Annotated in this window: 47 protein-coding genes (1 of these 47 running past the window's edge); 19 read left to right on the plus strand and 28 right to left on the minus strand. The window is 56.2% G+C overall.

Annotated features, from left to right (window positions below):
• Both C5Y96_RS19225 and ispF read right to left on the minus strand, forming a co-directional pair.
• Positions 1-517, minus strand: a 517-nt coding sequence (locus C5Y96_RS19225; RefSeq protein ID WP_146115727.1) for a class I tRNA ligase family protein, incomplete at its 3' end; no start/stop codon positions are given.
• Positions 518-574: 57 nt separating this feature from the next.
• Positions 575-1,051 carry a 2-C-methyl-D-erythritol 2,4-cyclodiphosphate synthase gene (gene ispF, locus C5Y96_RS19230; RefSeq protein WP_105356720.1) on the minus strand — a complete coding sequence of 159 codons (477 nt, stop codon included), beginning with the start codon at positions 1,049-1,051 and terminating at the stop codon, positions 575-577.
• Positions 1,052-1,221: 170 nt separating this feature from the next.
• Here ispF and C5Y96_RS19235 point away from each other — a divergent pair, with 170 nt between their 5' ends.
• The 3 genes from C5Y96_RS19235 to C5Y96_RS19245 are packed head-to-tail and all read left to right on the plus strand — an operon-like array spanning position 1,222 to position 3,977.
• Positions 1,222-2,250 carry an ATP-binding cassette domain-containing protein gene (locus C5Y96_RS19235; RefSeq protein ID WP_105356722.1) on the plus strand — a complete coding sequence of 343 codons (1,029 nt, stop codon included), beginning with the start codon at positions 1,222-1,224 and terminating at the stop codon, positions 2,248-2,250.
• A 15-nt stretch (positions 2,251-2,265) separates the two neighbouring features.
• Positions 2,266-3,114 (plus strand): ABC transporter permease, encoded by an 849-nt coding sequence (locus C5Y96_RS19240; RefSeq protein ID WP_105356724.1) that lies wholly within the window; start codon positions 2,266-2,268, stop codon positions 3,112-3,114.
• Between the two features lie 5 nt (positions 3,115-3,119).
• Positions 3,120-3,977 (plus strand): ABC transporter permease, encoded by an 858-nt coding sequence (locus tag C5Y96_RS19245; RefSeq protein ID WP_105356726.1) that lies wholly within the window; start codon positions 3,120-3,122, stop codon positions 3,975-3,977.
• On the opposite strand, the gene C5Y96_RS19250 is transcribed toward C5Y96_RS19245, so the two are convergent.
• Both C5Y96_RS19250 and cyaB read right to left on the minus strand, forming a co-directional pair.
• Positions 3,974-5,359: an MFS transporter gene (locus C5Y96_RS19250; RefSeq protein ID WP_158261323.1), complete on the minus strand. Its 1,386-nt coding sequence runs from the start codon at positions 5,357-5,359 to the stop codon at positions 3,974-3,976. The two genes, C5Y96_RS19245 and C5Y96_RS19250, sit on opposite strands and share 4 nt — an antisense overlap.
• A 262-nt stretch (positions 5,360-5,621) precedes the next feature.
• The gene (gene cyaB / locus C5Y96_RS19255) at positions 5,622-6,173 is read right to left on the minus strand and encodes a class IV adenylate cyclase (protein ID WP_105356730.1); all 552 of its coding nucleotides are present in this window, start codon (positions 6,171-6,173) and stop codon (positions 5,622-5,624) included.
• A 270-nt stretch (positions 6,174-6,443) separates the two neighbouring features.
• Here cyaB and C5Y96_RS19260 point away from each other — a divergent pair, with 270 nt between their 5' ends.
• Positions 6,444-7,130, plus strand: a complete 687-nt coding sequence (locus C5Y96_RS19260) for a TlpA family protein disulfide reductase (RefSeq protein WP_105356732.1) — start codon at positions 6,444-6,446, stop codon at positions 7,128-7,130.
• Here C5Y96_RS19260 and C5Y96_RS19265 read toward each other — a convergent pair.
• The 6 genes from C5Y96_RS19265 to larB form a co-directional block, all read right to left on the minus strand.
• Complete coding sequence (locus tag C5Y96_RS19265) at positions 7,127-7,474, minus strand: P-II family nitrogen regulator (protein WP_105356734.1); 348 nt, start codon at positions 7,472-7,474, stop codon at positions 7,127-7,129. The genes C5Y96_RS19260 and C5Y96_RS19265 overlap by 4 nt on opposite strands.
• Before the next feature lie 457 nt (positions 7,475-7,931).
• Positions 7,932-9,434, minus strand: a complete 1,503-nt coding sequence (locus tag C5Y96_RS19270) for an ammonium transporter (protein WP_233199024.1) — start codon at positions 9,432-9,434, stop codon at positions 7,932-7,934.
• Positions 9,435-9,956: 522 nt separating this feature from the next.
• Entirely contained in the window at positions 9,957-10,742 is a 786-nt protein-coding gene (locus C5Y96_RS19275) for an MBL fold metallo-hydrolase (RefSeq protein ID WP_105356736.1), read from the minus strand.
• A 157-nt stretch (positions 10,743-10,899) separates the two neighbouring features.
• Entirely contained in the window at positions 10,900-11,133 is a 234-nt protein-coding gene (locus C5Y96_RS19280) for a hypothetical protein (RefSeq protein WP_105356738.1), read from the minus strand.
• 292 nt (positions 11,134-11,425) lie between these two features.
• On the minus strand, positions 11,426-12,313 hold the full coding sequence (locus tag C5Y96_RS19285; protein WP_105356741.1) for an NAD(P)H-hydrate dehydratase: 888 nt from the start codon (positions 12,311-12,313) through the stop codon (positions 11,426-11,428).
• Positions 12,314-12,329: 16 nt separating this feature from the next.
• Positions 12,330-13,100, minus strand: a complete 771-nt coding sequence (gene larB, locus C5Y96_RS19290) for a nickel pincer cofactor biosynthesis protein LarB (RefSeq protein ID WP_105356743.1) — start codon at positions 13,098-13,100, stop codon at positions 12,330-12,332.
• Positions 13,101-13,287: 187 nt separating this feature from the next.
• Here larB and C5Y96_RS19295 point away from each other — a divergent pair, with 187 nt between their 5' ends.
• On the plus strand, positions 13,288-14,598 hold the full coding sequence (locus C5Y96_RS19295; protein WP_105356744.1) for a Gfo/Idh/MocA family protein: 1,311 nt from the start codon (positions 13,288-13,290) through the stop codon (positions 14,596-14,598).
• 86 nt (positions 14,599-14,684) lie between these two features.
• Here the strand turns inward: C5Y96_RS19295 and C5Y96_RS19300 are convergent, their stop codons facing one another.
• Positions 14,685-15,872, minus strand: coding sequence for a hypothetical protein (locus tag C5Y96_RS19300; RefSeq protein ID WP_146115728.1), 1,188 nt, complete (start codon positions 15,870-15,872; stop codon positions 14,685-14,687).
• A gap of 322 nt (positions 15,873-16,194) precedes the next feature.
• On the opposite strand from C5Y96_RS19300, the gene C5Y96_RS19305 reads away from it, so the two are divergent.
• From C5Y96_RS19305 to C5Y96_RS19315, 3 genes are all read left to right on the plus strand, one after another.
• Positions 16,195-17,154: a bifunctional riboflavin kinase/FAD synthetase gene (locus C5Y96_RS19305; RefSeq protein ID WP_105356748.1), complete on the plus strand. Its 960-nt coding sequence runs from the start codon at positions 16,195-16,197 to the stop codon at positions 17,152-17,154.
• 19 nt (positions 17,155-17,173) lie between these two features.
• Positions 17,174-18,175 carry a DHH family phosphoesterase gene (locus C5Y96_RS19310; RefSeq protein ID WP_105356750.1) on the plus strand — a complete coding sequence of 334 codons (1,002 nt, stop codon included), beginning with the start codon at positions 17,174-17,176 and terminating at the stop codon, positions 18,173-18,175.
• Positions 18,176-18,298: 123 nt separating this feature from the next.
• On the plus strand, positions 18,299-19,024 hold the full coding sequence (locus C5Y96_RS19315) for a hypothetical protein (protein WP_146115729.1): 726 nt from the start codon (positions 18,299-18,301) through the stop codon (positions 19,022-19,024).
• Here the strand turns inward: C5Y96_RS19315 and C5Y96_RS28190 are convergent.
• From C5Y96_RS28190 to C5Y96_RS19360, 9 genes are all read right to left on the minus strand, one after another.
• Entirely contained in the window at positions 19,021-19,236 is a 216-nt protein-coding gene (locus tag C5Y96_RS28190) for a PF20097 family protein (protein WP_409994429.1), read from the minus strand. The genes C5Y96_RS19315 and C5Y96_RS28190 overlap by 4 nt on opposite strands.
• A gap of 60 nt (positions 19,237-19,296) precedes the next feature.
• The gene (locus tag C5Y96_RS19325; protein ID WP_105356820.1) at positions 19,297-19,701 is read right to left on the minus strand and encodes a zinc ribbon domain-containing protein; all 405 of its coding nucleotides are present in this window, start codon (positions 19,699-19,701) and stop codon (positions 19,297-19,299) included.
• 314 nt (positions 19,702-20,015) lie between these two features.
• Entirely contained in the window at positions 20,016-23,030 is a 3,015-nt protein-coding gene (gene nirB, locus C5Y96_RS19330; RefSeq protein ID WP_105356823.1) for a nitrite reductase large subunit NirB, read from the minus strand.
• A gap of 325 nt (positions 23,031-23,355) precedes the next feature.
• The gene (locus tag C5Y96_RS19335) at positions 23,356-25,038 is read right to left on the minus strand and encodes a multiheme c-type cytochrome (protein WP_158261324.1); all 1,683 of its coding nucleotides are present in this window, start codon (positions 25,036-25,038) and stop codon (positions 23,356-23,358) included.
• 114 nt (positions 25,039-25,152) lie between these two features.
• Positions 25,153-26,331, minus strand: a complete 1,179-nt coding sequence (locus tag C5Y96_RS19340; protein WP_105356758.1) for a DUF1573 domain-containing protein — start codon at positions 26,329-26,331, stop codon at positions 25,153-25,155.
• 42 nt (positions 26,332-26,373) lie between these two features.
• Positions 26,374-28,632: an O-antigen ligase family protein gene (locus C5Y96_RS19345; protein ID WP_105356760.1), complete on the minus strand. Its 2,259-nt coding sequence runs from the start codon at positions 28,630-28,632 to the stop codon at positions 26,374-26,376.
• A complete protein-coding gene (locus tag C5Y96_RS19350; RefSeq protein WP_105356762.1) occupies positions 28,633-29,799 on the minus strand; it encodes an MraY family glycosyltransferase in 1,167 nt (388 codons plus the stop codon). It abuts the gene before it with no gap.
• 92 nt (positions 29,800-29,891) lie between these two features.
• Complete coding sequence (locus C5Y96_RS19355; RefSeq protein WP_105356764.1) at positions 29,892-30,428, minus strand: DUF4416 family protein; 537 nt, start codon at positions 30,426-30,428, stop codon at positions 29,892-29,894.
• 132 nt (positions 30,429-30,560) lie between these two features.
• Positions 30,561-31,907: an outer membrane beta-barrel protein gene (locus C5Y96_RS19360; protein WP_158261325.1), complete on the minus strand. Its 1,347-nt coding sequence runs from the start codon at positions 31,905-31,907 to the stop codon at positions 30,561-30,563.
• 566 nt (positions 31,908-32,473) lie between these two features.
• On the opposite strand from C5Y96_RS19360, the gene C5Y96_RS19365 reads away from it, so the two are divergent.
• A complete protein-coding gene (locus C5Y96_RS19365) occupies positions 32,474-33,517 on the plus strand; it encodes a DUF1559 domain-containing protein (protein ID WP_105356825.1) in 1,044 nt (347 codons plus the stop codon).
• 83 nt (positions 33,518-33,600) lie between these two features.
• On the opposite strand, the gene proS is transcribed toward C5Y96_RS19365, so the two are convergent.
• Positions 33,601-35,121, minus strand: a complete 1,521-nt coding sequence (gene proS / locus C5Y96_RS19370; RefSeq protein WP_105356768.1) for a proline--tRNA ligase — start codon at positions 35,119-35,121, stop codon at positions 33,601-33,603.
• A gap of 242 nt (positions 35,122-35,363) precedes the next feature.
• Here proS and C5Y96_RS19375 point away from each other — a divergent pair, with 242 nt between their 5' ends.
• From C5Y96_RS19375 to C5Y96_RS19395, 5 genes are all read left to right on the plus strand, one after another.
• The gene (locus tag C5Y96_RS19375; RefSeq protein ID WP_105356770.1) at positions 35,364-36,332 is read left to right on the plus strand and encodes a 3'-5' exoribonuclease YhaM family protein; all 969 of its coding nucleotides are present in this window, start codon (positions 35,364-35,366) and stop codon (positions 36,330-36,332) included.
• A gap of 449 nt (positions 36,333-36,781) precedes the next feature.
• Complete coding sequence (locus C5Y96_RS19380; RefSeq protein ID WP_105356828.1) at positions 36,782-37,678, plus strand: UDP-2,3-diacylglucosamine diphosphatase; 897 nt, start codon at positions 36,782-36,784, stop codon at positions 37,676-37,678.
• A 178-nt stretch (positions 37,679-37,856) separates the two neighbouring features.
• On the plus strand, positions 37,857-38,945 hold the full coding sequence (locus C5Y96_RS19385) for a glycosyltransferase family protein (RefSeq protein WP_105356772.1): 1,089 nt from the start codon (positions 37,857-37,859) through the stop codon (positions 38,943-38,945).
• Positions 38,946-39,021: 76 nt separating this feature from the next.
• Entirely contained in the window at positions 39,022-41,379 is a 2,358-nt protein-coding gene (gene rnr, locus C5Y96_RS19390; protein ID WP_105356774.1) for a ribonuclease R, read from the plus strand.
• 96 nt (positions 41,380-41,475) lie between these two features.
• A complete protein-coding gene (locus tag C5Y96_RS19395) occupies positions 41,476-42,591 on the plus strand; it encodes a pyridoxal phosphate-dependent aminotransferase (protein ID WP_105356776.1) in 1,116 nt (371 codons plus the stop codon).
• A gap of 74 nt (positions 42,592-42,665) precedes the next feature.
• Here C5Y96_RS19395 and C5Y96_RS19400 read toward each other — a convergent pair whose 3' ends face one another.
• Together C5Y96_RS19400 and C5Y96_RS19405 are read right to left on the minus strand one after the other, a co-directional pair.
• Positions 42,666-43,310: a hypothetical protein gene (locus tag C5Y96_RS19400; RefSeq protein ID WP_146115730.1), complete on the minus strand. Its 645-nt coding sequence runs from the start codon at positions 43,308-43,310 to the stop codon at positions 42,666-42,668.
• Between the two features lie 163 nt (positions 43,311-43,473).
• Positions 43,474-44,118, minus strand: a complete 645-nt coding sequence (locus C5Y96_RS19405) for a hypothetical protein (RefSeq protein ID WP_233199026.1) — start codon at positions 44,116-44,118, stop codon at positions 43,474-43,476.
• A 504-nt stretch (positions 44,119-44,622) separates the two neighbouring features.
• On the opposite strand from C5Y96_RS19405, the gene C5Y96_RS19410 reads away from it, so the two are divergent.
• On the plus strand, positions 44,623-46,221 hold the full coding sequence (locus C5Y96_RS19410; RefSeq protein WP_146115731.1) for a transglutaminase-like domain-containing protein: 1,599 nt from the start codon (positions 44,623-44,625) through the stop codon (positions 46,219-46,221).
• Between the two features lie 233 nt (positions 46,222-46,454).
• Here C5Y96_RS19410 and C5Y96_RS19415 read toward each other — a convergent pair whose 3' ends face one another.
• Both C5Y96_RS19415 and C5Y96_RS19420 read right to left on the minus strand, forming a co-directional pair.
• Positions 46,455-46,898: a bis(5'-nucleosyl)-tetraphosphatase gene (locus C5Y96_RS19415; RefSeq protein WP_199188745.1), complete on the minus strand. Its 444-nt coding sequence runs from the start codon at positions 46,896-46,898 to the stop codon at positions 46,455-46,457.
• 8 nt (positions 46,899-46,906) lie between these two features.
• The gene (locus C5Y96_RS19420; RefSeq protein WP_105356785.1) at positions 46,907-48,010 is read right to left on the minus strand and encodes a PD40 domain-containing protein; all 1,104 of its coding nucleotides are present in this window, start codon (positions 48,008-48,010) and stop codon (positions 46,907-46,909) included.
• A gap of 384 nt (positions 48,011-48,394) precedes the next feature.
• Here C5Y96_RS19420 and C5Y96_RS19425 point away from each other — a divergent pair, with 384 nt between their 5' ends.
• The 3 genes from C5Y96_RS19425 to glnD all read left to right on the plus strand — a co-directional run bounded on the left by C5Y96_RS19425 (position 48,395) and on the right by glnD (position 53,006).
• On the plus strand, positions 48,395-49,822 hold the full coding sequence (locus C5Y96_RS19425; protein ID WP_409994430.1) for an ammonium transporter: 1,428 nt from the start codon (positions 48,395-48,397) through the stop codon (positions 49,820-49,822).
• Between the two features lie 105 nt (positions 49,823-49,927).
• Positions 49,928-50,266: a P-II family nitrogen regulator gene (locus tag C5Y96_RS19430; RefSeq protein WP_105356788.1), complete on the plus strand. Its 339-nt coding sequence runs from the start codon at positions 49,928-49,930 to the stop codon at positions 50,264-50,266.
• 103 nt (positions 50,267-50,369) lie between these two features.
• The gene (gene glnD / locus C5Y96_RS19435) at positions 50,370-53,006 is read left to right on the plus strand and encodes a [protein-PII] uridylyltransferase (RefSeq protein WP_105356789.1); all 2,637 of its coding nucleotides are present in this window, start codon (positions 50,370-50,372) and stop codon (positions 53,004-53,006) included.
• Positions 53,007-53,011: 5 nt separating this feature from the next.
• Here the strand turns inward: glnD and C5Y96_RS19440 are convergent, their stop codons facing one another.
• The 3 genes from C5Y96_RS19440 to mutM form a co-directional block, all read right to left on the minus strand.
• The gene (locus C5Y96_RS19440; RefSeq protein ID WP_146115732.1) at positions 53,012-54,412 is read right to left on the minus strand and encodes a DUF1570 domain-containing protein; all 1,401 of its coding nucleotides are present in this window, start codon (positions 54,410-54,412) and stop codon (positions 53,012-53,014) included.
• 12 nt (positions 54,413-54,424) lie between these two features.
• The gene (locus tag C5Y96_RS19445; RefSeq protein ID WP_105356795.1) at positions 54,425-55,447 is read right to left on the minus strand and encodes a DUF3500 domain-containing protein; all 1,023 of its coding nucleotides are present in this window, start codon (positions 55,445-55,447) and stop codon (positions 54,425-54,427) included.
• Positions 55,448-55,545: 98 nt separating this feature from the next.
• Positions 55,546-56,385, minus strand: coding sequence for a bifunctional DNA-formamidopyrimidine glycosylase/DNA-(apurinic or apyrimidinic site) lyase (mutM, locus tag C5Y96_RS19450; protein ID WP_105356796.1), 840 nt, complete (start codon positions 56,383-56,385; stop codon positions 55,546-55,548).
• A 169-nt stretch (positions 56,386-56,554) separates the two neighbouring features.
• On the opposite strand from mutM, the gene trpB reads away from it, so the two are divergent.
• On the plus strand, positions 56,555-57,671 hold the 5' portion of the coding sequence (gene trpB, locus C5Y96_RS19455) for a tryptophan synthase subunit beta (RefSeq protein WP_233199027.1). 98 nt of this gene lie beyond the right edge of the window; the window shows 1,117 of its 1,215 coding nt (coding positions 1-1,117); its start codon is at positions 56,555-56,557; its stop codon lies beyond the right edge, outside the window.

Consider the following 57,671-nt stretch of genomic DNA (forward strand, 5'->3'; position numbering starts at 1 on the left):
CGGCCGCCCCCCCCCCCTCCCCTTGCATCGCATCGACGCTACGGTTGGTGAGCTTGCCGTACTGGGCGTCTTTGCTGACCTCGAAAAAGACGTCGCCGTCGACATCGTAGGCGAAGCCCTTCTCGATCAGGTCTTGGATGAATTGAATGATGTCATCCATCGAAGAGGTAGCCCGGGGCATATCGTCGATCGTGGTGACGTTCAATGCCGCGAGGTTGTCGAGGTAATCCTTGATGTTCTCTTCGGCGACTTCGAGCATTGTCATCTTGCGCTCGTTGGCCTTGTTGATTAGCTTGTCGTCGACGTCGGTGATGTTCACCACCAGGCGAACGTCATAGCCGCTGTGCTGGAGGTAACGTTTGACCGTGTCGAAGATGACCGGGCCGACCATATGGCCGATGTGGGCTTCGGCGTAGACGGTTGGTCCGCATAGGTAGATGCCGACTTTGCCTGGCTGAACGGTCTTGAATTCTTCCTTGGTACGGCTCAGCGTATTGTAGACCCGGAGCTTACTCATGATCTTCCTTTAGACCGCCGGTGGGTGCGGTTGGTTCGGCTAATGATTGGGTGGAGTTTAAACTTTACGTAGCAGACAAACGCATTGGACTTCGATTGCTTCCTCGCGGCCAACGCTGCCGACCTTCTCGCCGGTCTTGGCCTTGATGCCAATATCTTCGGGCGAGACATGCAAGAGTTCGGCAATGCGGATTTGCATCAGCGACTTCAGATCGGCCAGCTTGGGACGCTGGGCGTGAATAACGCAATCGAGATTGATCAGCGTCCACCCCTCGTCGAGGACTTTTTGGTAAGCAAGCTTTAGAAATTCGCTTGACGCCCGATCCTTGTTTTCTTCGTCCGTATTGGGAAATAGTTGCCCAATATCAGGAAGATTGGCCGCACCCAGTAACGCGTCGGTGATGGCATGCATCAAAGCGTCGGCGTCGCTGTGTCCAACCAGGTGTTTGTCGTGCGGAATTTCGAGGCCACCAAGAATGAGCGGACCCCCGTCGGCAAGTCGATGGGTGTCGTGTCCGAGCCCGATACGTATCATCCCTAATTATTTCCCCAAGGCGAATCAAACCTCGCTGGGTCACGTTCCGATCTCCCTGACCGGAAAACACGCCCGAAAGCGCGGCGATTATAGCCAATACCCCATATTGCCACAACGCGAGGGGGACCGGCCAACTGTCCGAATATACCCCCCTGGTCTATAATCTGCACATGGCACCGATCATCCAATTAGAAAAGCTGACCAAGACCTACGAGGTCTATCAGAAGCAAGAGGGCCTGCTTTCGTCGATACGCGGGCTTTTTCATAGGCAATACAAAACCGTCGAGGCGGTCAAAGGCATCGATTTGACCGTCGATCAGGGGGAATTTGTCGCCTTTCTTGGCCCCAATGGGGCGGGGAAAACGACGACCCTGAAGCTCCTTTCTGGCGTGATCAATCCCTCCTCCGGCTCGGCCACGGTCATGGGGCATATTCCCTGGCATCGCGATAATGCCTATCGTCGCCGTTTTGCCCTGGTGATGGGGCAGAAAAACCAGCTCTGGTGGGACTTGCCGGCCCAAGACAGCTTTCGCTTGCATCAAAAGATTTACCGCATCGATGCCGATCAATTCCAGCGAACCGAGGACGAACTGGTCGACCTGCTGGGGGTGAAAGAGCTCCTCTCGCAGCCGGTCCGGGCACTCTCGCTGGGCGAACGCATGAAGATGGAGTTGATCGCCGCCCTGCTCCACTCGCCGGACGTGCTGTTTCTCGACGAACCGACCATCGGCCTGGATGTGGTTGCCCAGCACAACATCCAGCAGTTCCTGAAGCATTATCAACAGGAACGCAAGATTACCGTCCTGTTAACCAGCCACTACATGAAAGATATCGCCGCACTCTGCCAGCGCGTGGTGGTCATTGCCCATGGGGTGATCATTTACGATGGTTCGCTGAGCGGCATTATCGATCGCTTCGGCGGCTACAAGATTCTGACGCTGACCTTCGGCGAGGATACCGCGTCTAGCAATCTTTCCCGATTTGGCGACGTGATCTCGGAAGACTTCCCCAAGGTCAAACTGCGGGTCGACCGGGCCAAGGTCGGCGAGGTGCTCGCCTCGATCCTCGATCAATACGAACTAGCTGATGTCGGGGTCGAAGATCCACCGTTGGAAGAAGTCATTGCGGATGTTTTCTCGCTGGCACATCCCGGCGACAAGTCTGCCAACGAAAAGAAGATGGCCGAAGCGTCGACCTAACCACAGGAGAGGAACATGGCGGAACTTGCCGCACGGGCCTCCACTTGGTGGGCCATCTTTCAGATCAATTTCTACGAGAAGCTTGTCTACCGGGGCGACTTCATGCTGGGAACGTTGATGCGTTTCCTGCCGATCGTGACGCAGATCTTTCTGTGGTCGGCGATCTTTTCTGCCCGAGGCGGTGGAAACAGCAGCGGCGAAGAGATCGTGGGTTACACCTACTACAACATTGTCGCCTATTACCTGCTGTCGACTGTTTCCCGAGCTTTTTCCAGCATGCCTGGGTTGGCTTCCGGTATTGCGCTGCAGATTCGTGATGGGGAAATCAAGAAGTACCTGGTCCAACCATTGGACCTGATTTCGTTCTTTCTGCTCAATCGCATAGCTCATAAGCTGACGTACTACATCGTCGCCGCTGTGCCGTTCGCGATTGTGTTCTTCGTGTGTCGCGGATACTTCAACGGCTGGCCGCCTGCCCAGGTGCTGTGTGCCTACGTCTTCTCGTTGATTCTGTCGTTCATGCTGGGCTTCTTCATGGAAGCCACCATTGGCATGATTGGCTTCTGGTTCTTGGAAGTACGGTCGCTGCTGTTTGTGTACATGCTGTTCACGTTCTTCCTGTCTGGGCACATGTTCCCGCTGGACATGCTGAACGAACTGGGGGGCCCCTGGTCGACGATCGTGAAGTCGTTGCCGCTGATGTATCTGGCTTATTTTCCCGCGGCCGTGTTTCTTGAGAAGATCACCGGTGCGGAACTGATGTGGGGGCTGATCGCACAGGTCGGCTGGGTTTTGTTCTTCATCGTTGCTTCACGCCTCGCGTTTCATTATGGCGTGAAGCAGTACAGCGCTTACGGAGGTTGATCTCAATGAATGACCGACCTTCCTACAGCAGCGTATTTTTCATGTTTCTGCGAAACAGCCTGGTGCGCGACCTGAGCTTTCGCTCGAACTTCTGGGTCGAATGTGTCTCGAGCCTGTCGTGGGTGATCATGAACCTGGGCTTCTACTTGCTCATTTTCAGCTACACCAGTTCGATTGGTAACGAAACTGGCTGGGGCAAGTGGGAGTTCTTCGTCTTCCTGGCGACGACGCTGTTGGTCAACAGCCTGGTGCAGATGTTCTTCATGCCCAATATCCAAGAGTTCTCGGAGTTGATTCGTACCGGGAAACTCGACTTCGCGCTGCTCAAGCCTATTGATACCCAGTTCTTGATCAGCTTCGAGAAAGTGAATTGGCCTTCGACGGCCAACTTTCTGTTCGGCATTTTTTTGATGTCGATCAGCTTGTATCAACTGACGCACCGGCCTACCAACCCGATTGAATTGACCGCCGGTATGGTCGCCGTGTACGCCGTCTTTTTGCTGTGTGGCGTGGCGATACTATATAGCCTGATGATCGTCCTGGCGGCATCCAGTATCTGGCTCGGCAGAAACACATCGCTTTACGATTTCTGGTTTTATATCACCAGCTTCTCGCGTTACCCGATGGAAATCTACAACGCGGGTACGCTGGGGCTGACGTTGAAGATGATCTTTACGTTCGCTATTCCGATTCTGATTGTCGTGAACGTGCCGGCCCGGATTCTGGCTCAGCCGATGGGGGTGGATCCGACCGATAAGTGGCTTCTCTCAGGCTATATGATCATCGCCACCGCTTTGAGCCTGGTCTTTTCACGCTGGGTCTTCAAGATGTCGCTGAAAAGTTACCGCAGCGCCAGCAGCTAGACCTCGTCGTCTGGGTCGACATCCATTTCACCGTATTGCACGTGATGGCCTGGCTCGTGCCGTGGTTCAACCAGGAACCAGGTCATCGTCCAGCCAATAAATAAGATCACGGCGATCCCGCTGAAAACCGCTTCAAAGCTTGTCAGGTCGATCATCAGACCCACAAACGGTGACAGGACCATCGGGATCGCGATACATAAGCTTTGCGTCGCCAGGTAACGCGGGTGCAATTCGGCAGGCACAAGTTCCAGTGTGTAATTGGTAAACGCGCGAAACGTGATGGGGGTTACCCCGACGAACAAGAAGAGCCAGTCGAACACATGCAGGCCCACCTCACCGGAGTGCACCAAAGCTATCGACCCTAGTGGCAAGATCATCACACCGAAGAGCATTGTCCGCAAAACGAGCCGGTTTCCTTTCCAGTCGGCCAAGGGACCACCCAGCAAACTGAATATCGCCGTGCCGGCATTTTGGATAATGACCCAAAAAATCATTCGCGACAGATCAACGTCCAGTCGCTCGCGTGCCAGGGCCTGATAGTGCGGAAACAGCATCAACGAAAAACCAAACGCCGCGGCAATCAAGCAGACCCAACGAAAACGAAGGTCGTTCTGTACCACCAGATAAGATTCCATCAGCAGATGTTTGGGCGAGAACGTCTTCTTCTCGAGTTGATCTCGATTTTCCTTCAGTCCAACAACACTCAGAGCACTAAGTACAAACGCAAACGCCGCGAACCCAAAGATCCAATCGACCTGAATCGTGTTGCCTGATAGCCACTTGGGCAGCAGCCACGCGGCCAGCGAGATGGCAATCACGGCTCCGATCACATTGGAAGCGAGCATGAGTCGCCCGCGAAGATGGGGCGGGACGAGCTTGCCTTGAGTGGTTCCGAAACCGAGTTGATTGAGTCCGGTGGCACAGAAGAAGACAAAATAGAATCCCAGAAAGCCGATCACCATCGCCGACTTGCCGATTGCCGTTTCGACGCCAGGAATGAACATCGCTGCCAGGCCGGCAAATGCCACCGCCATGGCCAATGAGGTACCCGCGAGCGACCACTTCTTAAGTGGCAGGCTTCGTAGCCGATCGGCGTACAACAGCGGCGGACAGCTTTGGCCAATCCGGCCGAGAATCGGGAGAAAGCCGCGAATCCAGCCCGATCCAGCGATCAGGTCAAGGACGGCGGGAATGATGATGCTTTCTGTCTTGAAGATCCAACCGCACCGCAGCACAATCTGATACAGCGTGAGCAGGACAAAGTTCCGGGAAACCCCGTCTTCGAATGGCACGCCAGCGACCGCGTCTACCGAGGAATGGTCGGCCTGCTGCTTGTCGTTATTTAGCTCCGAGGCAGTCGAGGAAAGTGGGTTGGCACTCATCCAGTTCATTATAGAACTGGCCACCAGAGCCGACGACGGGGCCAAAATGGGGTAACAGACCGATACGAACAAGAAAAAGAGGAAGCCCCAGATCGAGTGCGCGGTAACTTAACGACCCGGGGCTCCCTCAAACAATCGCTGTCTGAAGAGAGGATCTTCAGGCAGAAAATTGTCGCGGTGAGAGGTAAAACCCCGGTAGCTGGATAAGGTTTTGGCCGTAGTAGAAAATTTCTCGAAAAGTTCTAGGGGGAGAAAATCTTCCCTACTTGTCCCCCAGAATCAGTTCCAGGTAGCTCCGGCGTTCGCTGTTGGATAGCCCGAGCTGTTCGGCCAGTTTGGCGACGGCTTCCTTGGCGGCTTCCATGTCTTCTTCGCCGGCGGTGATTTCAAGTTCGACGAACTTGCCTAAGTTCAGTACTTCGTCCATGGCCACCAGCACGTCAAATCCTTCGTACTTGATGTGCGACTTGCGGCGATCCTTGGTCACCTCGGCCACAGGCAAGAAGCCCAGCGACTCAAACATGCTGACAATATTGGCCGCCCCGGTCGCCCCGGAAATGAGCGGAACTTCAATTTCACGTCGCGTTTTCGTCGAATCGTCGACTTTCGGGCCTTTGTACGTAATGAAGTTCTGGTCACCGACTCGACGAATTCGTAGTGCCTCGTCCGTCTCGGCAAAATTCCGGGAGGGGTGGCTGTAGTATTTGTCTGCCTGACGCTTGGGAACCTCGATGATTCCACCAAGTTCCTCCAATTGCGACTCGATGGGCGTCAGGTCGTCGACCGGAAACTTTAATTCAACCTCAAATTTCATCGCACAAGTGAATCCTTCAAGCAGCGTAATGCTTCCAAAATTGGGAAGCTGTCAGCCGCTGTTGTACCGTAGGCTGACGGGAACACAATGACCTATTATTTCCTTACGGGGCAGTTGTTGCCAGAGCGATCTCGGCATGTGGTACCTAAGACAAGGCGAAAGTCCCTTGTTTTATCGTTCCAACGGGCCCCACACCATTGGCTGTGCCCGATAGAATAAGGTAACCCTGGGTACATATGTCCCTTCATACGACCTTAATGCGAAACTGAAATGCCACGATTTGTTTCTCGTTTCATGGCCACCCCCAGAAAACGTAATTATCAACGTAGCGGCAACGTCTTGCTGTTTGTCTTGCTATGTGTCTTGGCAGGCCTGGCCGTCGTGCTGATTGTTTCCCTGTTGGGGCCCGGTAGCGGTGGTCCCGCCACTTCGCATCCCTGGGTAGGACAACCGGTCCCAGCTGCTCAGCTTCAGCCACTGCTGAATGCGGACGAACCCATCGATACCGATAGTTTTGTCGGAAAGGTCACACTGGTGAACTTCTGGGGGCCTTGGTGTGGCCCCTGTCTAATGGAATTCCCGGAACTGCTGCAGATTCGCGAGCGATACACGGACTCACCAGACTTTCAGTTAATCCCCATCGCTTCCGATGGTACGTGGATGGCTGGCCAACCGGATCTGTTTGAAGAGGAGACTGAGCAACTCAAGCACGACTCGCAGTTGGTGCTGGCTCAGTACAATTCGGATATGCCGGTCTATGTCGACATGAATGCTCGACTTCGCGAAGACCTGGTAAAAATGTCCCCAAACTTTGGCTATCCGACCAACATCCTGGTGGGCCGCGATGGGTTGATCAAAGCAGTTTGGGTGGGATACGGTGGCGATCTAACCCCGATTAACCGAGCCATTCGCGCGGAACTGGAACCACCGAAAGAAGAAAACGTGGGCAACCCCTAGATGGCTTCCGGCCCACGTTCGCCGGTGCGAATTCGAATGCAGTCGTCCATCGGTACAACAAAGATCTTGCCGTCGCCGATTTCTCCCTTATCGCTCGAGCGGGCCCCCTTCACGATCGCGTCGATAGTGGGTTCCACGAAATCTTCGTTGACGGCGATCTGCAGCTGCACTTTGCGGAGCAGATTCACGGTGAACTCGTGACCGCGATAAACCTCGGTCTGCCCCTTCTGACGGCCGAAACCTTGGCAATCCATCACCGTCAGACGAAAGACCTCTACCTCGGTCAACGCTTCTTTAACGGCTTCCAAGCGGCTTGGCTGAATGATGGCGATCACAAGTTTCATGGGGGCGTCCAAAACGGAACGAGCGATGGGAATCCAAACCGTCGAATGTAAACCGAGGGCCCCAAAGGGGCAAGTGCCAGCCAGTAGACCGGAAAAAGAAGCGCAAACGCTAAGGGAGTGGGTGAGAAGTTTTCAGTGCTCAGTTTTCAGCAAGAGAAGTAGCCGCTTCGCGACAGCTCTTGTCCCCTCGCCCCTGCGGGGAGGGAGAGTGTTAGGGTGAGGGGGAGAATCAAATGCCCGTCTAACAACTGACGGCCCTCGCTGAAAACGGAATACTGAAAACCTCAAACTAAAGCAAAGCGCATAAAAAAACCCCGACTTGGAAGAGCGAGGCGGAACACCCTTCCAAGTCATTGGGGTAGAACTTCTGGCCCAGGCAAAGGCCGAAGTGTCTTCATTAACTTCGCGGGCAATGCCAGGGGCAAAGCCCGCGAGGTTGGCTTTCAAACAATCAGTCTTAGGAGGCGACGTGGCCAGCTTGGCTGGTACCTTCGGTAACCAGGTGAGCTGGGTAGGCGTACATGCCGTGCTCGTGGATATCGAGCCCTTGCATTTCTTCTTCAGCCGTGACTCGCAAGCCCATGGTGAACTTGATCAGGTTGAAGATCACAAAGCTGACACCGAAGGCCCAGACAAAGCCTACTGCGACACCGATGATCTGGCTGATCAACTGAGCAGGACCACCGCCGTTGACCAAGCCACCTTCCGTCATGAAGAGGCCGACAGCGAGCGTACCCCAAGCACCACAAATACCGTGGACCGAGACAGCACCGACGGGATCGTCGATCTTCAGCTTGTCGAACATCACGCAGGAGAGAACCACCAGCACGCCACCGACGAAACCGGCAACAGCGGCCCAAGCTGGGCTCAGGGCATTGCAACCGGCGGTGATCGAAACCAAGCCAGCAAGAGCACCGTTCAAAGTGAACGAGGTGTCAGGCTTGCTGAACATGATCCACGAAGCAATCATGGCACCAACCACACCGGCTGCAGCAGCCAGGTTCGTGGTAACAGCGATGTAAGCGAACGAACCACCACCGACAGCGGTAGTCGAACCTGGATTAAAGCCGAACCAACCCAACCACAGGATGAACACACCCAGAGCACCCAGCGGGATGCTGTGACCAGGAATTGGCTTCACCTTGCCGTCAGCGGTGTACTTACCGATACGAGGACCGATCGTGATGGCACCAGCCAAAGCACACCAGCCACCGATCGAGTGAACCACGGTCGAACCAGCGAAGTCGTAGAAGCCAGTTTCCATGCTTTCCAACCAGCCGCCACCAGCGTACAGACCACCCCAAGCCCAGCTACCGAAGATCGGGTAAACGATCACGGTGATCAGAACAGAGTAGACGAGGTAAGCCGAGAACTTGGTTCGTTCAGCCATGGCACCGGAAACAATCGTCGCGGCGGTAGCACAGAACACAGTTTGGAAGATCAGGAACGCCCAATTGAAACCAACGTTCGAGTTGACTTCGATCGCAGCGTCGCTGCCGCCGTCGAACACGAACATGTCCGTTCCCAGGAAGCCGTTGGTGTGGCCGAACATCAGGCCGAAACCAACCAACCAGAATGTGAGCGATCCGATGGAGAAGTCCATCAGGTTTTTCATGATGATGTTACAAGCGTTCTTCGCACGCGTGAAACCAGCTTCGACCAAGGCGAAACCAGCCTGCATGAAGAACACGAGAAACGCTGCCAGGCAGGTCCAGAGGGTATCAACGTCGCCCAGAACTGCGTCAGCGGTGAGAGGTTCTTCAGCTTCTGCTTCTTCAGCAGGACCTTCTTCGGCGGCGGCTTCTTCTGCTTTAGGTTCGCCAGCTTCAGCCATCGGAGCTTCTTCCGAGGCCGGGGTTCCGGCGTCTTGCGCCGAAAGCGGGTAAGAGATCATGAGACCGAGAGCGATTGCGAGCATCGCAAACCACACTCGGTTGGGGAGGGAGAGGGAACTTACCATGTGATTCGTACCTTTTACATAAGTTGAAACAAACATCAGCCAGCTATATGCCAGGGCCAGGAATCGATCCAACGTGGGACATCTCTGAGTGCGCCTTCCCACGCAGGGTCGTGTGCACGAAAACCCCCTGTTCGCAAGCGTTGTGCCATTAGTTCCGACTGTGCCGATGAAAAGCCTCGGACAAGAATTGCTAGAGTTCTATGTCGTGATCAGAGAACGACTTATGAGAAGGCGGGAATTTGCGATTTTCACTGGACGTTTTTGTCAGAGAGCCCGCATGCAAAGAATGCGCGCATGAAGCTTGCTACGATTCTCAGCACTTTTGCTTGGCGCGGCTCCCTTCGCTTGGGACGCCCTTGGCGTACGCAATCGGTGTCATAATGGCTCGTGGAACGGCGCAACGAGATTCATTCCCTGCCACGCAGCGAGTATAGGCCTGTAAAAAATTGCGCAAAAAAAAGAGAGAGTCCTGTGAAGGCCTCTCTCTATCACTTGCACTGCGTGATGACGTCGCGGAATGCGTTATTCCTTAGGGAGAACGCCTTTGACGATTTCGTCTTCCCACTCGTCCATTAGGGGCCAGTCGACCGCACATGTCCCGAAATCGGCCATGTGGAGGTAGCTATTTAAACGGGCAATGGTCTTATCGAGCATGGCATTATCTTTTCGGAAGATGGGACCATGGCTAGGTAGAAGCCACTTCACGTCACTTTGACGAATTCGTTCAAGCGACTTGATGAAGTCGGGAATATCACTGCCGTGGTGGGCGTCGATCGCACCGACGCAGCCATCGCGATAGATGTTATCGCCCGAGAATAACAGGTCCCCCATGCGGAAGCTCAGTTGGCTGTTGGTGTGTCCAGGCGTGTGCCAAACTTCGAGTTCAAGCTTGCCGACCGTCAGGATATCGCCGTCGACAATCTGATGCTCGATCTTGACCGGAGGCATGTCCAGGTGGATGTCCTGCAGGGCGATTTCGGCGAACGTTTGCAGCTTATCCCCAGATTCCAAGGCCTTCACAGCCAGCGGGTGGGATGTCACGGTCGTACCGAGAATCTGCTTGGCTTTGGCAAGTCCCTGGATGTGATCGACATCTGCATGGGTGGCGATCAAGGTCTTACAGTTAGCCAGCGGAAAATCGATGTTTCGGATCACGTCGATGTAGTCTTCGACGGTTTCTTCGAAGCCAATGTCGATGAGAATCCATTCGTTTCCCTCGAAAACCAGGTAAACATTGCAGCCTAGCAGCTCGCCGGCCTGGTAGTTGAGTTCGATAACGTTGGGGAAGATTTCTTTGCGAGCCAGCATGACAGGCAGATTACCTTGGACGGAAAATGGGGTTTCTAGAATGTCCCCATCTTAACCGCCCCCCCAGTTCAGTCACAACCAGAGGTTAAGCCGCCCAGAAAGGTGAAGCACCCATGCAAGTACAACTTTGCGTGGGTGCTTTTGTAAGAGATTTCTATTAGCGACGCGAGCCGCGGCTCAGGTAAGCGCCGATCTCGCGAACATCAACTTGATCTGGGGCATCTGCCATGCGTTGCCAAATGGTGTTGGCATCGTCCCAGTCAAGATTGGTTTCACTGCTGTTCGCAGTTTGACAAATCGCTTCCAGGGCACGTTGTTCATCCCCTTCACGAAATGCCCAGACGTATGTCTGACCATCCTTCTCGTAAACGACTGCGTTCATCGTTACCATAGGTCGCCCTCCTTCGCGTCCTGCCTCTTTTTGCCTCTGTTCCAGCAAGTCGCGATGTTAAGTGATTGTTGAACGAATCCTCGGTGAACAACTCCGACGACAAAGTTTGTGTCAGAGTTCCGTTAAACCTTGTCAAAGAATACTCACTTCATCGACGTGAACCAATTGCAAAATCCTTGTGGATTTCCGTACACGCTAACATGAGGTTAGTGGGTGACTATTGCTCCGTGATGTGAATACCACGATCACAACAATAATCGTGCAAACAATCACTGTTGCATGGACGTTTGATTTAGTTCGAGAAGTGATCGCGTCGCGACTCATAATCGCGCCACGCTTCCTCCACGAAAGAGAGCAAGTCCGATGCCGTTAGGCCCGGCTGCGTTGTCTCTCGAATGGCCAGATCAGCGGCCAATCCATGAAGAAAAACCGCAAGAACTGCAGCGGAATAAACATCAAGAGATTGAGCAAGAAGTGAGGTGACCAAACCGGTTAGTACGTCGCCGGTACCACCAGTTGCCATGCCAGGATTGCCGGTGGGATTGTGCCATTGCTGTTGGCCATCGGTAACCAGCGTATGAGGTCCCTTGAGAACGACAGTGATTTGATGTTGCTGGGCAACCTCGACAGCCAACGTTCGGGCGTCTTCCATCGAGAGGTGCGGTTTGCCGACAAGGCGTCGGAATTCACCGAGATGGGGTGTCACGACACGTGGTCCTGCGCGGCCAGCTAAAGGTTGGTCACGCTGCGATAATAGGTTCAAGCCATCCGCATCAATAACCATCGGATTCGCGAACGTCTCATACAGGTAACCCACCAGATGAAACAAGCCTCGCGATTGTCCAAGGCCTGGTCCAACTGCCAGGCAGTCCGCCGATTGAAGCTTTTCGTTGAGGCGGGTTTTCGCATGAAAAGGTAGGTGGCCGCTTCGGTCCGTCGGCAATGCCCATGTCATGTACGACGGTTCAAAGTTGGCAACCGTGTTGATAATTGCATCAGGCACGGCCAACGTTACTAGGCCTGCTCCTCCTTTGAGACATGCCTGCCCTGATAGACTGATCGAGCCAGGCATGCCTACCGAACCACCAACCAGCAGTGCTCTCCCATACGTTCCTTTGTGCGAATCTTTTGCACGGGGTGCGATGATTGGCAAACCAGATGGCAAAGGTTGGATAGGCATGTGGCTTTCCGTCGCTTTAGCTTTCAGGCTGTGACTTGGCTTGCAGGACACGCAGCGAAATAAGACCGGCCAGGTAAGCACCTTTGAAGCCGGCATCAATGTTCACGACCGTCACATTCGAGGCACAACTGTTCAGCATACCCAACAGGGCGGCAACGCCTTGGAAGCTCGCTCCGTAACCGACACTTGTCGGCACGGCAATCACCGGACAGGCCAGGTGGCCGCCTGCGACGCTGGGGAGTGCTCCTTCCATGCCGGCCACGACAATCACGGCATCGGCGTCACTCAGTTTGTGCACTTGCTCTCCAAAACGATGCGGCCCGGCGACGCCAACATCTTGAATGAACACCGGCTCGATACCCATCCAGCGTAGCGTCTCGCGTGCTTCTTCCGCTACCGGCAAATCACTTGTACCCGCTGTTACCAGGCCGACGTTACCCCATGTGGGCTCGTCGTTGGGCATGCGGAACGTGCGTCCCTTTTCATGGTAGATCCCTGCCGGCAGGGCCTCCTTCAAAGCAGCACCTTTGGCCGCATCAATGCGGGTGGCCAGCGATTTGTCGCCGTGTTCTTGCTGTTTGCGGAAGATCTCGACAATGGTTTCGACCGACTTGCCTTCTCCAAAAACGACCTCGGGAAAGCCGCAGCGGCGAGCCCGATCGACGTCGAGTGTCGTATCGGAAAGCTGCTCGGATGTGGGCTGTAAGACTTGTGCACAGAAGTCAGCGAGGGTTACTTTGCCAGCGCGATAGTGCTTGGCGAGGCGTTCCAGTTCGTGGCGTTTCATGGAAATCGAGATCAGTGGTTATCGATAATGGAGCGGGGCAAAACGTCTGATTATACGAAATAGTCCCTGCTTGGGGCTGACCTGAAATTCTTTTTGGACATTCCCTGTCGGATCATGGTTTAATAAGAGTTCAACTGCTCTCCATTTCCCACCATGTTCCCCCCTGCCCTCTTTGAGGAATCCGCTCATGAAACAACCGCAGAAAACTTCTCGTCGTCACTTCCTGAAAGCAGCCGGGACCGCCGCGGCTGTAGCCGGGGTTGCCAGCTATGTGCCTCGTCACGTGCTGGGGGCCGACGGCACGCCAGGTGCCAACGACAAAGTGAATCTGGGCGTGATTGGTTTCGGCAACCGTTGCAAATACGTCATGGGTGGTACCCTGCCCCATGATGATGTCCGCTGTATCGCCATTGCGGATGTCTGGTCGAAGCATCGCGACGACGGCAAGGCAATCGTCGACAAGCACTACGGGAACACCGATTGCGAAACGATGCGTGACTTTCGTGAACTGCTAGAGCGAAAGGACATCGATGCCGTCCTCATCGCAACCGGCGATCGCTGGCACGCCGCCGCATCGATTTTGGCAGCCAAGGCCGGCAAAGACGTCTACAGCGAAAAGCCATGCGGTATCACAATCGAAGACTGCCAACAGTTGGCCGATACCATCACCGCTGAGAAGCGGGTCTTCCAGGCCGGTACACAGCGGCGAAGCGTGCCGAACTTTATCAAAGCGGTCGAACTGGCTCACTCAGGCAAGCTCGGTGAACTACAAACGCTGCACGCTTCGGTCTATCGTCCGGTACTCGATAACAGTTGGTTGCCTGCTCAGACCCAGCCCGCCCAAGACGAGATCGACTGGAACTTGTGGCTTGGCCCGGCCGCCTGGCGTCCATTCAACCTGGCGTACGTGCAAGGAAAATGGCGTGGTCAGTGGGACTTCGATTCCGGGGCACGGCTGCTGGACTGGGGGGCTCACACGGTCGACCTTTGCCAGTGGGCTAATAAAGCCGACGGGACCATGCCGGTCGAGTTTCAGCCACACAAGGAAGGCATCACCTGCTTATACGAAAACGGCGTGAAGCTGGAAATCGATTTCCTCGACGATCCGTTCGGCGACCGCTCGCCTGACTATATCACACGGCTGGGAACATGCCCGGTGCGGTTTATCGGCACCGAAGGCTGGGTCGAAACGGGGGACAGCGGCGAGATCGTCTGTTCTTCGCCTGCTTTGCAGAAAGAGATTACCGAAGATACGTCGCGTGTACGTGGCTTGGATGTCGCCAGCCACTCGCGAAACTTCCTCGATTGCATTCGCTCGCGCGAGTTGACGGCGGCGAATCAAAACGTGATGCGTAAATCACACATCGCCTGTCACGCGGCCGCCGCGGCTTGGATCTTTGATCGCAAGCTGGCGATCGATCCGCAGAAGGAAGTCTTCGTGAACGACGCTGATGCCAACGGCCTGATCTCGCGTCCTGATCGTATTTGGAATGTGTAGCCTCGTGCAGTAAAGCACAGGGAGCATGCCTCAAGCGTTGACGGCATGCTCCCTTTTTTTATGGGCGTGGTTTGGCAGCGGGTGGCTTATTCCTCTTCCCGATCAGCCGAGGTCCGCACCGCGATTTCCCAGCTCAGGCGGCCAAGCCACAAAGCATAGATCAGCGTTCCACCGACAAGCATCACGCCGCCTGGTAACGCGATGTAAGCCAGGCGTTCTATTCCAGCGAAGAAGAAGATCGCTGCCCCAGCGGTAAGGATCGCGGCAATCAGGACCGAAGTTGCCACGTAAAAGAGCAGCCACTTTCCTGGAAGCTTGTAGAGCGAAGCGAGGATAATGGAACTCCATGGGGTGAGCACCGAGCCCTGATCGAGCATGGACAGGTAGATGATCGGGAAGCCCAGGACGGTGATTGCCAACAAGGGAACCGCTGACCACTGGTCGATCGTTACCATGATGCCAAACGGGATCAGGCTAAACATCAGAGCGAACACCAGGAACAGGGCTTCCATCATGCGGTCGAAGATCCCCAGTTCCGGCCAGTCCCATTCGTCGAGCCCGCTTGAGATCGACATGACCAGGAACAGAAAATAGCTTCCCAGGAAGGCAATCGTGCCGGCACCGATAATCACCGACATGGCACTGCCTGCCAGGCTATACATGTAGGTGATGAACGTTTGACTGGGTAGCGGCAGCATTCCGTAATAGATGGCATTGGCCGCAAAGTAGACCGTTATGGAAGCGAATATGGAAAGGAAGACCCAACGCATCAACAAGCCCACGTCGGCAAACAACAGGAAGTCCCGCTTGATCTCGTTCGGCGAAAAGGTGAGCGGGTAATCAACCAGTTCTTCTCGCGGGTTGTAATCGATCGGGGTTAACTGCTCGCGAGGCTTCTTCTCTTCCTCTATATCGGCGTCCTGATAGTTGCGTGGTGTGCGCTCTTCAAACGCACCTTGCGTCCGCTTGTTCAGGTCTTTTCGTTCGGCCTGTTCTTTCAATTCCTTCTCGGCCTGCGACATGATTTCCTGCCCAATCTTCTTTCGGGCTTCATCATGATCGTGGGTCACATCTTTCAGACCGTATTCATCCTCTGGCACGATTGGATCGGGGATGTCTAACTTGATCTCGGCTTTTTCGATCGTGAACCGGTGATGGCAGTCGGGGCACTCGGTCTTTCGCCCGACATCCATCGTGCGAACCGAAATGCGAGTCGCGCAGACAGGACAAGTCACCACGTGCGTCTTGTGTTGTGGAGAGGAATGCTCAGTCACGAATGAGACTTTCTGGCAGATGGGCAACGTTGGCTAGGCAGTTATTATTTTAACGCAGGAAAGCCACAAATAACCTTTGGCTTCCTCTTTCTTGGCACTTCGGTAAACGTACGACGATCTTGCATAAATCGTTTCATCGGGCCTGGTCCTAGGCGCATTTGTACCGATTGTCTCGATTTAACGTCAACTAGTGCAGCAAGTTAGCTAGAATTCGGATGAAGGTTTGGTTGTCATTCGGTAACGAACCGAGCAAAATACGAGTTTTCCCTTTATTGGCCGGGCAGATTATGCTGGCCACATCGCCGTTGGGCAAAGGCGAACTGTGCAACTTTATCGAGACTTGGATTCCCTTTCGACTGAAATCCGAAGCGGTGCGCTAACGATTGGCAACTTCGATGGCGTTCACTTGGGGCACGCCAAGATTGCGCAGCAGGTCCGAAAACGAGCCGATGAAGTCGGCGGCCCGGCGGTTGTCTTCACCTTCGATCCCCACCCGGTGCGGCTACTTCGCCCAGAATTGGCTCCGCCCCCGCTCACATGGACGCGGCGCAAGGTCGAACTCCTGGGGCAACTGGGTATCGACGCCGTCATCGCCTACCCCACCACGCCAGAGCTGCTACAGCTAACCCCAGACGAATTCTTCCAGCAGATCATCGTGCAGAAGATGGCCGCCAAGGCCATGGTAGAAGGGCCAAATTTCAATTTCGGAAAAGATCGCGCCGGCGACGTTCAAACATTGGCAGCATTGTGCCAGAAGAACGGTATCGTGCTGGATATTGTCGAGCCACTGACCCGCCCCGGTGAAACCGAATACGTTTCGAGCAGCCGAATTCGCAAACTGATCGCCCAAGGCGATGTTGAATTAGCCTGCGAGATGTTAACTCAGCCCTATCGCATTCGCGGGATGGTCACCCATGGAGCCGGCCGAGGGGCCCATCTCGGGTTCGCCACTGCCAACCTGGAAGCCGTCGATACGCTGGTACCGGAGATGGGAGTGTACGCCGGGATGAGTTATCGAGGCGACGAGATCTATGCCGCCGCGATCAACATCGGCCCCAATCCCACGTTCGGCGAAAAGGCCCGCAAGATCGAGGTCCACCTGATCGACTTCCAAGGATCGCTTTACGGCGAGCCCCTGGAAGTTTCGTTTCTTTCGCGCCTGCGCGAAGTGACCACGTTCCCGGATGTGGAAGCACTCAAGAATCAACTCGACAAAGATATTCAAACCACAATCCAGACTTTTCAAAATTACCAGTCGAAATCATCTCGTTCGACTGCCTGAAGCCACGATGGAAACTCTCATGAGTATTGACTGGGCCGCACTGAAAGCGGCGATTGAAGTTGCGCAACGAATCGTTCTGACCAGCCACGTTCGACCTGACTGCGATGCGCTGGGGAGCGAACTGGGCATGGCCGCTCTCCTGCGTCAGATGGGAAAAGAGGTCACCATCGTCAACGATTCCGAGACGCCGACGCATCTCGAGTTCATCGACCCGGCCAAAGAGATCAAACAGCTCGGCAAGGACATCTCGCGGGAGGAAATCCTCAACGGTTTCGACGCGTTCATGGTGGTCGATACGAGTGCCTGGATTCAACTGGGCGAGATGGCCGACGTGATGAAAGAGTTTCGTGGTGTCAAATTGGTGCTCGATCATCATGTCAGCCAGGACGATCTGGGCGGCGAGATGTTTAAGGATCCTAAGTGCGAAGCGACGGGACGCCTGGTCTATGAAGCCGCCAAGGCTTGGGAAATGACCATCACCAAGGAAACGGCCACTGTTCTGTTCACGGCCATCGCCACCGATACCGGCTGGTTTCGCTTTCCTTCGGTTAGCGGATCAACCTATCGGGCTATTGGCGATCTGATCGATGCCGGGGCTGTTCCCAGTGACGTGTATGGGAATCTCTTCGAGAACGAACGCCTGCAGCGGGTCAATTTGCGAGGACGAATCCTGGCCAGTGCCAAGATCATTCTCGATGGCCGGTTGGCCTATAGCATGGCTACCCAGAAGGATTTCGAGGAGACAGGGGCCACCCCGAGCGATACTGAAGACGCCATCAACAAGACAATGGCCGTCACAGGCGTTGAAGCGGCGATCTTGTTCGTCGAACTTCCCAACGGCGACGGCGTTAAAGCCAGCTTCCGTAGCCGGTCTGCGCTCGATGTCGCGAAGCTTGCCCAGCAGTTTGGTGGTGGCGGGCATGTTGCGGCTGCTGGGGCCTTGGTGAAGAAGCCCCTGGGGGAAGTCGTTTCGATGCTCTTGGAAGCAACCGAACGCGCAATGGATCAATATGCTAGCTAAGTATATTGAATCGACCGCGACCGGATCTTTTTCCCAGCTCGCCAAATCGATTCAATCCGTATGCTTTCTGGTGCCGATAACGAGTGAGACCTCACTCCTATATCACCAGAGAGTTGCTAGCACATGTGGTGCCCTCAGTGTCAGACCCAAGTTGCCGGAATTGCCTCGCCACGAGAGCGATCGGCCATGGTCTGCGCGAAGTGCCAAACGCGACTCTCGGTTGATACAAAGGCGACGCCTGAAGCACCGAAAAGGCTTGAGCCATCAGCACCACTGCCTGGCATGCGATTGGATACGCATCGTATGCAAGTCACGCTGAGCCGGGTCGATCAGTTGGTGCAGCGATTTGGCGAAACGGCAGATTTCAAAGAGGTTGCTCCGCGCATCCCTGCCACGCGATCATCTCAACCGCAGGCATATTCCGATCAGGAAATCATGCCTGAAGCAGACGATCGTTTTCCGCTGCTGGCTTCGCTGAGCCTGGCTGGCGGCGTGATGCTGCTGGTGTGTGGATGTTTCCTGGTCGTTTGGAGCGTAGTCGCCAAACGCCCGGAACTGTTCAACATTGGCTTTCCCATCGCCGTTATCTCGCTGGCGTGCATGGCCCTTGCTGCTTGTTTGTTCTTTCAAGATGCCTCCGGTAAGCAGGCCGAAACGCAGAAGTGGTTGGCCGACGTGCAGAATCAATTGGGTGGTATCCGCGACATCGCCAACCATAGCCGGCACACACTCGGTTCGATTCCCGATCTGCCGGAGTCGACAACCTCTTCCACCAACGACCGCCTGGCCGAATCGGAAGAAAGACTCAACGCTTTGCGTCGTCGTTTGAACCAGTCGCGTAGCAGCTAATGTTTCCTAGGATCGAGGTCCATGATCAGCAATTGGCATGCCTGGCAGTGAAAGCTAGGGAACTTACCCATCACTTGGAAGAATCTTAGTTTCGCGAGATTCTTACCAAACGAAAGAAGCTTCTTGAACCAGGGCCGTGTCACATCATCCCAGCCGATATATGCGGTCCGGATCATTCCGGCTTGCATTGGTTCACCGCATCCAGGGCACAATCACTCTGGCTTATAGGCTTCGGTAGCGATCGGAGATTCGAAGGGATTATTCGTCACGGCTTACAAAATCTTATCTAGCGGAAACACCAACTGACCTATGCCTTCATACAGCACGCCTATCTGGCAGATGCCGTAGGCGGCGATTGTAAATTGCGCGATTGCTGCCGCGGCGAACGTGAACTGACCGAGGGTTACCACGCCAATGCCAAACTGGGCGATCGTGATCATGCCAAACCCAAACTGGCCGATGGCAATCACGCCGTTCGCGATGACTGGTGTGCCGTTACGGCGATACTTGAACGAGATATGTAGCAAGGGAAGCCCGAACAGCCTGGTGCTCGATTTATATTCAAAGCCGTATCCGTCCCAGTGTTCGAGATACGGATACGGCGCTCCGCACTTAGGACACGCACGCGCGGACAAGCTCACTTCGTTGTTGCAATCACGGCACGGGGTAGTGGTCATCGAGAACACCACGAACAAGAAACGGGGAAGTCAACGCTTTAATGTAGCGATACGCGGGATAACTAACAAAGTATTCGTCTGGGCCAGAGAAATCTTGGGGCCAAGAACGAGGTATGCCTCACCCTGCCCATTCGCCTCGGAGGGCTCTAAGGTACAACGGCTGGGGTGAGGCAACGCTACGGCGTCGTCGTGTTTGCGTGACCAAGGTGTTTCAACAAGAGGCAGATGGGTGCGGTACGAATCGACATGCACTGTCGCTGGCGACAGTGACAAAACAACCCATCTGCCTCTTGTGATTATCGGAGAGCTGCCCCTCAACCCCCGATGAGTGCCATCTGGCGGCTCTTCTCGGCATCGCACGCTGAAATGCAGTGAAGCTTGGTGCCCAGGGTGGCGTTCAATGTTTCTTGTGGTGGAAGTTGCACGAAGACCGTTCCGTCTTCGACCTTGACTTGAAAGGTCTGCAACTTGAAGTCCTCGCCGGAAAGGCATTCGCCAGACTCGAGCGAGAAGGTCTTCTTATGCAGCGGGCAGGCGACTTTCGGGACCCCTCCGGCATCGCCAATAATGCCGCGCGAAAGAACGAACGCATTCTTGTGTGGGCACATGTTCTGGCAGGCATACCAGTCGCTATGCGTCGTCGCCCGGAAGATAGCAATTTGAACGTCGCCATACTTCACCGCGGCACCGCCGTTGAGCGGGAAGTCGGCCTCGTTGCCCATGCTTACCCAAGTAAGCTCTTCTTCGGCCGGCAGATCATGCGAGATTGTTTCGCCGTTGAGCCCTTTGAGCTCGACCAGATTGACGCTGTTATCAGGCCAGTCGGCAGGACGCTGTTGATCACGTTCGGTGATGATCTCGATACCCAGTTCGCTTTCGTCGGTGTTGACGAACTGCTTGAAGAAGGCTCGCTTCTCAGGGTCTTCAACGACCGTCTTCCACTCGCACTGGTACGTATCGACCAGCATCTGCATTCGGGCTTCCAGCTCTTCGCAGATGTTTAGCGAGTCGTTAATCACCACGTCGCGGATGTGGTCGAGGCCTCCTTCCATCTTCTCAAGCCAAACGCTGGTGCGGGTCAGCTTATCGGCCGTCATGATGTAGTACATCAGAAAACGATCCATGTACTTCACCGCTGTTTCTTCGTCGATGTCGGCGACCAGCAGATCGGCGTGACGAGGACTTGCTCCACCATTGCCGCAGACATACAGGTTATAGCCGTTCTCAGTCGCAATCAGGCCAACGTCTTTCCCTTGGGCTTCGGCACATTCGCGAACGCAACCACTCACGGCGAATTTCAGCTTGTGGGGGGCGCGGATCCCGCGGTAACGGTTTTCGATTTGAATCGCGAAGCCCACCGAATCACCAACGCCATACCGGCACCAGGTACTGCCAACACAACTCTTCACCGTACGGACGGCTTTACCGTAGGCATGACCACTCTCGAAGCCGGCATCAATCAGTTCCGACCAGATATCTGGCAGGTCTTGCACCTTGGCACCAAACAGGTCGACACGCTGGCCGCCGGTGATCTTCGTATAAAGGTTGTACTTCTTGGCCACTTGGCCCAAGACAATCAACTTGTCGGGCGTGATCTCGCCGCCAGCCACGCGCGGAACGACGCTATAGGTCGCGTCGCGCTGAATGTTGGCCAGGAAGCGGTCGTTGGTGTCTTGCAGGGTTTTGTGCGATGCTTCCAGAATATGGTCATTCCAGAGCGAGGCAAAGATCGACGCGGCGGCTGGCTTGCAGATCTCGCAGCCATCTCCCTTGCCGTGAGAAGCCAACAGGTCGTCGAACGTTTTGATCTCTTTGATTTTGACGATCTCGAACAGCTCTTGCCGCGAGTAGGCGAAGTGTTCGCACAGGTCTTTGCTCAGCGTCTTGCCAGCCGCGGCCAGTTCGGCTGTAAGGATATCGGTTACCAGCGGCATACAACCGCCGCAGCCACCACCCGCTGAAGTGCACTTCTTGACTTCGGCAGGGGTCATCAAGTCGTTGTCACGAATGGCCGCGCAGATTTGACCTTTGGTGACGTTGTTGCACGAACAGATCTGGGCGCTGTCCGGCATGCTCTCGGCACCACCCAGGGCGGAAGCACCGCCGCCGTTCCCACTGGTTCCCATTAAGTCGCTCGGGGAACAAGGTAAAGCATCACCACTTTTCGCGAAGACTGACAGCGTACCATACTCCGAGGCATCACCAACCAAGATGCCCCCCAGCAAAGTCTTACCATCTTTGCTGAACAACAGCTTCTTGTAGTTGCCCTGGAAGGGATCTTCGACGACCAGCGATGTGCTGACGTCCTCGCTGGCTTCGTAGTTACCGAAGCTGGCGACATCCACTCCCATCAGTTTCAGCTTGGTCGAAAGATCCGTTCCACTGAATTTCAGATCTTTGCCGCACAGGTTGCCAGCGACGATCTCAGCCATTTCGTAGCCAGGCGCGACCAGGCCGTAGATCATTCCAGAGTGAAGAGCGACCTCGCCGATGGCGAAGATTTTGGGATCGGACGTTCGCAGGAGATCGTCGACCGAAACACCACCACGCGGTCCGATATCGAGACCGGCTTCCTTTGCCACGTCGTCGCGTGGGCGAATACCGGCCGAGACGATGATCATATCGACGTCCAGTTCCGTGTCGTCGGTGAAGACCATCTTCTCGACTTTGCCATCTCCTTGGACCAGCTTGGTTCCCTTGTTCAAGTGAACATCGACCCCGAGCTCTTCGATCTTTTGCACCAGCAGCTTCGATCCGCGGTCGTCTACCTGGCGAGGCATCAGTCGCGGTGCAAACTCAATCACGTGGGTTTTCATACCCAGGTCGAAAGCCGCTTTAGCCGCCTCCAGGCCCAGCAGGCCACCGCCAATCACAGCACACGTTTTGGCCGTCTTGCCGTGTTCAATGATCTTCTCGAGGTCTTCGATTGTGCGGTAAACGTAGACGCCGTGCATGTTGATCCCATCCACCGGCGGCACGAACGGATACGAGCCGGTTGCCAGAACAACATAGTCGTATGCGATCTTGGCCCCTTTTTCGGAATAGACGACCTGCTTGTCGCGGTCGATTTTATGGGCTCGGTCACCCAGGTGCAGTTCGACGCCATGTTCCTGGTACCACTCGAGCCGGGCAATCATCAGCTTTTCCGCATCGCGATGGGCAAAGAAGGACGTCAGCCCGACGCGATCGTAGGCAGCTCTTGGTTCTTCGCAGAAGGTGACGATTTTGTATTGCCGTGCTTGATCGAAGTCGACGAGCTTCTCGACGAATCGGTGCCCGACCATTCCGTTGCCGATCACCACAATGGTTTGCTGATCGTCTGTCACCATGAGTTCGATTTCCTCGTTTAGGATGCACTTACGCAGTTTGCCGCCTGGTAGAACGCAAGCGGTGTGCCCAGCCAAGATGAGGAATCTTTTGTCGAAAGGGGCAGCCGTGTAACTGCTGTGACAGAAGGTACTTACAGGCAGCCGAAAAGAAAGTGGCTTCGTTTGGCCCACCCGTGGCGAAGAAATGACCGGCAAACAAAATCTTGCCTGCTGCGCGCCTGCGCAGGGCATTGCAGGCGTCTCTCGCAATGAGAATGGTGACAGCGAGCATCAGAAAGCCAGCCGCGGACAGAGTGCCTGCCTGCGGTGCGCGGCGGATCGAAGACTAGTGCTTGATTTCTTCCCAGTACTTCTCGAATGCCCCCTTCACGTGGAAGTCGGGGCTGTTGTCCAGGTCGTGGCACTTCAGGCACGTATCGCGGGCCGATTCCAGCGGCAGTCGCATCTGGTTGGCGAACATGGCGGTCTGCTCTTCGGTGAAGCCCCCTTCTCCATTCTGAGAGGCAACGTGATGCGAGCCTGGGCCATGGCAGTTCTCGCAGCCAACACTCTTCATGTTCGGGGTCGTTTCCAGACCCAGGTAACCCGAACGGTACGGTAGATAGAGTTCCGGATTCCAGCCGGTCACGTGACAGGCCAGGCACTCGGGATCGAAGTGACGGGGAACTTCAAAGCGTTCCGGCGGATGAACCAGCGTATCGGTTGCGTGGCTATGCTTGGAGTTTGCCCAGACTTCGTACGCTTCCGAATGGCACTCCTCGCAGCTTTCCGAGCCAACAAACGTATGGCCACTGTTGTGCGGTTGAGGGCGAATGCCTAGCCCGTCGAGGCCGAGTGTTTCCAATTGCTTCTGGTAGCTTGCCAATAGGCGAAGCATTTCTTCCGAGTCTTTGAAGCGAGCATCGAGGGCAACACGTTCGTAGCGGAAAGGCTGTTGAGGATCGTTGAAGAGGCCAACCACACCGACATACATCCCTTTGGTACCAACCTGGATCATTTGGGTATTGGTTCCTTCCACAATCTCAGGCTGCAGTGTGGGCTCCCCTGCCCCGCCGGCGGTCACCACAATCTGGAATCCTGGGAAGGCCTTGGCGAACTGTCGACTTTCTTCCAGCGAAGCATGGGAAAGCAGCACATACAGACCGCAGTTCTCTGCTTTCAATGCGTTCCAACTGGCTGCCAACTCTTGCATCGGATCTCCCATCTCGACTTCCGAGTTCGAGATCTTCTGCTGTTCCTTGGCACCTAGTACGCCGGTGATGCCGATTTTCTTGCCGCCAGCTTCCACGATCCGATGCTTGGGCGTGAAACCCAGCAGGCTGGCATTGCTGGAGATGTACTTGATGTTGTCGGGATCTTCCGAGGCAACCGCGGCGAAGACTTCATCCACCGAGAGTCGCAGGTCATCGGGGCCGAAGCTGACTGCTTCATAACCCATCTTCTTCAAGCCTTCGGCGGTGGTCTGGAACTTGATTTCTGGCTGGCGTCCGAAGCGACGGACCTGGTTGCCGACATCCAACGCCACCACATCCCAGCCCCGATCGTTACGCAATTGATTCAGGAAGGTCTGACGCCGCATCAGTCCCCCTTTTTGATTGTCGAGGCCTGTGCATCCGCAAGGCTCGATGTATCCGTGCTGCTGTCCGGTCAGAAACAATGCGAGCTGAGGCTTGTTCCAACCCTCGAAAAGTTCACGACGTGGGATCTTGGGCGATTCCTTCTCCTCTTCCGAAGCATCCATCATCGCAATCTCCGATGGCATCGCGATCGGTTGGACGCTCGAGTTCCCTTGCTGCCCCAGTGGCATCTCGGCACCGGTTTGGACAATCTCGGAATTTCTGCCTGGTGCGGCTTCGATCATGGGTATCGGCGCAGCCGCCCCGACGTCGACGCGATTTTTCTCGGGGGCTTGCAGAGCAGAGGATTCCGCCTGGCCGACTTCCGTAGATTGGCTGCAGCCAAAAGTGCCAGCTAGCAGGATGGTCGCTACCGAGAGAAAGGTGACCATATGGCCAAGTTCGTGACGCATACCATTGAGGGGGTTGTTGGTTCGATGAAGCGCTGGCCGATCCCATTTCAGCCTGGTGATCGGCTCTAAACGACATGAGTTACATCGAAGAATCTACTCGACTGAGAAATAAACACCAATATTGACCTCTTTGATCTCAGGGTGTCCTTCCACAGATAGAGCGATTTTCCCCAAATCCTTACGCTCGGGACCTAGAAAATTTCCTTCAGGTACGCCAGCAGGGATTTCTACCGTAAGAGGGATCTTACGAACGGTGCCGTTGTTTAGCGACTCCGGTTCGCCGACTTCGACCTTCATATACTTAGGAAATGTTTCGTCGAGTTTCACACTCACGCTGTCACGATGTGGACCTTTGATAATGAGGAACAGCTTCGTTGCAGCGCCTTCCGATTTCTTCAGTTTGTTCAGGTAGAGCAATGACTTGTCGCGGTCGTACTTCTTGACCGCGATGACCGAGATGTCACCGACGATGAAACTGGTGACGGGAATCTCAAGTTCCGGAGCGAACTCGCTGGTGGTATGGGCCACAATCGTATGGCGATTGGTACCCAGCGGCAGGCCAGGCTTCACTTCGACTTCCAGCAAGTACCCGGCCAGGGCTCCGTTGGCTTGCTTCAGTTCTTCTTCGGTAAGAGGTCGCTGGGTGACCGAGACCAGATCGGACTGCTCGCCGGTTACCGAAAGATCTTTGATCTCGAACGCGCTCTCCTTGTAGCTCAAAGCTTTGGTCGCTGCTTTGCGAGTTTCGCCAGCGGCCAGGTTGGTGAAACGGACTTCGGCAGGATCAAGGACGACGGCCTGGACAACGCTACCGGTGATCCGCAGTTCAAGCAGCGAATTGCGAGGATCGTTGGTCGCGATGCGGGCCGTCTGGGCAAAGTCTTCCTGGTACGATTTCGGTCGCCATTCCAACTTGATTTCGGTCGACTCGCCAGGAGCGACCTCCAATTTGTCTCCTTCTTTCAAGTCGGCCATGGTGCACTTGCAGGTAGTGCCTTCCATGGTCAGCTCAAGCACCCCTTGCCCCTCGTTTCTGACAATGAACGTGTGCTTGCCCACCGAGTTCAATTCCATGCGGCCAAACACAAAGACCGTCCCCCCTTCGACAACTGCCTGGGGGGCATCGTCCGAAATTGGAATCGACTTCCACGATTGATCCGGATCGGTAATCGGGCCGAAGTGATTGGGGAGCGAAGCATCGCGGTAAGCGATGCCATAACCGGCTGCGGAGCCAATTAGCAGACAAACAAGCAACAGGGCGATCGGTTTCATGGCACTGGTAAGGAAAAGAGAGGGGATGATCGAGCGAGAAAACTACCCTTCCATTGTACGCAAATTCTCAACGACTTGTTTGGCAGAAAGTTTCGGATCTGGGGCCGGCTTCTGGTTCTCGACCGTTTTCCAGGGGCCTGGATCGTGAATTTTCAGTCGATTGAGGTAGCGTTCAGCGTGGGGATTCAGTTCATCCAGTCGCAATGCCTCGTTGGCGTGGACAAGACTTTCTTCTTGCAAACCCGCCAGATGTAGGGCCCAGGCCAGTTGGGCATGGTGAATGGCCCTGTTGGGGAACAGACGCGTCGCTTCGCGGAAATGGTCGATCGCGGCGAGCAAGTCGTCGGGGTTATCGGATTGGCGATAAATGTCGAGCAGCCACTCGCCGGCGGAATTGTGCAGGGGAAACGAGTGCCCCGCACGCTCGAACGTTTTGGCCAGGGCATCCTCAAAGCTGTCCCGCAGCGGCTGCCGGACCTCGAGGCTGGCATCTGGGTTGTTCACCCAGCCTTGGAAGTAAACGCTGGCCAGTGCGGACGGGCCTTCTTTGCTCCACGTATCGGCCGCCGTCGCCATCTGGGCGTGCTGCTGCATGGCCTGCCAGTCACCGCGCCGTGCGGCCAGCGTCGAGAGGCTCATCTGCGTACGTCGCGCTTGCGAAGGTTGAATCCCCCACAGCGTCACCACCATGAGGCCAACCGCCCCAACTCCCAGCGGAAGGAGTTTCCTTGGGGTATCTTCCAGAATAATGCTCGGCTGGAGGGGGGAAGCAATTGCCGCAAGTAAGAAGAGCGAACCAGCAACACTTGGAAAGCTGATGCCCCCAGCCGCTAACAGGTCAATGGTCAGAGCGGCCACCGCAATGCACAGCCACAGACGCTGGTTCTGCGCGATTGGCTTGCCCCACAAGGTCATTGCGACCAGGCCTGTGGGAAGGATGCCCACAAACAGCGGCATGAAGTCAGGCGGTACTTCCTGCATGATCATCTGCAGCAGTGGCGCGAAAACCAACGCCAGCCCGGCACCAAGCCACAGCGGATATGCGGAGCGATTGTCCGCGTCGTCAGCAGGAGGCTTCGGCGTGGCTTCGGTGGGCTGAGGATCTCGGGCGATGCTTAACGTCCACAACACCATCGCGGCCACCAACAGCAACAACGCCGGCGTGCCCGCCGAGGCCCATACTTCAAAGATAAAGTTGTGAGGGTCAGCGACCGTTTCGCTGGCCATCGGCAGCATGAACTCAGGATAGTAGCCTTGAAAGTTGGAGAGCCCGCAGCCAAATATCGGGTGATTCGCGATAATTGCCGCTGCCCCTTGCCAGTATTGAAGCCGGTAGAGCACCGACTTGGGGGCTTCGCTCAAGACCTCGACATCCAGCACGCCGGTAACGAAGCCCAGCATGAACAGGCCCAGGAAAACCGTCAGGCCAGCGGCAGGAATCACCCACGAGACGCGTCGACCGATCGACGTTCCGTAAAGTCCCAATAGGCCTAACCCAAACAGGGTTGCCAGCCAGGCCGTGCGGCTCTTGGTAAGCAGAAGGCAAATGCCAACCAGTGCAATCGCAACCGCCAGGCCAGCGATACGCTTCCAGTTTGTCTCAGGGGAAAACGAATTCTTCAGCCAGCCGATCGAAACCAAAATCCACGGCACGAGAAAGCCGGCCAACGAGTTGGTCAGCGTGAAGGTGGCGACCGGTTCGGTGCTGTTCAAGCGACTCTCGAACAACGCACGTATCGGATTGCCAGGCGTCGGATCGATGCCGTTATCCATCAGGATCTGCTCGGCGTTTGCCGCATAGCCGGCACGCTGGGCCGGCATTTCGACCAGGTATTGATAGATGGCAAACGAGGAAACGAAGACCGCCAGGCAGAGCATCGCCGAAAGCAACGCATGCCGCTGCGCTTCGGTGACCACCCATTGTCGAATCAGGAAGTAAGCGATCAGCACGCTCGCATAATCCCAGTAGCTGTTGAACGCGGCCCGCAGGTTCCCTTCCCCGGCGACAAACCAGGTCGAAATAGCCAGCCAGACGAGAAACCCTGCCAGGCAGGTTTCGGTCCAACTCCAGCGGACTTCGAGTTTGGGTTTCATGAGCGCCGTGGCACCCCACAACACCAGCAGCAGGCACCACGCCACGGCTAGCCATAGTTCGGCTCCTCGTTCGGGAGATCCTTCACTGGAAACCAGCGGTGTGACGACGGCTAGAAACGCGATGCCGGTTCCGACGAGGCTGGGCAACAGAGACGAGCCAGAGGACTCGTTGGATTGACGCCGGTTTTGCTTTTGCTTGGATGCCATTTACTCGCTTCGATTCCGTTCTTTCCGACGAGCCGCCTTTTCGATCAAAGCGATCAGGCAGAGAACACAAAACACCAAAAGTAAAACAAAAATTGCCCCAATCCAATCGACCATGTGCAAAAGCAACGCGCCCAGGCCACAGGTCATCGTCAGCAAGTAAATCACCATCACGGCGCTCGTCTTGCTGAAGCCCATCTCGACTAGCCGATGCGAGAAGTGGCATTTGTCGGCCTGAAACGGGCTACGTCCTTCACGAATACGAATGTAAAGCACCGTGATCAGGTCATACAGCGGCACGGCCAGTATGCATAGCGGCGCGAGGATCGCATGTTGGCGGTTGTTTTCGTAGCTGCCAAATGTCGCCAGGATGGTCATCACGGCCATGCAGAAGCCAATCAGGTAGCTACCGGCGTCTCCCATGAAAATCTTCGCGGGAGGACGGTTGTGATAGAGGAAGCCGAGAATCGAACCGGTTAGCACCAGCAGAAACCCTCCGACAAAGAGTTGAGGTCCGGCAGTGGTCGGATCAGGGGCCAATAGCAGCACCGAAGCCAACATGAACGAACCAATCCCGGCAATCCCAGCCGAGAGCCCATCCATGTTGTCGAGCATGTTGAACGAATTGATCAACGCCACGATCCAAAACAGCGTGACGATTTCTGGTATCCAAGGAATCTCGACGAAAAAGCTGAGCTTCCAACCGAGGAACCAAACCACGGTCGCGGCTACCGCAAATTGGACGGCCAGACGAACTTTCCAGCCCAGCCCCGTCAAGTCATCGAGCAGACCCACGGTGAACAGCACCGTTGCCAGGGTTAATAGTGTCCACAGCGACACGGCTTTCTCTTGATAGCCGGCCAGGTGAGGCTGGGCGAAATCCCAGCCCCGCTGTAGGAGACCGGAACTGAAAGTCATGTCGGGGTGGTTCGACGCGTACCAGACCAGGGCCTGAGCGATCGCAAAGGGGACGACAAGCCCGACCCAAATTCCGATGCCGCCCCCAAGTGGCGTGGGAATCACGTGTACTTTGCGTTCGTTCGGCAGATCAACCAGGCCCAGCTTGGGTGCCCAGCGGCGCACCAGCGACGTCGTGATGAGTGACAGAATCAACCCCGGCAGCATGGCCGCGACGATAAAAGCAAAGGCAATGCCAGGGCTCCAGGTCACAGTTTTTCCTAGGCAAAAGAGTTAAGGATGGAAGAGGAACGATTCCATTCTATTTAAAAAGGGGGTGAATCGTAGACCGCCCTGTTCGCTTTCTAAGAGGCCATCTGCTGGCGAAGGTAGGCCCGGCAGCGATCGAAAAACTCGTGATACTCGGGCCGCTGGTAGTCGGGATAGGTCCAGGGCCACGAGGTCCATGCCTTGCGACGAAAGTGAAGCGTGACCTCGGCGTAGATACCATCTCGCAAATAAATGCGGTGATCACGATCCTTGGTGGTCGCCAGGACCAGCTTGGCCTCGGAGATGTAGCCGGGGTCAAGATTCAGCGGACGCTCTTCCGGCCACTGGCCCTTTTGGGCGTACGTTTCTTCCCAACTGTTGGACGTTCGTTTCCAGTCTGGCAGATCGCCGGGAGAGCGAAGCTGAGAAAATGCCCAAAACTGCTTGTATTGGCCAGGCCCCATTTCCTGATCGTAATAGGTTGTTTCGGTCAGCAGGAAGGGCTCGCTGATCAGGGCGATCTCGCCCCACTGGGCTTCGGCTTGCTCCCTTCCCCACTCCAGTGCTGCCGGGTAGCGACTAAACGCGGCGATGATCGGCAAGATTTTCCGCGGCTGTTGGATTTCTCCCACTCGGGATTCTCTTTCGAAGGGGTTGAGAGGGGACGGAATGAATGATCCCGTTATCTTACAAGAAATAAAAATGCCGCGGATGTTTCCATCCGCGGCACTTTTGTAAGCGTCTTTCGACTTTCTCTTTACACCTTAGAAGGTGAAGATAGCGTCGAAGCCGTAGAACACACAGTCATCGTGCGTGCCTTCAGCGTATGGCGTGCCGCCGTTGCCGTAGATACCGTCGAACTTCTCTAAGCGAACTTCGGGACGAACGATAACATTGGCGTTTGGCTTCCAGTTCAAGCCAATGGTCGTGGCGTAGTAGCTACCTGGGCCGTTACCGACGCGGGCACCGTCTTCGTCACAGAACCATTCAGCACGGATACCAGCCGACCAGCAGTCGTTGATTTCCTTGAAGAAGTACTGGTTAACACCGTACCAGTAAGCAGCTTCGCCAGGGATGTTCGTCTGAACGCCCAAGTCGTGCTGGAAGACGTAGCTGTAGCCACATCCCAGGTCATGAGTCAGCACGAAGCTGTTCATGTAGATGTTACCACCGTTGGTCTTGCCCCAGTCACCGGCGTTGACGGCCCAAGTGAAAGTGGTGCTGTCGGACAGGTCGCGGCTGATACCACCGAGGAACGTCGCTTGACCTTCCCAGTTATCAAAAGCCGTGTCCCAACCTTGAACGTAACCGCCCCAAAGCGTGGTGTCTTCGATACCGCTGTAGGTAGCGAGGATACCGCCGTGGGTGAACGGTTCGCCGTAATTCATCGTGTAGGCGTAGCTGGTGAAGAAGTTAGAAGGAGCTTGAACCACTTCGTAACCAATGATGGTGTAGAAGTGACCAACCTTAACTTCCCAGTCGCCCCAAGCAGCGGTCAGGTAAGCCTGTGGAATGGCAGTACCGTACAGCTGTTCGCCGTCAGCGGTCGTTGCCGAATCCCAGTCGTTGTCCCAACGGTTGCGGTTGCCGTAACCGAAAGCTTGCGTGTCTGGACCGTCAGCACCGAAAACGGCGTCAACTCGGTAACCCAGATCGAAGCAGTAGGTTTCAGCGTCAGCAGCCTTTTCGGCGTACAACCAAGCTTGGTTCAGCGTGGCAGCATTCGAGATTTGACGGAAGGCAACCGGGGCGTTTCCGTTGTTGGTGTTCACACCACGGAAGTTGCCATAGTAACCACCCGAAATCCAACCACCGATGGTGACACCGCAGTCGTTTTCGCCAAACAAGGTCCAGGCATCGCCGTGTTCACAGCAACCGAACCAATCCATACCGCCACAGCAGCTGTCGCTGTAGCAGCCACAGGTCGAACCACAGGTCGGTGCGGCATCGCAGCCACAGGCTACGTCCGTCGCACAACCGCAATCGGAAGCGATTGCGTTGTAGCTCACCTGGCTGGCGTCAAAAATGCCAGCTTCCTGAGCCGAAGCGACGGTCGAACCGCCGACCATCATTGCGGCTGCCAACATGGCGGCCTTCCAATCCATTTTCATCGTAAAACTCCCTCCAATTCCCAGGAATTCGTGAGCGTCCATAACGCGAATTACCCAACCCGCCGCTCGGATGCCTAAACGCCCTTGTCCATCGGGGCGGGTAATAAACTTACGCTTCCCCATCGAACCTCTTTTTGACCTCGTTGGTGACTCGCCGGTCAGGGCGAAACCAGGAGATCTATCGCCGCCAAGGGGCACGATAGGAGGTGCGTAGCGTCTCGCAGCTAGTCCAGGTTTAGTTGGTTTATCGATACAGACGCTGCGGAAATTGAGTCCGCTATATTCTGCCCGGTAGCTTTGCCATATCCAAAAAGATGACCTGGATTGCCTAGGCTTACATTTGGAGTGCCAGATGGAACGATTATGCGGTAGGGATAGTCCAATGGTGGGGATATTTGCCTAGAAGAGGCCGTCAGGTGACCTATAGGTGTGTCGTAAGTCGACAAATCCCTTGAGTTATGGGCACACTTCGGTAACAATCAAATGTATTAAGGAATGCAGCCAGCTTTCTAAGCCACAAAACTCCTCTGTGCCGGCTCATCGTTTCGCTCGGAAGGTCTATTCGTATGAACAGTTATGTTGCTCGCGCGACCAGCGTACGTCGCGGTTTTACGCTCGTGGAGCTCCTGGTCGTCATCGCGATCATCGGAATCTTGGTCGGTTTGACCCTGCCAGCAGTGCAGATGGCTCGTGAAGCTGGTCGACGTGCCGAGTGTCAGAACAACCTCAAGCAGGTTGGTTTGGCTCTGATCAACTTCTCGACTGATAAAGAAACGCTTCCCGAGGCGGTGGATCCCCTAGGTTATTCCTGGATTGCCAAGATCTTGCCGCAGCTTGAACAAAATAACCTGGCCGAAAGCCTGGACATGACGGTCATGGACTTTACAGCCAAGAACCGTCCGTTCCTGGAAACGCAACTGGAAATGCTGCAGTGCCCATCCGACCCAGAAAACGGCGATCGGACCCCGGTCGATAACATCGGGATCACCAATTACGCCGGTGTCGAAGGTTGGATTTCTGCGGTTTCGTATCAGCAGTTCAACAAGGGTTCGTCCACCGCAGTGGCCGGTACGGCAACTCGCCCCGCTTTCTTTGATACCACTGGTTCGGGTACGACTAACTATCGGGCCAAGAAGATTGACTTGGGTGGTATGTTCCGACCTGCATACGCAACCAATCTGGCGAAGGTCACCGACGGCTTGTCGAATACCGTCATGGTGGCGGAAGTGACGGCCGCTGGTTTCACAGGCGGTACAGACGACAGAACCAACTCGGGGGAAGCGGCATTTATCACTGCGGGTCGCGCACGGGCCGCACTCGTGGGACGCTATCCAAATACGACTCAAATTCCGACAGCCTATTCGGCAATTGTTGACAATGCTGGCTACAAGCCAGATGGTACTAACGCACCAACGTCTTCGCTGTTCGCACCACTGTTCATCTCGTTCCAGGCAATCAACTCGAAGTCGCAATCGGCTTGCACCCCGCACAACGTCGAGCAGTGCGTGTTCGGCGACGGTTCGGTTCATGCCATTTCGCTGACGATCGACAACGACGTCTGGATTCAGCTCACGGCTATGGCTGATGGTACCGTGATCGACTCGTACTAAGAGTTGCCAGCATCATTCAATAAAAAACGGGTGCGATTTGATCGCCCCCGTTTTTTGTTTCTTGAAGGTCTTCCGGCCGCGGTTTAGTAAGCTTTGGCGATGACCATTCGCTTGGAAACTTCCTGTCCGGTGAACAGGCACTTGCCTGGCTCCTCGTCTCCGTCGACTGGAATGCAGCGAGCCGTCAGTTTCAGCTTCTTGAGCTCTTCTTCGACTTCCTTCGCGTCGGCACAGTGGACAAAAGCAAAGCCGCCGTGAATCTCTGGCTTGTCGTCATTCTTGGAGGTGAACCACTTCTTCAGTTCTTCCAGCGAATCGACCTTACGCGAATTATCCTCACGCAGCTTCTTCGCCTTCTCGAACAAGCCGTTCTGGATGTCGGTCAGCGTGGCGGCAACTTCGGCCACAAACTGATCGACCGGGATTCCCTGCTTGTCGTTGGGGGCCTTGTCGCGGCGACCAACGAAAACGCTGCCCGAGGCGACGTCACGCGGACCGACTTCAACGCGGACCGGCACACCGCGCTTGATGTGGTACCAGGTCTTCTCTCCGCCACGCAGGTCGCGATCGTCCATCATGACGCGAACGGGTGCCCCATCGTAAGACTGCGCCTTGAGCTTGGCTTCCAGGTCGTTGCAGAACGCCAGAACCGCGGCTTTCTCTTCATCGCTACGATAAATTGGCAGAATCACGATATGCTTAGGGGCCAATCGCGGCGGAATCACCAGACCGTCATCGTCGCTGTGGGTCATGATCAGGCCACCCACCAGGCGCGTTGAAACCCCCCACGAGGTTGTCCAGGCAAATTCCTCGGTACCTTCGGCCGACTGGAACTTGATTTCCTGGGCCTTCGAGAAGTTCTGACCCAGGAAGTGGGACGTACCGGCCTGCAGGGCTTTGCGGTCCTGCATCATGGCCTCGATACTGACCGTCATGTCGGCCCCTGGAAAGCGTTCCCACGAGGGCTTTTCCCCTTTGATGACCGGCATGGCCATGTAGTTCTCGGCGAAATCGGCGTAGACGTCGAGCATCTGACGTGTCTCGAACAGGGCCTCTTCCTTGGTCGCATGGGCCGTGTGCCCTTCCTGCCACAGGAATTCGGCCGTCCGCAAGAACATCCGGGTACGAAGCTCCCAACGCACCACGTTAGCCCACTGGTTGATCAAAATCGGCAGATCTCGATACGACTGGACCCACTTGGCATACATCGCACCGATGATCGTTTCACTGGTAGGCCGCACAATCAGGGGTTCGTCCAGCTTGCCAGCCGGTACCAGGCCACCATCGGGGCCAGGCTCCAAGCGGTGGTGCGTGACGACAGCGCATTCCTTGGCAAAGCCTTCGACGTGCTCGGCTTCTTTCTCCAGGAAGCTCATGGGGATAAAAAGCGGGAAATAGGCGTTCTCGTGCCCTGTCTCTTTGAACATGCCATCGAGAACTTTTTGCATATTTTCCCAGATACCCCAGCCCCATGGTTTGATGACCATGCACCCGCGCACCGGGGATACCTCGGCCAGGTCGGCGGCCTTGATGACCTGTTGATACCACTCAGGATAGTCCGCTTCGCGAGTCGGGCTGATTGCGTTTTTGGGCGCCTTGGCCATCGGGGTCCCTATGTTCCTATGTCTTTAAAATAAGGGCAAGTTTGCACCATCGGGTGGATCGGCATTCTAAAAAAATCTATCAACTGGGGACAGCCGAGGTAGCCATGTGGTTCCCTGCAACCACATTTGCGGGTCCTTGTTGAGACAGTTGGGTGTCTCTAGAATCGCCTCCAACCTTCTCCCATGGGGGGAACGCGCTTTGCGGAATAGCAGAAGATGGAATAGAAGAGATAGGACCGGGAATGGCCAGAAGAAGCATCACGCAACTAGGTGAGAACGAGAGCATCAACGAGATTTACGTCGCTTCCAGCAAGCAGCTTCGCCCCAACCGCCAGGGCAATCTTTATCTTCAGATGCAGCTTTCCGACAAGTCAGGTGCCGTCAACGCCATGATGTGGAACGCCAACGAAGGCATCTACAAGCGTTTTGAAGATGGCGACTACATTCGGATCCAAGGGACATCCCAGTTCTACAACGGGGCCATGCAGGTCATTGTCTCGCATATCGAGAAAGTCGATGCCCGCGATGTCGACGAGTCCGATTTCATGCAGGTTAGCCCCCAACGCATGGATGCCATGCTGAAGGAGCTGTCGGACCAGCTGCGGGCAATCCGCAACATTCACCTGCGAAATTTGGCCGAATGCTTCCTGATCGATGAAGAACTGGTCGCCCGTTTTCGTAAGTCGCCCGCTGCCGTAAAAAACCACCATGCTTACGAAGGTGGTTTGCTAGAGCATGTGGTCAACCTGATCAAGGTCGGCAAAGCGATCGTCCCGTTCTATCCTCAGGTCGACGAAGATCTGCTGGTGATGGGCATCCTGTTCCACGACATGGGCAAAGTCGACGAACTGAGCACCGACAAGGGGCTTGCTTACAGCGACGAAGGTCAGTTGATCGGTCACTTGGTAAGCGGGGTCAGCATCGTTGATCGCCTGACCAAAGAAGCCGAAAAGCTGGCCGGCGAACCCTTCCCCGAAGAGCTGGCTCTGCGAATCAAGCACATGGTGGTCAGCCATCATGGCAAGCTTGAGTATGGCAGCCCAAAGGTTCCGATGACGGCCGAAGCACTGGCCCTGCACTACATCGATAGCCTCGATGCCCACATGCACGGCTTCGAGAAACTCCTGGCCGACGACGTCAACAGCGACAGCCGCTGGACAACGTACAGTCCTCAGTTTGGCCGCAAGATCTTCAAGGGTGGGGACGCGTAACAGAGTCCTATCTCACGTTGAAGCGGATTTAGTGCCAGCTTATCCACGAGGGGCGATTGTCGATAGTTTGTCGACAATTCTAAGGCTCTGAGATTGTTCTTTGCGCTCGTAGCAAGGCCTTTACGAGTGTTCGCCGAGTGGTTTCTTGGCGGGTGGATCGCTGTAAGTAGCATAATCGTAGCGTCTTACGCTGACATTCTGTGTGCCTGTACATAAAGCCCAGCGGTCAGGTTGACAATTCCTCTGAGTGCCGCAGATTTACGATACCTTTACGGCCCATTCACTCCATCTCAACGATAGTCTGTCATAACTTCTAATGTTCCGAAAGGTTTCCTTAAGCCTTCAGCACAACTTTGCAGGATCGCAGGCAGTTGTGTTGGCCCCACGGCAAAACCTTTCGAGTCCCTTAGAACTTCGATCAGGATGGAGCCTGTCAGATTATGGGTGCCATGTCGCGCAATCGAGATCGGGTTAGAACGTTATTTTTCAGCGATCTGCACTTGGGTTGCCCCTATGCCCGAGTCGAGCCCTTCTTAGATCTGCTGAATCAGCACGAACCACAATACATCTACATTGTGGGAGACTTCATCGACGGCTGGCGACTTCGTAAGCGCTGGCACTGGGAGCCGGTTTACAATGCCGTCTTGAGCCGCCTGTTCGAGATGTCGCAGACCGGCACGAAGATCTTCTACACGCCTGGCAATCACGACGATTTCCTCCGCAGTTTTCGCTTCAAGTTCGATTTTGTCGAGATAGCCGACCAGTTCATTCACCACTGCCCTAATGGCCGTCGAATCCTGGTGACGCACGGCGACAAGTTCGATCAGATCGAAAAGAAGGCCAAGTGGATTTCGGTCATGGGGTCGTTCCTGTACGACTCGATTTGCTGGGCTGACCAACGCGTCAACCGATGGCGGCGGCATTACAAACTCAGCCGCTGGCCTTTGGCCGCTGCGATCAAGAAGAACGTCAAATCGGCGGTCCAGTTCGTCAGCGACTTTGAAGACAGCTTGATGCTGCACGCCAAATCGCTCGAGTGCCAGGGAGTGATTTGCGGTCACATCCACACCCCGATCGTCGTCGAAAAGCACGGCATCACCTACTACAACACCGGTGACTGGATCGAAAACAGCACGGCATTGCTCGAATATTTCGACGGCCGTTACGAAATAATTGATGTCCCGCATGAAACCAATCCGGATGCCGCCCAGGTAATTCCATTGGACCCAGCCGAGGTCGAGCGACGTCGACAAGAGTTGCTGGCCGCGGCACTGGGAGTCGACCTGCGGGGATCAGATGAAGCCCCGGTATTGGCGGTTCCTTTCCACGCTGAAGAGAGCATTTAGCAGCATCTTCCACGTTTCAAGGATGAACCTCGAATTCATGGGAATTGTCTTGTCTCGCAACAGGCACACGGCATATACATTACAATCACGGCACAGACAGCGGCATTTAAACGGAGTATTGGGTGGGGTTGAGGATCAGCCCCGCTGAGTTCCGCCGAGAGATTCTTCCCAAACAGTTATGGCGAAAATCTTTTACAGCATGTCGGGTGAAGGGCGTGGACACGCGGCCCGAGTTCGGACGATGACGGAGCATCTCCGCCACGAACACGAACTCGTCCTCTTCGCGCCTAACGAAGCTTTTGACTTCCTTGCCCCCATTTACAACACGCCAGAGTTCCCTGGCGTGGAAGTTCGTAAATTGCCGGGACTAAAGTTTTACTACACGCAGCGTCGGCTGGATCTCTCCAAATCGATTTATCAGGGGCTCAAGTTCCTGGGGCAACTCAAACGAAACGTTCGCGAGACGGTCGAGGTAATCCAAAGCGAGAAGCCCGATCTGGTTGTTTCCGATTTCGAGCCGATCCTTCCCAAGGCCGCACGCAAGTGCGACATCCCGGTGGTCAGCCTGAATCATCAGGACTTCCTAATCACCTACGATCTGTCGTCGTTGCCGTCGAGTTTGCAGTGGTATGCTTGGGCGATGGGGCTGGTGGTCAAAGCGCACCATGTCGAGAAGCAATCGACGATCGTTTCGTCGTTCTTCACGCCGCAGCTTCGCCCTGGATACGATGACGTCCTGCAGGTCGGTCCCCTGCTCCGCCCCGACGTGTGCGAGGCACGCCCGTCCGAAGAAGGTTTCATCCTGTCGTACGTGCGAAAGGCAACCACTGAAGACACGCTGCAGTTGCTCAAAGCGTGTGATCGACCCGTGAAGGTCTACGGCCTCGGTAAGCGACCTGACGACGGTCCACTGACCTTCCATGAAATTGATGAGCAGCGATTTACCGATGATTTTATCCACTGCGACGCGTTGATCGGTGCCGCAGGCAACCAATCGCTCGGCGAGGCAATTTACCTGGGCAAGCCCGTATTGGCCCTGCCTGAGTCCTCGCACCACGAGCAGATGATCAATTCCCACTTCCTGAAACAGATGGGAGCGGGTACCTGGACGGCGATTGAAACGTTCGCCAAGTCCAACCTCGTTTCGTTTCTCGACGGACTCTCGAAGTTCCGCGAGAACCTGGCCCCATATCAGGGGCAAACCAACGGCAATCCTCCGGCTTTGGCTGCCATTCGCAAGCATCTGCCGTCGACCTCGTTGGTCTAGACAATATTCTCTTTAAATCGCCCCAAGGGGGGCTGTTATGATTGCTCGCTCGTTAGGCGAGCCGTAAACTTGGATTATGGAAATAGAAGAAATCGAAGCAAAGTTACTCAGTCACGTCAACGCACCGAACTACCAACCGGTCAAACCAAAAGTCATCGCCAAGAAGCTGGGCCTTACCGAGGATGATCGGAAGCCCTTCAAAAGAGCCCTGAAGCGGCTCATTCGGAAAGGATTGGTCCGCTACGGAGCCAATCATCTGGTGAAAAAGCCATCGGCTGAGGATGGCGACAAGCGAATCGTAGGCCGCTACCAACGCAATGCCAAAGGGTTCGGATTCGTCCGCCCCCAAGGGGTTGCCGCATCGAAAGGGCGCGAAGCCGATATCTTTATCCCACAGCGCCGCGGGATGGATGCCGCTACCGGCGACCTGGTGCTGATCCGCACCTACCTCGGACGCGGCCCCGCCGGCGACCAACGCCTGTGCGGCGAAGTGGTGGAAGTGGTCGAACGCGAAACGCATCGTTTCGTCGGCACCTACTACGAAACCCACGGCATGGCCCTGGTGCAGGTCGATGGACGCATCTTCGCCGAGCCGATCCCCGTGGGGGACCCCGGCGCGAAGAACGCTCAGCGGGAAGATAAAGTCGTCATCGAAATGGTCCGCTTTCCTTCTCACGCCCACGATGGCGAAGCGGTCATCGTGGAAGTGCTGGGCAAGCGTGGCGAGCCAGGCGTCGACTTGATGTCGATCATCGTCGAATACGACCTGCCGCGCGAGTTCCCCGAAGAAGCCCTGGAAGTGGCTCGCGAGCAAGGTGACTTGTTCGACGAATCGATCACCGAGGGACGCCGCGACTTCACGCCCGACACGGTCATTACCATCGACCCGATCGATGCCCGCGACTTCGACGACGCGATCAGCTTAGAACGGCTCGACAATGGTCACTGGATTCTCGGCGTGCATATCGCTGACGTCTCGCACTTCGTCCCCGAAGGCAGTGCCCTGGATATCGAGGCCCGCAACCGCGCGACCAGCGTTTACCTGCCCGACAAAGTCATTCCGATGTTGCCGGAAACGATCAGCAACAACCTGGCCAGCTTGCAGCCTGACAAGGTTCGTTACACGCGTACCGCAATCATCGAGTTCACCCCGGAAGGTGCTCGCGTCAACTGCGAAGTCTGCAAAGGCGCGATCCGTAGCAAACGCCGCTTCGCCTACGAAGAGGTGGACGAGTACCTGGCCGATCGCGAGCCGTGGAAGGAAAAGCTCACGCCGGAAGTTCACAGCCTGTTGGGCCGGATGCACGAACTGGCCATGATGCTCCGCAAGCGTCGCTTCGCTCGTGGCAGCATGGAATTGAGCATGCCGGAATTGAAGCTCGACATCAACAAAGATGGCGAAGTGACCGGCGCTCATACGGTGGAAAACACCGAGAGCCATCAGATCATCGAAGAGTTCATGCTGGCCGCCAACGAAGCAGTTGCCGAGGCCCTGGTCGATCGCGAACTGTTCTTTCTGCGGCGTGCCCATGCTTCGCCTGATCCGAAGAAACTGGCCGACCTCACCGAGTTCGTCCGCGACCTGGGTATCGAGTGTGACAGCCTGGAAAGCCGGTTCGAGATCATTCGCGTCTTGAACGAGGTGAAAGGAAAGCCCGAGCAAGCCGCGGTGAACTACGCGGTGCTGCGAAGCATGCAGAAGGCCGTCTATAGCCCCGAAGAGATCGGCCACTACGCCCTGGCGAGCGAGCACTATTGCCATTTCACCTCCCCCATTCGCCGCTACCCTGACCTGACGATCCACCGTATGTTCGATCTGATCGAGCAAGGGATCCGTCCACCGCAAGAGTTCGGCCAGATGCAACTCGAAGGGGAACATTGCAGCGAACGCGAGCAACGGGCAGCCGATGCCGAGCGGGAACTGGTCAAGATCAAACTGCTCACCTACATGAGCACCCGTATCGGCGAAGAAGTCGACGCGGTAGTTACCGGGGTCGAGTCATTCGGGCTCTTTGTCCAGGCCCTGGAAGTTCCGGCCGACGGCCTGGTGCGGATCGACTCGCTCAACGACGACTTCTATCGCTACGATGCCACCACGCACAGTCTGGTCGGGCATCACGAGGGGAACTCGTTCCGCCTGGGAGACGTGCTGACGGTACGCATTGCCCGGGTCGATCTCGATCGCCGCGAACTCGATTACCAGTTCGTCGAAAAGACGGGCGAGACAAGCACCAAGCAGCCAGCCAAGTCGCTCGGCGGCGGCGGCCGGTCAGGCGGGGGCAAATACAAGCCGAAGGTCCAAAGCTCAAGCATGAAGTTCTCGGCCCAGTCCAGCCGCCCCAAAAAGGGTGCCCGGGGTGGCAGTAAGGCGAAACAGGGAACTTCCCCCTCGCGCCCGAAGAAGGACAAACGCTCGAAACGCCGGGGACGATAGTCATTTCGAGCGGTTCTTGTGAGTTTTCGCTGTGTCGGTAATACTTGCGGGTCGGTATTCGTTTGATTTTCCCTATCTAGATGATCGACCCCTTCCATGACCCATCCCTGGATTGCCGAACGTACTGCTTCCTTCGATTCGAGCGGAATCCGCAAGGTCTTTGATCTTGCTGCGAACATGACCGATCCGATCAACCTGTCGATCGGCCAGCCAGATTTCGACGTCCCGCAAGAGGTCAAAGACGCGGCGATCGATGCCATCCAAGGGGGCAAGAACGGCTACGCTCTGACCCAGGGCATGCCCGTCTTGCGAGACAAGCTGCAGGCCCAGGTTAACGACGAATATGGCCATGCCGATCGCAAGGTGTTTGTTAGCTCAGGTACCAGCGGTGGGCTCGTGTTGTCGATGCTGGCCATGGTGAACCCAGGGGACGAGGTGATCATCTTCGACCCCTACTTCGTCATGTACACCTCGCTGGTCAAGCTGGTTGGGGGCGTGCCGGTTATCCTGAGCACTTACCCTGACTTTCAGATCGACGTGCAGAAGGTGGCCGATGCGATCACCGACAAGACGAAGTTGATCCTACTGAACAGCCCTGCCAATCCAACCGGCGTGGTTGCCAAGAAGGAAGTCGTCGAGGAAGTGGCCAAGCTGGCCCAGGAAAAGAACATCGCGATCGTCTCGGACGAGATCTACCGCGTGTTCACCTACGACGACAGCTTCTGCTCGCCGGCAACCTACAACGAAAACACGATCGTCATCGACGGGTTCTCGAAGAGCTACGGCATGACCGGTTGGCGATTGGGCTTCGTCCACGGGCCGTCCGCCGTGATCGATACGATGATCAAGCTACAGCAGTACACGTTCGTGTGCGCCCCGCAGCCGGTTCAATGGGCCGGGGCCGCGGCGATGGAAGTCGACATGTCTTCGCACGTTGCCGACTACGGCAAGAAGCGTGATCGCCTGATCGACGGCATTTCCGACCTGTACGAGATCACCAAGCCAGGCGGTGCGTTCTATATCTTCCCGAAAGCCCCTTGGGGTACCGGTACCGAGTTCGTCGCCAAGGCAATCGAGAACAACCTGCTGATTATCCCCGGCAACATCTTCAGCAGCGAGAACACCCACTTCCGCATTTCGTACGCGGCCTCCGACGAAACGATCGACCGCGGCATCGAAGTGCTCCGCAAACTGGCCAGGCAAGGTGGCTAGTCGGTTTCGCCCAGAAGCTCCCAATCTAGTCCCCTCTCCACCGGAGAGGGTTAGGGTGAGGGGGCAAGAGGCTTCTACTGATGAATCGTGAACGGCGTCTGCGGTCGTTCTGTTTCAATGCCGTTGAGCCGCGCGAGAATGTCCTGCAGAATGCGCTGTTCAAGCAACACGTCGCGGCACAGGGGAATCCACCCGTCGGTTTGCGGGCCTAGTTCACCGGTCGACTCGCCACTGCGAAGCGTGCCGTCGAAGCGAACTCCGTCGAGCGCCATTTGCGTGTTGGAAGGTCCGGTGACGTCTTCCATTTCTTTGTGCACTTCCACGCCGATAAAATAGCCTCCCTGCTCGGGCGTGACGCGGACGATGCAGCGTCGGCGGATCGTTTGCAGGGTGCTTTCCAGCTTTTCGTAGCCGCGAGTTGAATCGGTATGCCACGGTTCGAGCATGGTGCTGCCGATTCGCGGGTAGGTTTCCAGGCGACCTTCGGTAAGCTGGCCGGCCACCACGCGGACGCGCTGTTCGGTGCGGATTTTGAAGTGAGAGTCGACCGCGTCGACAATCTGTTCCCACATCAGTTCGTAGTCGCGAATGGCGACGAAGTGGGGATTATCGACCGGAGCCGCAGGCGCACTTCCAGCGTGGTGCAACAGCGGTACGAAACTGCTGCAACCGATACTGCCCAAAAGCAGCGAGCAAACTAGAGGTAGCCACCTCGCCAAAACAGCGCTCCTGTCGATTCGATAGAGGGAGCGAGAGTTTGACGAATCGACCTGATGACAGCAAGGTCAAAACATTGGCCTGCTAGCATGGGGCAAGAAACACTCCAGGCCGTGACTTGCATCACGGCCTGGAGGGCTTTTTCTGGTGGTTTGGGGCGGACGCTTAACCGTAGTTTTCGTCCATGCCCAGTCGCATCCGAAGTTCCTCGAACTGCTGCAGGTATTGCTGCGACGACGAGTGAACGTGCTCTGCTTCCGTGATGAACTTCATCTGGGGGCTGGGGTACACGTCTCGGTCGATGAAGGCCTGTTCAAAAGGCTTCAACTCGTTGCCGTAGACGATCAACAGTTTGTGTTCGTCGAACTGGACTTCCAGCGGCTGGTGAGGGTTCAATACGGCAATCCCCGTGCAACCGTCGTTCAGCAGCAAGTCTTCGTAGTCCCAAAGAATGCTCTTGAGAACCGGAAGATCGATGTGTTCGCGGTACATGTCCCCGCCGGGGCGGCCATCAGAGTGGTGGCTCGATTCCAGCACGACGTCCACTTCGGTGCCCAGTGGATCCAGCAGATCCATGAACGTTTCAAACAAGTTGGATCGTGTAGCACTTCCCATCAAAACAGGAACCGTGCTGCCGGTCTGATCGTCGCGATACGTTTCTCGGCGGAAACCTTGGGTGGGCACAACCTTCAAATCAAACGAAGGGCGAACCGCTTCGGTTAGTTCGAAGCCGTTGTAGCTTCCAACGTCCAGGTGTGCTTCCAGTTGCTCTTCCGAGAGATGCTCGAAACTATTGGCGATGTGGCCCATTTCGTTCTCGTGAAAAACGCTCTTGAAAAATCGTTTCAAGAAGCCCATGAGTGACCTCTGTTCCGGTGTTCTTACCCGGCCTAAGACGCTGTCGTGTCCCGGCCAGGTTATGCTCTTGTTCTTTTCAAATCCTAGGTTGGATTTTGGCTGTGTGACGCCATTTCTTGCGGATCGCATGTCCGCAATGGGTATCCGTTGGTTGGCCCAGTTTGTCGTGCCCCGACGGATGGCGTTTTCAGCGAATCTAACGAGAACATAGCACCGTAAAATGGGCCACTTTCGAGGCTTAGGTGACAATCTTGGAAATCCAAGAAACGAAATGCCTTGACCCGCGCGGCACCGAAACGCAACCTATGCCGCCAACTGAGACGCGGCTTGATCGCTACGATCGCCCCAATTACGCCGCCCCATGGGCAGCGCCCCAGCGAATTGCTTTCCGGATGATTCTTTGGCGAAACGCATGTGGTGTTTGGTATACTTCCCGGTAGTCACGATGTCCCCTTTTTGAAGCTTTTCTCCCCCCTCTGGATGATGCTGAGCCCCAATCAACGCATTGCATGGATGATTTCGTTTGGGCTGATCTGGTTCGGATGTACCGGTTGTCCGGCCCCCACTGCGCCACAGACGTCGAGCCAGAACCAGGAAAAAATTCAATCGACCCAGGAAAGTTGGGGGGCGATCGTTCTTCAGGGGGAAAAAATCGGCCACACGATGGAAAAGGTCGAGCGTCTCAAGCACGGCGAAAAAGACTACGTTCGCACCACCACGGTCGAACATCTACAGATTCAACGAGCCGGTCAGCCTCTGAAGATGACCGTCGAGAACGTCTTTCTGGCGTCGGTCGACGGTTCTTTGAAGCAGTTCACCACCAAGATCGATCAGGCCGGCTCGGTGACGCGATTCACCGGACAGGTTTCCGAGGATGGCAAAACGCTCTCGATATCGACCCAGGGTGGGCAAAATCAGGCCGTCACCTCGGAAAGTATTGGCTGGAAGCCCGAATTCGGCGGGCTGCATGCCGTGTATCGATTATTCCAGGATCCTCCCATTCAAGCCGGGCAGAAACAGTCGGTGATGGCCCTCGTGCCGACGATGAATCGCGTTGCCAAGCACTCGATTCAGGGGCTGGAAGAGGAAGCGGTGACCATGCTCGACGGGTCAACGGTCACCCTGTTGAAAACGAAATACCTGACCGAAATCAAGGGACAGCCGGCCCTCGAATCGACGGCCTGGGTCGACGATGCGGGGGAAATCGTGAAGATGAACTCCCCAGTCCAAAACTTCGAGATCTACCGCTGCCCGAAAGCGTTCGCCCTGAGCCCCAACAAAAAGGTCTCGTTCGACCTGGCGCTCGATACGATCGTACCTGTCGCGGGAATGCCTGAGGGCAATCGCGACGAACTGTCGACTCTGTCCTACCAGGTAACGCTGAAGACAGGCGACCCGGCCAAGATCCTGGCCAGTGCCACCAATCAGAAAGTAACGGCCATCGATGCCCACACCGCTAAGCTAACGGTTTGGCGCATTCGTCCCGATTCGCCGCTACCCGTCGAACTGCCGCGCGAGGACAAGCCAACCGAGGCCGACCTGACTGCCAGTCCTCTGGTCCAGGTCGACGCGCCCGCCGTGCAGATGCTGGCCCAGCAAGCCGCACTGTCCGGGGGAAGTGCCGCCGAGAAGGCCATCGCGCTGGAAAAATTCGTCCACGAGACGATCGAAGAGAAAAACTTCTCGCAGGGGTTTCTTTCCGCTGCCGAGGTCGCGCAAGGGAAGACAGGCGACTGCACCGAGCACTCGGTCCTGTTGATGGCCCTTTTACGTGCGAAACAAATTCCCGCCAGAGGTGCACTGGGCCTGGTGTATGTCGACTACGGCGACAAGCAAGGATTCGCCTACCACATGTGGACCGAGGCCTGGATCGGAGATCGCTGGTTGCCGTTGGACGCAACTCGCGGCAAAGGAGGCATCGGCGTCGACTACATCAAAGTAACGCAAACCGACCTGAGCGGCTCCGGAGCCTTCGCCGCGTTCCTGCCGGTCTCGCAGGTCATCGGCCAACTCGAAATCGAAGTAGCCCTACCGTACGTGGACCCGTTGGAATAAAGCCGGGTGCCACGCTCGAGTCTGCTTAGGCGTGCGAATACCGCCCCATGGGCCCCAAGCGATAAGGAACTCCGATCGCGCATTCGTTTCAAGCTTGCGGATTGCCCCCTCACCCTAACCCTCTCCCCCCGCAGACGGTGGAGAGGGGACCAAATGGAATTGCCGATACAGGGGCTCGCGCCCCTGGCTACATTCGATCGGCCTTTCAGGCCTTAAGAAATGCGACTCGTCGACTACTTCGACCCTTCCACATGCTCCGCCACCGCAGCCAGCAGCCCGTCGATGGTTTGCTCTTGAATCGTATGGGGCGGGTTCCAGTCGAACCACTGGGCATCGCCGTGCTCGGTCAGATTAAGCTCGACATCCCGGTCCAGGCGGGCCAGAAAGTAAACCACCGTCTTCAGGGCATCTTCGCCGCCGAACTTCTTCTTGTAGTTCACCACGTATTGCAGTTCGTAACGGAAGTTCGGGTCGACGGTGATATCTTCCGCGGTGATGCCCGTTTCCTCTTCCAATTCCCGCAGGGCGCACTGCATGTCGGTTTCCCCCTCGTCGACGTGCCCCTTGGGCAAGTCCCAACGCTTGGGGTGCTTCATCAACAGAAAGGACTCGATCGGATTGCCTTTGACAATCAGAAAGCCGCAGGCCCTGGTCTGCGGCATGGTTGGATCCGTCATCTTGCTCGTTACTTTTCTTCCGTGGGTTGATCTTCCGGGAATGTGAAGTCGGCGATGAACAGCTGGCTGCTGTGATCATCGGTTCGGGTGCTGGTCCACATCAACTTTTTGCCATCGGGCGAAAAGACCGGCAACACGTCGGCCGCGGGGCTGTCGGTGATTCGCCAGATCGGGCCCGGCTTGATGGCATCGTCGGTCTCTTCGTACTTCATCAGCCACAGGTCGTAGTTAGGCCGCCCTGGCTGCGAGTGGTCGGCACCGGCCCAAATGATATAAGGCTTCGTCGGATGCCAATAGGGTGCCCAGTTCACACCGACATTGTCGGTCAGCTGAAATTCTTTTTCACCATCGACCGAGATCACATAAATCTGCAGAAACCCTTCCTGCTTGCGATCGCTGCGGAAGACAATCCATTTGCCGTTAGGGGAAATGAATGGTCCGCCGTCGTACCCTTTGGCGTTGGTCAACTGCTTCACGTTCGAGCCGTCGACATCCATGATGTACAGGTCGGGATCGCCGTCGCGGTCGCTGCAGAACGCGATCTTCTTGCCGTCGTACGAGAACGCCCCTTCGGCGTCGTACCCTTGGGTGGTAGTCAGCGGGGTCAGCTCGCCTGATTTCATGTCTTTGACGTAGATATCGGTGTAGGGATCGAAGTCCCAGGCATATCGTCGTCGCTGTCCGCTGCGGCGTTCCTCTTCCTGCTTGGCGACTTCTTCGTCTTCGGTCTGCTTCATGTTCGGGTCGCGATGGCTGCTGGCGAACAAGATGTTCTTGCCATCGACGGTAAAGTAAGCACAGGTGGTGCGTCCGCGACCAGTGCTGACCAGTTCAGGCTCGCCACCGGCCAGGGGCTGCGTGTAGATCTGGTAGAAGGGGTACTGCGGAGGAACGGCCTGGTAGACGATCCGCTCGCCATCGGGCGAAAAGTACCCTTCCCCGGCTTTGACCATGCCCGAGGTCACCTGGCGGACGTTGGCCAGGTACTTGGATTCGGCCGATGGGGTATCGGCCTGGGGGGCAACAGCTTCCGGAGGTTGAGCCAGTGCGGTGGCACTGCCGATCAAAACAAGGGTGGCGAGTGAGACAGTGGTGTGCAAACGCGTCAGCATCGAGGCGGCTCCCTGGTGTGGTGGGCGAATTACAGACACGGAAGGGTTTGGGTTTATTATAGGCAGCTTTCCACCCCTCTGTCCGGCCTTGATGTGCCTTCGCCTACCGAAAAAAGTTACGAGAACTGGACTTATCTACTTTACGCGGAGGCCGTCGCCCCCTATTTTTTGTACTGAACTTTGTGCAACTTCCGCATCAGGCAAGACACTGGGACTTCTCTCCAGACTCAGTGGCGGAAACGCAGAGGCATCACGAGCGCGATGATCCAGGCAAATCATCAGGCGGCGCGCGTAGTACCCCACAATCTGATACAACCTTTTTAGAGGTGGAGATTCATGCGCACGTATTTCCTTCGTGAACGATCGGCCTGCGCGCTGATCGCGATGTTAGTCGGACTTATTCTCTGTCAGCCGTTGATGGCTCAACTTGCCCCAGAAACGGGCGAAGATCCACCGGCTGTCGAGCAAAACGTCCCCGTCGAAGCCGGCAACGCAGGCGAAGTCGAAGTTCCGGAAGAAGAAGCCCCGGGTCTCGATACGGGGGATAATGCCTGGATGCTGACTTCCAGTGCGTTGGTTCTGTTCATGACCGCCCCGGGTCTGGCGATGTTCTATAGCGGGCTGGTTCGCAAGAAAAACGTCTTGGGCGTGATGATGCAGTGTTTGTTCCTGATGGGCTTGATGACGGTTGTCTGGAGCCTATGGGGTTACACGCTGTGCTTCGGCGGCTCGAATCCCTACTTCGGCGATCTTGAATTCCTGTTCATGAACAACGTCCAGCCGGCCTGGGATGCCGACTTGGGCGAGCCGGTCACCCCGATGCACGGGACCATTCCGGAATACACGTTCATGTTGTTCCAGGGGATGTTCTTCATTATCACCCCTGCCCTGATCTGTGGTGCGTTCGCCGAACGGATGAAGTTCTCGGCGATGGCTGTCTTCTCGATCCTGTGGGGAACGCTGGTCTACTGCCCGCTGTGTCACTGGGTTTGGGACGGCGGTATCCTCGCCTACGGTGGAGCCGATTCGTTGGCCGGTGGCGCGCTCGACTTTGCTGGGGGTACCGTGGTGCATATCAGCTCTGGTATCTCGGCCCTGGTTTGTGCCATGTTCGTCGGCAAGCGTCTGGGGTTCGGCCACGATGACATGCGTCCACACAACTTGACCTACACCACGCTGGGTGCCGCGATGCTGTGGGTGGGGTGGTTTGGTTTCAATGCCGGAAGTGCCGGTGCCGCCAACGGCCTGGCTTCCAACGCGTTTGCCGTGACTCACTTTTCTGCCGCCGCGGGTGCCGTGGCCTGGTCGCTGATGGAATGGATTCTCCGTGGCAAGCCGAGCGTGCTCGGATGTGCTTCGGGTGCGGTTGCCGGCCTGGTGTGCATTACCCCTGCCGCTGGTTTCGTATTGCCGATGCCGGCCTTGGTGATGGGAGCTGCCGCTGGCATCGTTTGCTATTATTCCTGTGCCGTGCTGAAGCAAAGCATGGGTTACGACGACTCGTTGGACGCGTTTGGCGTGCATGGTGTCGGTGGAACCTTGGGTGCCGTCCTGACTGGTGTTTTCGCTTCGCGCAACGTTTGTGGCGATCTGACCGGCGGCGAGCCGATTGGGCTCTACGAAGGGGGCGGCGTCACGCTGCTGATCGGCCAGATTGTGGCCGTGCTGGTGACGATTGCCTTTTCGGTGGTGGCCACGGTGATCTTGCTGAAGCTGATCGACGTAGTGATTGGCCTGCGAGTGACCCAGGAAAGCGAAATCCGTGGTCTGGATATCTCCGAACATGGGGAAGAAGGCTACATCTTCAGCTAAAGTCGCACGCCTTCAAGGCGATGCATTTTCATATTTCACGACCGAGCCAGCCCCTGCTGGCTCGGTCCCTCGAACAGCAATCAGCCGCACTTAGGAGATATACCGATGAAAAAAGTGGAAGCGGTTATCCGCCATTTCAAATTGGATGACGTCAAGAACGCGCTCAGCGAGCAAGGCGTGTTCGGCATGACCGTCATCGAGGTATCGGGCTACGGTCGTCAGAAGGGACACACCGAGACGTATCGTGGCACCGAATATGCGGTCGACTTCGTGCCCAAGAAGAAGATCGAAGTCGTTTGTAGCGACGAAAACCTGCAGAAGGTTATCGATACCATCCTGCGGACGGCTCAAACCGGCCAAATTGGGGACGGCAAGATCTTTGTCACCAATTTGGAAGACAGTATCCGTATCCGAACCGGTGAAACAGGCGAAGACGCCATTTGAATGCCCGGCACGGACGGTTAATTGGACTAGACTAAACTGATAACGGTGCCATCCGGTTGAATCGGCACCGTTTTTTTACCTGACGAGACAGGCGAAGCAATTCATGGCAGCACTGCGCCTTCGCGAATCAGTCATCGCGGCAAAACAGAAGCTCGCAGCGGATCGAGAGAAACTCAAACGCCAACATCAGGCCGGCACGCCTGGTGTTCAGTTGTGCGCGCAGATCACCGATTGCTTCGATTCCATCCTGCTGGATCTGGTCAATGCCGCGGCCGAGGACGTGCCTGGGTTCACGGCAGAACGCGTGCTGAGTAACGTCTCGATCGTTCCGCACGGTGGTTATGGACGCCGCGATACGGCCCCTTACTCCGACATCGACCTGATGATCATGCACGCGCCGACCTTTCGCGAGCCGGCGATTAAGTTCACCAAGCGTCTGCAGCAAGATGTCTTCGACGTCGGTTTGATCCTGGGGCATAGCCTTCGCACCCCCAAGCAGGCCATTTCCTCTGCGCTCAGCGATGCGACCATCTTCACTTCGCTGGCCGAGAACCGTTTCCTGGCTGGCAGCGTCGGGCTGTTTCGCGATTTCGCCGAACCCTTTCGAAGAAGGGCCAAGCTCAGCTTTCGCAGTCTCTTCCATGCGATCATGAAAGCCCGCGACGAGGAACGCGCGCAGTATGGCGAGATTGTCCATTTGCTCGAGCCCAACATCAAACGCTCTAGCGGTACTTTGCGTGGTATCCAGATGGTTCGTTGGCTTGGCTTTGCCAAGTTCGGCGAGAACGAAATCGACGCGCTCAATCGTGTGGGTGCCATCTCGGACCGCGACCGCAAGATCCTCCGCGATGCCCGCGAGTATCTGCTGCGGCTACGCAACGAACTCCACTTCCACGCCGGCAAGTCGTCGGACTTGCTCGATCGTGCCGAACAGATTCGCATCGCCGAACTGTATGGTTACAAAGGAACCGATGGGCTGCTGCCGGTCGAACAGTTCATGCAATCGTATTTCGAGCAAACCGGTGGTGTGCGCGATGCGGCCCGGCACTTTATCGCCTCGATCCGGCCTCAGTCTCCTATCACCACGATCTTCGGTCCGATCATGACCCGCCGCGTCGATCGCGACTTTCATGTGGGGCCTTATCGCATCAGCACCTCCAAACGCTGGAAGCAGCACAAAGCCGGTCAGATCGACCAGGTGCTGGAACTGATGATTGCCGCCAGCCGGTTTGAACGCCAGATCGATCATCCGACCTGGGAAGTCATTCGCAGCAAGATGCAGGGACAAGGGGAAATTGAAATGACCGAGGCGACCCGCCGGGCATTTCTGACCCTGCTGTCCGAGCCTGGCCGGCTGGCTCAATTGCTGGGGCGGCTGCATGAGCTGCGGCTGTTGGAAAAGATCATTCCTCCCATGGCCCACGCGCGGTGCCTGCTGCAGTTCAATCAGTATCACAAGTACACCGTCGATGCCCACTGCATCAAAACGGTCGACTGCGCCACCGAGTTCCTCCACCGCGACGACACCTTGGGTGCCGTCTATATGAAGATCAAAAAGAAGTGGCTGCTGCACCTGGCCCTGCTCATACACGATCTGGGGAAAGGGTTCCCCGAAGATCACAGCATCGTTGGGGCGCGCATCGCCGCCGAAGTGGCCGATCGGTTCTGGTTATCGCAACAAGATAAAGAAACACTCGTACACCTGGTACTGCATCACCTGACGATGTCGCACCTGGCCTTCCGCCGCGATACGTCGGACGAACAGCTCGTGCTGAGCTTTGCCATGGCCAACGGACCGGCCGAGCGGATGCGCATGCTGTACGTGCTGACGTGTGCCGATTTCGCTGGCGTCGGTCCTGGTACGCTCAACGACTGGAAGGTCCGCGTGCTTACCGACTTGTATCGGCGTTCGATGCAGAACCTGGGCGGAGACGATACGGTCGATACGGTGGCGCTGCGTCGTAAGAAACTCGATCGCCTGGCGGAACTCGTTCGCGGTCATGAAAACGAAGAGTGGTACCGTCACGTTATCGATACGTTGCCGGAAGGGTTCCTGCAGGAAACGCCCGCCACGCAGATCATTAGCGACCTCGAACAACTTCAGGCCATGAGGGACGATTCGCCGATGGTCGCTTGTCAGTACCGCCAAGATCGCGGCGTGCTGGAGATCACGATCGGTACCAAGGAAGCCCTCATGCAAGGGGTCTTCCACAAGCTGACCGCCGCGGTGACCAGCCAACGCATGACAATTCTTGCCGCCGAGATCAACACCCTGGCCGACGGGCTGGTGCTCGATCGTTACTTCGTGCAGGACCAAGACCACGATGGCCAGTCGCCTCCTGAGCGAATGGAAGACATCTGCCAACGCATCCGCAAATACTTGACCGGCCCGGAAGATCAAACGCCAACCTTCACCACGACCTGGACCTCGCGGAACCAGCGTCTGGCGGAAGAAGCGATTCCAATCCCGACCGAAATCAAGATCGACAACGAGACGTCCGAGCAGTTCACGATCGTCGAGATCTTCACGCAGGACCGCCAGGCCCTGCTCTACCAGATTTCGCGACTGCTGTACGATATCGGCCTGAGCGTTCACGTGGCCCGCATCACAACCCACCTGGATCAAGTGGTCGACGTCTTCTACGTGACCGATTCCGACGGGCACAAGATCTTCGATGGCGAACGGCTCGAGTCGATCAAGCGAACGCTCGGAGAAGCTCTCGTCGAGCAGACATCGTAAGTGCGTTACGAGGGAAGCTGGCGAATAAACGCGACCCACTCGGCCTGCACGCGGGAAACGCTCTCGCCGAATGTTTCTTCGACGGTGGGGGCCGGCAGATTTCGCTTATGGACGTAGCGGTCCAGGCTGCCAGGGGCGAATAGCTGTTTCTGAAACACCAGGTACCACGCCAATCCCCACGCCACGTCGTAGTCGAGTCGCCCTTCGTGCAGGTTCTCGAACAGGATGAAGCTGCCTGCTTTGGTTTGAAGAATCCGCTGCAGGCTCATTCCGTTGTCCCGTTCGAGCCGCTCCTTCAAGCTTGCCAGGATCTCTTTCGGCGGCAGGTCGATGCGGAACGTGCCATTTTCAAACTGGGCATGCTCAAACAACTGGGCCAGCCCTTCGTTCAACCAGATCGGCACCTCGTATTCTCCTTGCGGATAGAGGTAGTTCTCGACGTAGGCATGAAACGATTCGTGGCACAGGTGCTGCGTGGCCTGGTTGATCAACGAATCGAGTGTCGTCTGGTTGCGGCGATCGGTGACTTGGATCTGTGCCTGGGCCTTCTTGAAGTCACGTTGCCACGCCTCGCGTCGCGTTTGCACTTCGGTAACGATCGTATCAGGCTGCCAGCCTGCATCTTTCAATCGCTTGGCCAGTTGATTCAGGTCTTCCGGCAGCTTCTTCTCGCGCTCGGACCACTGAGCCAGGATCGCTTCGTGCCGTGCGTGAGCCAGTTCCAGGCGAGCCTGAAACGCACCCAGGTCTGAACCAATCAGAACCTGGTTGGTATGCGGAACGTAAACGGCCGGGTTATCGATCGTTAAGCCAATCTTCTTGAGGTACGCCGAATAGCTGTCGATCGAATAGAACAGCACAATCTGGATCGGGCTGTTGGGCTTCTGCTTCGGCGGCAGCCAGTGCTCGAAGGCCTGAAAGATTTGATCCACGCGCACGGCGAACGTCCGTGTCATGTCTTCGTTCAAGGGGCTGATCAGTACGAAGCGATCCCCTTGGTACTGCCAGGCCTGGTCGGTTTCGAGAATCGCCGACTTGGTGCGTTTGAGGGTGAGCGAGTCTTTCGCGGCCGCACGAATCTGCGTGTGGTTGCGTAGCCGATCGACCAGCTTTTCCAGTTGCTTGCGATCTTCGCCAGAGACTTTATCGAGGCTCTTCTTCTGATTGGCGCTGATCGTGTGGATGACGGCAAACATCGGTTTGCCAGGGGGGCGAACAACCTCTAAGAACTCGAGGTTTCGCGGAGATTCTTCGAGCAGCATTCCCTGCAACTGCGTACCGTCGGTCAGCGTCAAGCGATCGCTTTCTTGATCGCGCAGCGGATCTTGCGGTTGGGCAGGCAGCGGCAATGCCAACAAGGACATTGCCGCTAAAGTGAAACAGGCGACTAGCGCGGCTCGCGTCACAAACAGCCCCACTTAGGCGGCGTTGAAGGGAACTTTGTGCGAGTCGGCGACGTTCACCCAGCAGTGAACATGCGGCTTGCCTCGGAAGTACCAGACGAAGCTCGGTCCTTCCAGACGCCAGTTGTCCCACACCTTGTCGTTGCCCATGTCCGAATCTTCGTAGAACGACAGGTGGCACGCATCCAGGCCGCCATACTTGTTCAAGCAGGCCACCACTTCGTCTTGATCGCTTTGACGATAGGGCTCGATCAAAAGCTTCAGCACGCCTTGTACGGCTTCCTTCTGATCGTCGGAAAGGTCACCCACTTTGATACCGGTGAACTTGGCTTCGGGACCTTGGAAACTGTTTTCCTGTTCGACGGGGCTCTTCTTCACCAGCGCGACCTGCTGCTGCTTGCCGTCGAGGATCTCGTACACCTTGTTGGCGGCTTGGGCCTGGTGCCAGAAGACGTTGCCGGGGTGGTCCGACTTTTCGTTGAATGCTTTGGCCGCATGACCATAGAAGATCGGTCCGCCAAAGGCGACGTGCTCGGCCGAGTTGCCGTCGCAGCGCATCGTCATGTGACGACCAGTGATCACCAGCTCGAACTTCCCTTCGCCAGGTTTACCGAAGATGGCGATGTTTTGCTGCTTGCCGAAGCCGCCGGCATCGTCCTTCAACTGCTGGTCAAACTTTTCGACCCATTCCGGATTGACCATCCCCACAAAGATCTGCCGAATCAGGTGCTGCTGATCCTTGGTGTAGTAATTGCCGGCGATCGTCTGGTCGACGATGTGCCAGTTGTTCTCGACGTGGGTTCGCAGCTTCCCTTGGAAGACCGTCTCGTGATCCCAGTCGAACGTGATGTCCTTTTTCTGCTTGTCGCTCAGCGTGTCGTACAGAACTTTCACGAGTGACTCAGGCGTCTCTTGCTTGGGTGCTTCATCGGCGGCTAGTAGCGAAGTAGCACCGAGGGCAAGGCCAGCCGTCGTGGCAGCAGCAGTCTGCAGAAAATCGCGTCGATTGGGGGGGACCAGGGGAAGGCGACTTGGCATCGAGAGGACCTCCAGGAAGGGAGAGAAAAATGAGGAGCGCACTTCATCTATTTTTAACCGACCTCACCCATAGAAAACAATGGAAATGTCGATTCCGGTTATTTCTCCTTCTGGCAGCGGGGGCAATGGAAGGTCGCCCGTTGGGCTTGAACCGTCCGCACAATCACCCCTTTACCACACGAACGACACACTTCGCCCTGCTTGGCATACACGCGGTGCTCGTTCTGATAGCTGCCGTTTTGGTTCAATGCGTTGCGATAAGTCCCGTCGTTGAGGGTCGATCCTTCGTACCGAATGGCCAGTTCCAGCACTTCGACCATGCAGGCATGAATCTGCTTCCAGGCCTGGGAACTGACGTTACTGCACGGCGTCGCCGGATGGACCTTTGCCAGGTGCAGGATCTCGGAAGCATACAGATTTCCGATGCCAGCAATCCGCCGCTGATCCAACAGCGCGACCTTGATCGGCTGCCGCGTGGAAGAAAACTTCTCGCGGAAGGTCGTCGCATCGACATCGAGCGCATCCGGCCCGAGCCGCCCCTGGTGGAACTCTTCGGCAAATTGTTCCGCCGAAAACCACCGAACCGAACCGAGTCCGCGGCGGTCCCAGTACAAAAGCTCCGGATGTTGCGAGCCGGAAAGGGTGAGCCGGACGCGTAAATGATCGCGTGTTGGTGGATCCGAAATGAGCACCAGTCCGGTCATGCGGGGCTCGAACATCAGCCGCGATTGGTCGTCCAGGACCAGCAGCACCCGCTTTCCGAGCCGGTCGATCCGTTGGATCGTGCGACCAACCAACTTTTTTTTCAGCACACCAGCGGTGGGGGTAATGCCGATGGGACGACGTTCGCACGCCAGTTTTTCAAAGCTTTCGATACGACCACCAACCAGGCCCAGCACGCCCCGTCGCATCGTTTCGACTTCAGGAAGTTCCGGCAATTGGCTACTCTCCGCTCGTTTCTGGCACCGATCGTGGTGATCGCATCTACTTGACCCCCTTACAGGTTGCCCGGATACTCAAAGGTTTATCACGCAGGCACCTGCGTCGCATAACTGGGAGCGATCCCGCTGCGACGTCATCCCCAAATCGTGACACATGGATCCGCTGATGGAAAGTCTAGGTACCGCCAGTCGTAATGTTCCTGATCCCGCCGGCCGCTTTGGTCCGTTCGGGGGGCGATATGTCCCTGAAACGTTGACCCAGGCCCTCGACGAGCTCGCGGCTGAATACGAAAAGGCCGTGCAGGATCCTACCTTCTTCGAAGAACTGAAGGGCCTGCTGCGAGACTTCGTTGGTCGTCCCTCGCCGTTTTATCATGCCAAGCGGCTGAGCGAGCAAGTCGGTGGTGCTCAAATCTGGCTCAAACGCGAAGACACCAATCACACCGGCGCTCACAAAATCAACAACACGCTCGGCCAGGCTCTGCTGACCCTGCGCATGGGCAAAAAGCGTGTCATCGCCGAAACCGGTGCCGGCCAGCATGGCGTGGCCACGGCAACCGCTTGTGCTCACTTCGGCATTCCTTGCGTCGTGTACATGGGCGAAGAAGACATTCGCCGCCAGGCCCCTAACGTCTTCAGCATGAAACTGCTGGGCGCGGAAGTTCGCCCGGTAACCACCGGTTCGCGAACCCTCCGCGACGCGATCAACGAAGCGATGCGCGATTGGATGGCTTCGGTTCAAGACACCCACTACATCCTGGGTAGCGTCGTTGGTCCGCATCCTTTCCCACGGATCGTGCGCGACTTCCAAGCCGTGATCGGCGAAGAAGCCCGCCAGCAAAGTCTCGATCGCCTGGGCATGCTCCCCAATAAGGTCGTGGCCTGCGTCGGTGGCGGCAGCAACGCGGCTGGCATGTTCTATCCATTTGTTGAAGACAAAGAGGTCGAACTGATCGGCGTCGAAGCTGGCGGTCGCGGTCCCAAGGCCGGCGATCACGCTTCGCCCCTCACCTACGGCCAGCCAGGCGTGCTGCATGGTAGCTACAGCTACGTGATGCAGGACGAAGACGGCCAAACGTGCGACGTTCACTCGATGTCGGCAGGCCTTGACTATCCCGGCGTTGGTCCCGAGCACAGCTACTGGAAGGCCACCGGCCGCGTCGAGTACACGTGCTGCGAGGACAACGACGCGATGAAAGGTTTCGACGCGCTGGCCGCTTCGGAAGGGATTCTGCCGGCGCTGGAATCTTCGCATGCCGTGGCCAAGGCCATGGAAGTCGCCG

Origin of the sequence: Blastopirellula marina, assembly GCF_002967715.1 — a bacterium.
Classification (GTDB): domain Bacteria; phylum Planctomycetota; class Planctomycetia; order Pirellulales; family Pirellulaceae; genus Bremerella; species Bremerella marina_B.

Excerpts from the sequence above, each read along its gene's own strand:
- nirB (WP_105356823.1), bottom strand. The coding sequence starts at position 23,030 with ATGGTGACAGACGATCAGCAAACCATTGTGGTGATCGGCAACGGAATG.
- C5Y96_RS19285 (WP_105356741.1), bottom strand. The coding sequence starts at position 12,313 with ATGCCTATCCAACCTTTGCCATCTGGTTTGCCAATCATCGCACCCCGT.
- cyaB (WP_105356730.1), bottom strand. The coding sequence starts at position 6,173 with ATGAAATTTGAGGTTGAATTAAAGTTTCCGGTCGACGACCTGACGCCC.
- rnr (WP_105356774.1), top strand. The coding sequence starts at position 39,022 with ATGGAAATAGAAGAAATCGAAGCAAAGTTACTCAGTCACGTCAACGCA.
- C5Y96_RS19260 (WP_105356732.1), top strand. The coding sequence starts at position 6,444 with ATGCCACGATTTGTTTCTCGTTTCATGGCCACCCCCAGAAAACGTAAT.
- C5Y96_RS19405 (WP_233199026.1), bottom strand. The coding sequence starts at position 44,118 with ATGGGCCACATCGCCAATAGTTTCGAGCATCTCTCGGAAGAGCAACTG.
- C5Y96_RS19395 (WP_105356776.1), top strand. The coding sequence starts at position 41,476 with ATGACCCATCCCTGGATTGCCGAACGTACTGCTTCCTTCGATTCGAGC.
- C5Y96_RS19250 (WP_158261323.1), bottom strand. The coding sequence starts at position 5,359 with ATGAGTGCCAACCCACTTTCCTCGACTGCCTCGGAGCTAAATAACGAC.
- larB (WP_105356743.1), bottom strand. The coding sequence starts at position 13,100 with ATGAAACGCCACGAACTGGAACGCCTCGCCAAGCACTATCGCGCTGGC.
- C5Y96_RS19445 (WP_105356795.1), bottom strand. The coding sequence starts at position 55,447 with ATGCCAAGTCGCCTTCCCCTGGTCCCCCCCAATCGACGCGATTTTCTG.
- C5Y96_RS19245 (WP_105356726.1), top strand. The coding sequence starts at position 3,120 with ATGAATGACCGACCTTCCTACAGCAGCGTATTTTTCATGTTTCTGCGA.
- C5Y96_RS19365 (WP_105356825.1), top strand. The coding sequence starts at position 32,474 with ATGAACAGTTATGTTGCTCGCGCGACCAGCGTACGTCGCGGTTTTACG.
- C5Y96_RS19430 (WP_105356788.1), top strand. The coding sequence starts at position 49,928 with ATGAAAAAAGTGGAAGCGGTTATCCGCCATTTCAAATTGGATGACGTC.
- C5Y96_RS19375 (WP_105356770.1), top strand. The coding sequence starts at position 35,364 with ATGGCCAGAAGAAGCATCACGCAACTAGGTGAGAACGAGAGCATCAAC.
- C5Y96_RS19310 (WP_105356750.1), top strand. The coding sequence starts at position 17,174 with ATGAGTATTGACTGGGCCGCACTGAAAGCGGCGATTGAAGTTGCGCAA.
- C5Y96_RS19270 (WP_233199024.1), bottom strand. The coding sequence starts at position 9,434 with ATGGTAAGTTCCCTCTCCCTCCCCAACCGAGTGTGGTTTGCGATGCTC.
- C5Y96_RS19235 (WP_105356722.1), top strand. The coding sequence starts at position 1,222 with ATGGCACCGATCATCCAATTAGAAAAGCTGACCAAGACCTACGAGGTC.
- C5Y96_RS19425 (WP_409994430.1), top strand. The coding sequence starts at position 48,395 with ATGTTAGTCGGACTTATTCTCTGTCAGCCGTTGATGGCTCAACTTGCC.
- C5Y96_RS19295 (WP_105356744.1), top strand. The coding sequence starts at position 13,288 with ATGAAACAACCGCAGAAAACTTCTCGTCGTCACTTCCTGAAAGCAGCC.
- C5Y96_RS19265 (WP_105356734.1), bottom strand. The coding sequence starts at position 7,474 with ATGAAACTTGTGATCGCCATCATTCAGCCAAGCCGCTTGGAAGCCGTT.
- C5Y96_RS19335 (WP_158261324.1), bottom strand. The coding sequence starts at position 25,038 with ATGGTCACCTTTCTCTCGGTAGCGACCATCCTGCTAGCTGGCACTTTT.
- C5Y96_RS19345 (WP_105356760.1), bottom strand. The coding sequence starts at position 28,632 with ATGGCATCCAAGCAAAAGCAAAACCGGCGTCAATCCAACGAGTCCTCT.
- C5Y96_RS19275 (WP_105356736.1), bottom strand. The coding sequence starts at position 10,742 with ATGCTGGCTCGCAAAGAAATCTTCCCCAACGTTATCGAACTCAACTAC.
- C5Y96_RS19420 (WP_105356785.1), bottom strand. The coding sequence starts at position 48,010 with ATGCTGACGCGTTTGCACACCACTGTCTCACTCGCCACCCTTGTTTTG.
- proS (WP_105356768.1), bottom strand. The coding sequence starts at position 35,121 with ATGGCCAAGGCGCCCAAAAACGCAATCAGCCCGACTCGCGAAGCGGAC.
- C5Y96_RS19385 (WP_105356772.1), top strand. The coding sequence starts at position 37,857 with ATGGCGAAAATCTTTTACAGCATGTCGGGTGAAGGGCGTGGACACGCG.
- C5Y96_RS19280 (WP_105356738.1), bottom strand. The coding sequence starts at position 11,133 with ATGGTAACGATGAACGCAGTCGTTTACGAGAAGGATGGTCAGACATAC.
- C5Y96_RS19340 (WP_105356758.1), bottom strand. The coding sequence starts at position 26,331 with ATGAAACCGATCGCCCTGTTGCTTGTTTGTCTGCTAATTGGCTCCGCA.
- C5Y96_RS19415 (WP_199188745.1), bottom strand. The coding sequence starts at position 46,898 with ATGACGGATCCAACCATGCCGCAGACCAGGGCCTGCGGCTTTCTGATT.
- ispF (WP_105356720.1), bottom strand. The coding sequence starts at position 1,051 with ATGATACGTATCGGGCTCGGACACGACACCCATCGACTTGCCGACGGG.
- C5Y96_RS19240 (WP_105356724.1), top strand. The coding sequence starts at position 2,266 with ATGGCGGAACTTGCCGCACGGGCCTCCACTTGGTGGGCCATCTTTCAG.
- C5Y96_RS19380 (WP_105356828.1), top strand. The coding sequence starts at position 36,782 with ATGTCGCGCAATCGAGATCGGGTTAGAACGTTATTTTTCAGCGATCTG.
- glnD (WP_105356789.1), top strand. The coding sequence starts at position 50,370 with ATGGCAGCACTGCGCCTTCGCGAATCAGTCATCGCGGCAAAACAGAAG.
- C5Y96_RS19360 (WP_158261325.1), bottom strand. The coding sequence starts at position 31,907 with ATGAAAATGGATTGGAAGGCCGCCATGTTGGCAGCCGCAATGATGGTC.
- C5Y96_RS19325 (WP_105356820.1), bottom strand. The coding sequence starts at position 19,701 with ATGACCACTACCCCGTGCCGTGATTGCAACAACGAAGTGAGCTTGTCC.
- C5Y96_RS19315 (WP_146115729.1), top strand. The coding sequence starts at position 18,299 with ATGTGGTGCCCTCAGTGTCAGACCCAAGTTGCCGGAATTGCCTCGCCA.